This is a genomic window from Natronohydrobacter thiooxidans, from assembly GCF_001884735.1.
GTDB lineage: Bacteria > Pseudomonadota > Alphaproteobacteria > Rhodobacterales > Rhodobacteraceae > Roseinatronobacter > Roseinatronobacter thiooxidans_A.
Window position 1 is genome coordinate 1 of record NZ_MJAP01000001.1, and the last position, 54876, is coordinate 54876.

Genomic DNA, 54876 nt, shown 5'->3' on the forward strand with positions numbered 1-54876 from the left:
AGGAAAAAAATCACGCAGGGGACGAAAACCCCGGATACCAAAAGGCTTAACGGCAGTAGGGCCCGCTACGGTGCCGCGCCGTGTCATAATGGAAATGATCTTCATGCATCCCGTCCGAGCCCGGCCCGAGCGTGGTGCCGAATGTCCCGCAGGCGGCGCGGTGGATCTGCTGCAATGTCCGGGAATGGCGCGACCCGCGCCAGTCACGCAGCACATTCATCTCGGATCCATCCGCCAGAATGATCGCGCTGATATCGATGGCCCGGCCGCGACCATGTTCGGAAACGCGCGCCCCGGACCGGTGATTGCGCGGGCGGCACACATAATGCGCGGCAACGCGCAACTCGCTCACCCCGCCGCCCTTGCGCCGGATGGCAGGCTTGACGCCGGTCTTGACCCAGCGGTGCAGGGCGGCGGCGGTTTCGCAATCCAGGATCGCCGCCTGCGAGAGCTGCACCCCGTCGACATGGGTGACCCGCACCGGCGCATCGACCCCGCAGCCCGCCACCTGCGAGGTGATCGGCGGAATGACCTCGCCTGCGAGCCCCGGCACGCCGCAAAGCCTGCCAGAGGGCCGTGGCCCGGTAACCGCACGCGAGGGCTGGCCCCGAAAGGAGATATTGCGCAGCGGGTTCATCCGGCTCAGCAGGCCACCGGTCTGCGAGGTGCTCAATCCCGCTGCGGGCTGCGCGGCGCGGTCAACACGGCGTTCGGAACTGCACCCCACCAGGACCGCCAATGCCAGCCCGCAGGCGATTGCTGCGCCTTTCCTCATGCCCGTGCCTCCGTCAGCTCGTTTTTTTTGTCTTTGCGCGCCCGAAATCCGGGGCGTCCGTATCTTGCCCGGCCTCGATGATACCACGCCGAATCGCTCTTGTCCGCGTGAAATAGGCATGCAGCAAATCGCCATCGCCCTGCCGTATCGCCCGCTGCAGCGCAAAAAGCTCTTCTGTGAACCGTCCGAGGATCTCCAGCGTGGCATCCTTGTTGTTGAGGAACACATCGCGCCACATCACCGGATCCGAGGCCGCGATCCGGGTGAAATCGCGAAAGCCTGCGGCGGAATATTTGATCACTTCGCTGTCGGTCACGCGGCGCAGATCATCGGCGACGCCCACCATCGTATAGGCGATCAGATGCGGCGTGTGGCTGGTGACAGCCAGCACCAGATCATGATGCGGCGCATCCATCAGATCGACATTCGCGCCCAGTCCGCGCCAGAACCGGGACAGACGGTCGAGGGCAGCCGGATCCGCCCCCTCAGGCGGCGTCAGGATGCACCAGCGATTGTCGAACAATTCGGCAAAACCCGAGCGCGGGCCGGAATGCTCGGTGCCCGCCAGCGGATGGCCGGGAATGAAATGGGCATGGTCCGGCAGATGCGGGGCCACGGCATCGATCACCGCCTGTTTGACCGATCCGACATCGGTGATCGTCACCCCTTGGGCCAGATGCGGGGCGATCTCGCGCGCGACCTCGGCCATCGCGCCCACCGGCACGCAGAGCACGACCAGATCGGCGCCTGCGACGGCTTCGGCCGCCGTGTCACAGACCTGATCGACCAGAGCGATCTCTGCGGCCACGGCGCGGGTCTCGGGCGAGCGCGCTGTGCCGGTCATGTTGTCCGCCAGCCCGGCGCGGCGAATCGCATGGGCCATGGAAGAGGCGATCAGCCCCAGACCGATAAAGGCGACGCGCTGATACAGCGCGCTCATCGCTGCGTCTCCATGAAAGCGGCGATCACATGGGCCACCCGGCGGCAGGCCGCTTCGTCGCCCACAGTGATGCGCAGCGATTCGGGCAGCCCATAGCTTGCCACCTGCCGCACGATCAGCCCCTCGGCCAGCAGGGCCGTGTTGCAGGCATCCGCCTGTTCCGCGTCGCGAAACCGCGCCAGCACGAAATTCGCATGGCTGCGATCCGTGGCCACGCCGGTTTCATTCAGCTTGTCGGCCAGCCAGTCGCGCAGCCGTGCATTCTCGCTCAGCGAGCGCGCGATATGTGCAGCATCGCCCAGCGCCGCCTCGGCCACGTCCAGCTGGACATTCGACAGGTTGAACGGCCCGCGCACCCGGTTCAGCACATCAATCACATGCTGCGGGCCATAGCCCCAGCCCACGCGCAAACCGCCCAGCCCATAGAGCTTCGAGAAGGTGCGCGTCATCACCACATTCTCGCGCGTATCGACCAGCGCGGCACCACCATCATAGCCTTCGGCAAATTCGGCATAGGCCCCGTCCAGCACCAGCAGCGTCTGCGGCGGCAGGTTCTCGGCCAGTCGCGCGATTTCCTCGACCGGGATCATGGTGCCGGTGGGGTTGTTCGGATTGGCGATAAACACCAGCCTTGTGCGCTTCGTCACTGCGGCCAGAATCGCATCGACATCGGTCACGCGATCATGCTCCGGCGCGACAACCGGTGTCGCCCCCGCTGCAAGCGCCGAGATGCGATACATCAGGAAGCCGTGCTGCGAATACAGCACCTCATCCCCCGGCCCGGCATAGGCCTGGCACAGAAAGGTGATGATCTCATCCGACCCGGCACCGCAGATGATGCGCGCGGGGTCCAGCCCGAAACGCTCGCCCAGTGCCGCGCGCAGGCCCGCATGATCGGTCGAGGGGTAACGATGCAGGTCATGGCCCGCGCGGATATAAGCCTGCCGCGCCAGATCGCCGGCGCCGAACGGGTTTTCGTTCGACGAGAGTTTCACCACATCATCGCGCCCCGCGATCCTGGAGGTGCCGCCCTGATAGAGCGCGATCTCCATGATCCCGGCTTGCGGGCGGATATGCTTGTGCATCGCTTGCCCCATTGCCACAATCTGCGCCAGTCTTTAGCGCCAGTCCTGCGATGTGACCAGCATGCGAGGCAGATTTTTCCGCGTCAATGCAAGGGCGTTGCGGCTGCGCCGCGCTCGGGGCAACGACTCAGCGCCAGAACTCAGGACTTGTCCTGATCAGGATCGTCGAGCCTGCCCAACTGACTGGCGCGCGGGTAGGTGCCGGTCTCGTTGCGGGTGCGGGTGGCAAGGACGGGGCGGTTCTCCGACACATTCGCCTTTTCCTCGCGCATTACGATATAGATGCCGCTGGCGATGATCACCACCGCCCCGAGGATCGTGAAGAGATCGACCCCCTCGCCAAAGAACAGCGCGCCAAAGATCACCGCCCAGATGATCTGCGAATACTGCATCGGCGCGATCTTATAGGCCGCCGAACGTTTATAGGCCGCAATGACAAACATGCTGGCGACAATGGCCAGCGCCGCCATCAGGGCAAGCCCGCCAAAATGCGCCAGCGGCATGGGCTGATAGACGAAGGGCAGCGCCAGCCCCATCAGCACCAGATTGGCCATCATCGGATAGAGCAGCAACACGACATTGCGCTCTTCCTGCCCGATCTTGCGCACGATGATCGAGGCCAGCGAACTGCAGGCAGCCCCGATCAGCGCCGCCAGATGGCCCAGCCCCAGACCATCGCCCTCACCGGGGCGCAACACAATCAGAACCCCCACCAGCCCGACCACGACCGCGGCCGCACGCCTTGGTCCCACGCGCTCGCCAAGGATCGGCACCGACAGGATGGTGATCAGCAAAGGGGTGGCAAAAAGAATCGCATAGGTCTGCGCCATCGGCAGGACCGAGAAAGCATAGAACACGCTCAGCGCCGTGATCGCCGCAGCCCCGGTGCGCAAGGCGGTCCAGCCGGGGCGGCGTGGCAGCAGATTGCCATCGGTCGGATCGCGCATCAGCATCAGCATCGCCCAGGGCAACCCCAGAAGCACGCTGAAAAACACGATCTGCACCGGGCTGTAGCTCTCGCCCAGAAACTTGACGATCACATCATGCGCAGAGAACAGGGCAAACGCGGCCAGTGCCAGCAGCGGCCCGGCCAGACTCGACTGTGTGATATCCTTCATCGACGCCATGCCGTGCCCTATTTTTCTGGTAGGGCTAACATGGCCTGACAGCGGCAATCAACCCGCTTCGCGCGGCCCGTGCCAGATAACTTTCGCGCCACCCGCCTGCATCTGATCGCCAGCCCTGTCAAAGCGCAGATAGGCAATGGCGCGATCCCCGGAGCGGGTGAAAATCTGCCCGGCGACCTTCTCGCCTGCCAGAATATCGGCGCCCCTCTCGGCCGGGCCGGAGATCTCGACGGTAACGAACCCTTTGCGCAATTCGGTCTTGTGATGCATGCGCGCCGTCACTTCCTGCCCGACATAACAGCCCTTGCGGAAATCAACGCCGCTCAGCCGGTGAAGTCCCGCTTCCAGAATAAAGGTCTCTTCGGGTACCAACTCGATCCCGGTCTCGGGGATGCAATGCGCGACACGCAGCGCCGCCCAATCCGTGCCATCCTCGGGCAAGTCCTGCCCATATAGCCGCCAGCCCAGCGCGGCATGTCGCGGATCCGCCAGCGCGCCTTCCGGCGCCGGGCCAGTTCCCCGGCTGACCGGCAGCGCCTCGCGCGTCACTGTCACGGCCGAGCGCAGCTTGTAGAGACTCAGCCGCCGCAACAGGGCATCCGCAAGCTCTTCCGCGACATCGACCAGAATGTCATCACCATCAGCGACCAGAAAGAAATCCGCCAGATACTTCCCCTGCGGCGACAGCAAGGCCGCATAAAGGATCCCCGTCTGCCGCAAGGCGCGCAGATCATTCGTCACCAGACCCTGCAGAAATGCCAAGGCATCCGGCCCTGCGACTCTGAGAATTGCGCGCTGCATCTTTCCCCCGTTCCAGTTTCAGCCCGCTAGATAACCCGTCGCGCCCCTGTCGAACAGGGGCGCAGGCCAGCTTAATGCGCGGGCCTGATGAATGTGCCATTGCGCAGATCACGCATCGCCTGCTGGATTTCGGCCTGCGTATTCATCACGATCGGGCCGTGCCACGCGACCGGCTCCTGCAACGGCGCGCCCGAGATCAGCAGGAAACGCACCCCTTCCTCCCCGGCCTGAACCGTGACCTCATCGCCGGTTCCAAACCGGATCAGCGTGCGGTCGCCGGACATGTCGCGGATATTCACTTCCTCGCCCATGACCTCTTTTTCCAGCAGCACCCCGGTCGGCTGCGAGGCATCGGCAAATGCCCCCGACCCGGCAAAGACATAGGCAAAGGCGCGGCGATAGGTATCGACCTTGAAACTCTTGCGCACACCGGGCGGCACGGAAATATCCAGATATTGCGGATCGGCGGCGATTCCGTCCACGGGACCGCGCTTGCCCCAGAATTCGCCGACAACGACGCGCACCTTGGTCCCGTCATCGTCGATGACCTCGGGAATATCCTTGCCTTTCACATCCTGATAGCGCGGCGCGGTCATTTTAAGCGCGCCCGGCAGATTGGCCCAAAGCTGGAAACCATGCATCTGGCCCTTCGCATTCCCGCGCGGCATTTCCTGATGCAGGATGCCGGAACCCGCCGTCATCCATTGCACATCCCCCGCGCCAAGCGTGCCGGTATTGCCCAGACTGTCGCCATGATCGACCTCACCGGCCAGAACATAGGTGATGGTCTCGATCCCGCGATGCGGATGCCAGGGAAAGCCGCGCAGGTAATGCTCGGGAATGTCATTGCGGAAATCGTCGAACAGCAGGAACGGGTCCAGCTCCGACGGGTCTTGAAACCCGAAAGCGCGGTGCAGATGGACACCTGCGCCTTCGAGCGTGGGTTGCGCCTTGCGGGATTCGAGCGTGGGACGAAGGGACATGATGGCCGCTTTCATTCTGGAGAAGCATCTGCCCGGAAGATCGTCCCTTGCTGCGGATAAATCAACTGACAGCCATGAACCGCCCCTGTTCGCGGATGCACAGCCGCAACCAGCGCCCTTCCCGATCAGCCTGCGCCACAACCCGCTTTCACGCCCCCGACGTCATCTTGCCCGAAATACTCCCGCCGGAGGCAACGGGCCGCGAGGCCCGTCCCCCTTCCGCCGCAACCGATGGCCCCATTCCGACCTGCGTCGCGCCCCTGTCAGTCCAGCAGGAGTGACAATGCGATCAGACCAAGTGCCCCCGCAAGAACGCTGCCTGCCAGAATGATCACCGGCTGCGCCCGCGATTGCACTGGCGCGACAGGTGGATCAGGCGAGGGGGCATCCCCCATATCCACCACCGGCGGATCGCGCGCATCCGCTTCGCACAAATCGCGCCGCAATTCCTGCAGCATATCGCCGGATAGCACCGCGTCATGCTGCGGCAACCGGCTCTGATGGACCGTTTTCCACTTCCCCGCACGCCGCCCGGAGCGCAATTTCGGCCATCTCGTCCAGACCTCGCGCGGCGGATGGTCGGGCAAGGGAATCACCGTTGAATTGGCAATGATCCCGACACGCGCCTGCCGCTCGGCAAGCCGCGTCCTGCGCATCTCCATATGACCGGTCTGGCCGTCAAACTGATGATCCTGCATGGCATATCCCATCCCTTCGCCACGGATTCTGCCACCCGGAGCTTAAAGACTCGCTAACGCCGCCCTTTCCGACGCCGCCCCGGCACCTTTGAATCAAACTCCGGCGGACGGCGCACAACCCATGCAATGAATTTCGCCAGCCGTGGATGCGCGCGCAGGGCCGCGATGCTGGCATAGTCGCGCGCCAGCTCCGATTCTGTCAGCGTGGCGTGGATCTCGCGATGGCAGATATGATGCAGCAGCACCACCGGCCCACCCTTTCCGCCGCGCAGTTTCGGGACCAGATGGTGCAGGCTCTGCGGCGCATCAGGGGGGATCGGTCGCGCACAAAGCGGGCAGACCGGCAGATTGTCGCAGTCAGCAGGCATGGCACATTACTGAAAAGGACTGGTCAAGACTTCGTGAGGCTTGTAGGGAATCCCCGACACGTCTTGCGCCGCTCCGTCACCAGAGGAACAGACATATGCCCCAGAAGGAAGCAACTCGCCGGGAAATCGCACAGTTGTTTCACGTCTGGAATGATGCCCTGAAAACGGGCGATCCCAAGCAGGTCGCGGCCCTCTACGCGCATGATGCAACCTTGCTGCCCACCTTGTCAAAGGAAGTGCGCCAGACCCCGGAAGCCATCGAGGATTATTTCGAGGATTTCCTGAAACTGCAGCCCAAAGGCGCGATCATCCACCAGAATGTCAGCCTCTATGACCCGATTGCGATCAATTCCGGTGTCTATACGTTCGAGACGATGATCGAGGGCGTGAAACACCATATGATCGGGCGCTTCACCTTCGTCTATCGCAAGGAAGATGACGACTGGAAGATCATCGAGCATCACTCCTCGATGATGCCCGACGACTAGATCACGCCACCGGTGCGCTGGCCAGGGCGAAATCGCCCCGCGCCGCCTCGACACTGGGCCGCCATGCAACATTCTTGTGGTGCCGCAGCTGTGAGCGCAGCACCTTGCGAATCTCGGGCTGCGCGCCGGTGATCACCAGCTTGCAGTCATTGCGCGCCAGCTTGTCGGCCAGGGTCGCGAAGGAATGCGCGCCGCTGGTATCGACAAAGGGGACTTTCGAGAAATCCACGATCAGCGTGTGCGGCAGGTCCGATACCCGGTCCAGCGTGCGCGCAAGTGTTGCCGCCGCGCCAAAGAAATAGGCCCCGCGCAACCGGTACACCACCACCCCCGCCTGTTGCGAGGCCGGGTCATAGGGCGCGTCCGGCGTCACCGCCTCGATCCGTGCCGCTTCCGACATGCGCCGGATGAACACTGCGCCGCCCAGCGCCGTGCCCGCGATGATCCCTTCGGTCAGATCGCGGAACACCACCAGCAGGAAGGTGATCAGCAGCACCGCCGCATCCGCGCGCGTCACGCGCAAGAGCGACAGGAACTCCTCTTTCTCGATCATGTTCCAGGCCACGACCATCAGCAGCCCGGCCAGTGCGGCCAGCGGAATGTATCCTGCCAGCGGCGCGGCGATCAGCAGAAAGACCAGCAGGAACACCGCGTGCAGCATGCCCGAGACCGGACCATGGCTGCCCGCGCGCACATTGGTCGCCGTGCGCGCAATCGTCCCGGTCACACAGAACCCGCCGAAAATGGCCGAGCCGATATTCGCAACCCCCTGCCCCACAAGTTCGGCATTGGATTTGTGGCGCAGCCCGGTCATGCCATCAGCAACCACCGCTGAAAGAAGCGACTCGATTGCCCCCAGCAGCGCGAAAGCCACGGCAAAGGGCAATGACGCCCAGATCAGATCGGGGCTGAACACCGGCAGCGACGGCGCAGGCAGGCTGCGCGGCAATTCCCCGAAACGGTCGCTGATGGTCTCGACCGGCAGGCCAAGTGCGGCCAGGCCGCCCGCCAGCGCGACCGCGATCAGCATACCGGGCCAGCCGGGCCGGAGCTTCCGTAGCCCCAGGATCACCCCCATCGTGCCCAGCGCCACCAGCGTTGCAGGCAGGCTGACGGTCAGGCGCGCATCCCATAGCGCCTGCAATTTCGGCAAGATTTCAGCAGGCTCTGCCGCCACCATCTGCAGCCCGAAGAAATCCTTGATCTGGCTGGCGATAATGATCACCGCGATCCCGGCCGTGAACCCAACAGTCACCGGAAACGGAATGAATTTGATGTAATTTCCTAGCCTTAGCGCACCAATCGCGATCAGGAAGAACCCGGAAATGAATGTCGCCAGAATAAGCCCCGTCAGCCCGATCTGCATGACCGCCGCCGAAACCAGCACGATGAAGGCGCCCGCCGGGCCACCAATCTGGAAGCGCGACCCGCCCATCAGCGAGACCAGAAACCCGCCAATGATCGCCGTGTAAAGCCCGCGCTCCGGCCCCACCCCCGAGGCAATGGCAATCGCCATCGACAGGGGCAGTGCGACGATAGCGACAGTCAATCCGGCCAGCGCATCCGCACGCCATTCCCGCAACCCGTATCCCCGCTTGAGGATCGAGAAGCTCTCGGGCAGGAACTCATCCGACAGGCTGGGCGTTCCGCGCGCAATCATATTCAATTCCTTGTATATTTATGGCGTCCTATAGACCTGCAGCGCCGCAAGGTCAATTCAGGGGCTGGCCGCATGCTCCTTACGTCACATATCGCGTTGTCCTTGGCCAGAGGATTGGTCTAGGCTCCACTGGAAAAACAACAATTGGATCACAGGCATGAGCGCGCAGCTGAGTTTCAGGATTACCCCTTTCGCGGCAGAAACCAGCAGCGCGGTGGATCTGCATCTGGTCGATGCCGAAGATCTGTCCGACTGGACCGACATGCAGCCGAAACGGGTGCGGGCCTTCCTTGAAAGCGTCGGTTTTACCGCGCGCTCGGGCCAGATCGCCTTGGTTCCCGATGCGGACGGTGTGTTAAACTTTGCTGCCGTCGGGCGCGGCACCGCCCGCGACCGGGCCCGCACGCGGTTCTGTCTGGGCGGGGCGCGCGGGCGGCTGCCCGCGCAGACCTACCGGCTGCATCACGCGCTCGACTCCGACGCGCTGGCCGAGGAAACCCTTGGCTGGTGTCTGGGCGGCTATGCGTTTCGCCAGTTCCGGCAGGGCGACGCGCCCGACATCGCCCGGATGACCGCGCCGGAAGGGGTCGATCTCGCGCAGCTCAGCGCCATTGTGACCGGCGAGTTCCTGACCCGCGACCTGATCAACACGCCTGCCTCGCATATGGGACCGGAAGAGCTGGAAGCGGCGTTTCTGGCGCTGGCGCATGAGCATGGCGCGACGGCTTCCGTCATCTATGGTGATGATCTTATTTATCAAAATCTGCCGCTGATCCATGCGGTCGGGCGTGCGTCAGAGCGCAGCCCGCGCCTTTTGGACCTGCGCTGGGGCGAGACGGGGCCGCGGCTGACATTGGTCGGCAAGGGGGTCTGTTTCGACACGGGCGGGCTGAACCTGAAGCCCGGCGCCTCGATGGGGCTGATGAAGAAGGATATGGGCGGGGCTGCAACCGTGATGGGGCTGGCGCATATGATCATGGCGCAGGGCTGGCCGGTGCAATTGCGCGTTCTGGTGCCTGCGGTGGAGAATGCGGTCTCTGGCAATGCCATGCGCCCCGGCGATATTCTGATGTCGCGCAAGGGGTTAAGTGTCGAGGTCAACAATACCGATGCCGAGGGGCGGCTGGTGCTGGCCGATGCGCTGGCCTTAGCGGATGAGGACGCGCCCGATCTGATGATCTGCATGGCGACGCTCACCGGGGCTGCGCGGGTGGCGCTCGGGCCGGATGTGCCACCGTTTTTCACGCAAGATCAAGAACTTGCGCGCGCGCTGATGGAGGCCAGCGCGCAGGTGCGCGACCCGCTCTGGCAGTTGCCCCTGCACCCGGCCTATGAGCCGCAGATCGAACCGGGCATCGCGGATCTGGACAATGCGCCCTCGGGCGGGATGGCCGGGGCGATCACGGCGGCGTTGTTTTTACAGCGTTTTGTCGAGACCTGCCCGCGATTCGCGCATCTCGACATTTATGGTTACCAACCGAGCGCTGCGCCTGCGCGGCCCAAGGGGGGTGTGGGTCAGGGGGCGCGGGCTTTGTTCGCGGCTTTGCCGGGCGTTCTGGGGCTATGAGCGACCCGCGCCTGACACCGTTCAGCGGGCGCGTCGCGCATCTCTCGCTGCAAGGGAAGATCGACGCCCCGGCCTTTACGGCTGGCGAAAATATGCGTGTTTGCAATGGCTTAACGGACCTGCTGCGGGGGCCTGACGGACCTCGGGACCGGCAGATTCTGCATGGTGCGCGGGTCTGTGTGATCGACCGGGACGGGCCATTTGCCTATGTTCAGGCCGAGGCCGATGGCTATTGCGGCTGGGTGCCTGCCGATGCGCTTGGGCCGGATTTTTCTGTTACGCATCAAGTTGTTACGCGGTCCACGCATCGCTACAGCGCGCCGGATCTGAAAAGCCCGGAACAGGGCGCGCTATCGCTGAATGCGCGGGTTGAGATCACCGGCAAGGAAGGGCGTTTCCTGCGCTGTCGGGACGGATTTTGGCTGCCAGAACAACATCTTACGCCGATTGGCCAGCACACGACAGACCCGGTTGCGGTGGCTGAATCGCTGCTGGGCACGCCCTATCTGTGGGGCGGCAACAGTGCTTTCGGGGTGGATTGCTCGGGCCTTGTGCAGCTTGCGCTGCATGCCTGCGGCAAGCCCTGCCCCGGCGATAGTGATCAACAAAAACAAGCACTTGGCGAGAGTTTGCCAGAGAGTGAAGCCCCGCAACGGGGGGATCTGCTGTTCTGGCGGGGGCATGTCGCATGGGTCAGCGCGCCGGATATGATCTTGCACGCAAATGCGCACACGATGTCAGTGGCTTACGAGCCATTCTTGACAGCACTCGCCCGGATCGCGCGCGAGGGGCCGCTGACGGGCCATATCCGGCTAAAATGAAATGCGTTTTCGTCGAGTGAAAAAAGACGCCTGTTTCTGAACGTTTCGTTAATTTTTGCGCGGCTTCGCGCGCAGGGTCGGTGCGGCCTCCAGCGGGTTCTCGGGCCAGGGGTGTTTGGGGTATTGCCCGCGCATGTCCTTGCGCACATCCGCGTAGCTGTCGGCCCAGAATCCGGGCAAGTCCATCGTCACCTGAACCGGCCTGCGCGCGGGGGAGAGCAGGACCATGCGCAGGGGCAGTCGGGCGGGGCCGATCACGGGGTGCGTGGCCAGTCCGAACACCTCTTGCAGACGCAGCTCGACTTGCGGGGCGTCGCCGGAATAGTCGATGGGCGCGCGGTTGCCCAAGGGGGTGACGAAATGCGCGGGCGCCAGTGTGTCGAGGCGTTGCATCTGGTCCCAGTCGAGCATCGCGCGCAGAGACGGCAGCAGGTCGAGGCCGCGCAACTCTTCGGCGCTGCGCTGGCCGGTGAGATGCGGGGCGAGCCAGTGCTCCAATCCCGCGATCAGGGCCGGATCGGACATATCCGGCAAATCCTCGCCCTGCGCGCGCAGAAGTTCCACGCGGGCGATGAATCGCTTTGCGGCGTCCGAGAGCGGCAGTCCCAGATCGCGCAGCCCGTCGCAGGCGGCCCGTGCGAGCGCTTCGGGCGCGGGGTCGGTCCAGTGGCGGTCATTCAGGACCAGCGCGCCGAAACATTCCTGCTGGCGGGCGATCACGCGGCGGTCGCGGCGGGACCAGTCGCAGATGTTGCGCCAGTGGATCTGATCCGCGTAAAGCGCGCGCAATTCGGCTTCGCGCAGGGCAATCGCCTGCCGGATGCGGGCTTCGCGCGGGTCACCATCGCTGTCGGTGACGACAATCAGGCGGGTCTGGGCCAGTGGGTCGCCTTCGGGCAGGACCGCGCCCTTGCCGCCAGAGAGCACATAGCGCGGGGCCTCGCCCTTGCGGCGCAGGCCGATGCGGTCGGGATAGGCCAGCGCGGCCATCTGGCCGGTGCTCAGATCCTGCTGCACCGCCCCGGCCAGACGCCGCAGGCGCGGGAGTTCGGCGCGCAACCGTTCGAGCGTCGGGCGGTGCAGGCTGTGGCTATAGCGCGCGGCGAAGGCTTTGGGGTCGCGCAGCGCGGCGAGGCGCAGGTCCAGATCGACGGAGGCGCCGGAGATGAGGTCGCGCTCGGACAGGAGGGCCGCGAGTTCGGCGCCGGGGCGTCCGGCGCGTTGCAGCATATGGCCAAGGCGGGGATGCAGCGGCAGGGCGGCGAGGTTGCGGCCATGCTCGGTGATGCGGTCGGACGTGTCGAGCGCCTCCAAGCTGCGCAGCAGTGCGCGGGCCTCAGAGAGGGCGGCTTCGGGCGGCGGGGTGAGGAAGCGCAGGCCCTCGGACCCGCCCCAGAGCGCGAGTTCCAGCGCCAGCCCCGCCAAATCGGCGCGGGCAATCTCGGGCGGGGCGAAGGCGGCGAGCGCGCCTTCCTCGCTGCGCGCCCACATCCGGTAGCAGATGCCAGCAGCGACGCGCCCGGCCCGGCCGCGGCGTTGCTCGGCTTCGGCGCGGGTCACGCGTTCGGTGACAAGCCGGGCCATGCCGGTGCCGGGGTCAAACCGCGCGCGGCGCGACAGACCGCAATCGACGACCACGCCGATGCCCTCGATCGTCAGCGAGGTTTCGGCGATGGCGGTGGCGAGCACGATCTTGCGGCCCGCGCGGGCGGGGGCAATGGCGGCGCGCTGGGCGGCGAAGGGCAAGGCGCCGTAGAGCGGGTGGATTTCCGCATTGCCGACGCGCCCGTCGAGCAGCTTTGCCACGCGGCGGATTTCGCCTTCGCCGGGCAGAAAGACCAGCACCGAGCTTTCGGTCTCGGACACGGCCTGCGCGATCAGCGCGCTGGCGGCGGCTTCAAACCGCATCTCGCGCGGGCGGGGGCGGTCCAGCCAGCGGGTTTCGACCGGGAAGGCGCGGCCTTCGGCGGTCAGGATCGGGGCATTGTCCAAGAGTTCCGCGACCGGTGCGGCGTCGAGCGTGGCGGACATGACCACCAGCGCGAGATCGGGGCGGAGCGCCTCGCGCACTTCCCATGCCAGCGCCAGACCCAGATCGGCATTGAGGGAGCGTTCGTGAAATTCATCAAAGATCAGCGCACCGATGCCGGGCAGTTCCGGGTCGGATTGCAGCATGCGGGTCAGGATGCCTTCGGTCACGACCTCGATCCGGGTCGCGGGGCTGACCACCGATTCGCCGCGAATCCGGTAGCCCACACGCGCGCCGACCTCTTCGCCCAGAAGCCGCGCCATCTGTTCGGCGGCGGCGCGGGCGGCAAGGCGGCGGGGCTCCAGCATGGTGATGCGGCCCGGGATCTGGTCCATCAGGGCAAGCGGCACGCGGGTTGTCTTGCCCGCGCCCGGCGGGGCCTGCAGCACCAGACGGCCCGCGCGGGCAAGCGTGGCGGTCACATCGGGCAGGATGGCGTCAATCGGCAGGGTCATGGGGCCATGATATGCGTCGATGCGCGATGCTTGTGCAATCCCGCATCTGTCCGTGACGGTGGTAGCACTGATCAGCGCAAAATGGCACGCCTGCGGGACTCCAAGGCAGTTGTGATTGACCTCATCACGTTTCAGTGGCTAATCAGTCCTGGGGATACTGATAGAATTTGAGGGGACAGGCTTTGCAGCCACCTATTTCGAGACGGGCGTTTCTGGCGACTGGCTCCGCGCTGGTCCTCAGCGGCTGTGCAGTGCCGCGCGGCGCGCCGACCCGCTCTGAGGTCGTCAAGGGGGCCGAGGACGAGGAGGCGGGTTTCATGCTGGAACTCGTCACGCGGGAACGGCTCGCGCTCTATCCGGAATGGGGCGATCCCGAGGCGAAGACGCGCACCGGCTGGCCGAATGGCGGCGTCCCGCCCACGGATCAGCGGCTTGCGCCGGGGGACAGGCTGGGCGTGCGGGTCTGGGATGCGGAGGAATCCTCGCTTCTGTCCGGCGCAGGCGCGCCTTTTGCCGATATCGCGAATGTCGTGGTCACCTCTTCGGGGCATATTACCCTGCCCTATGTGAGCCGGGTGCATGTGTCCGGGTTGACGCTGGATGGTGCGCGGGAGCGGATTCAGGAGCAGATGACCTCGATCAGCCCTTCGGCGCAGGTGCAGCTTGAGGTCAAGGAAGGCCGACGCAATTCGGTGGAGATGATCGGCGGGGTGGCGACGCCCGGAACCTATCCGCTGACCGAGCGCAATCTGCCGCTGAGCAGCCTGATCGCGGCGGCGGGGGGCGTGGACGGGTCGCTGGAAAACCCGCAGGTGCAGTTGACGCGCGGCTCGAATGTCTATCGCCGGTCGCTGGAGCATGTGCTGGCCAGCCCGGCCAATGACCCGCCGCTGCAGGGCGGGGACCGGGTGGTGATCTCGGCGGATCAGCGCACCTTCAAGGCATTGGGCGCTGCGAATCGCGAAGAGGTGATCCGGTTTGACGCACCCAAGGTCAGCGCCTTGCGGGCCTTGTCGATGATGGGCGGGATGAGCGACACGCGCGCCGATCCGCGCGGGATTCTGGTGTTGCGCAGCTATCCGCGCCTGACCGGGGGGCAGCCCTATGGCTCTGATCATACGCGCGTCGTGTTCAGCTTCGATCTGACCAATGCCGAAGGGCTGTTCAATGCCGATGAATTCGCGCTGCAAAGCGACGATATCGTCATGGCCACCCAAGCGCCTGCGACCACCACGACACGGGTTCTGGCGCTGATGGGCGGGTTCTTCGGCTTCGGGCGCTCTGTCAGCAACTTGTGAGTGGTCCGCGCGTTCTGGTCCTTGGGGCGAGTGGCCGCATCGGGGCGATGCTGCAGCGGCATTGGCATGGGCGGGATATGCGCCCTCTCTGGCAGTATCGTGGAGCGCCTGCCCCGGCGGACAGTGTGATCGGCGATCCGTTGCAGGATGGCGCAGCGCTTGCCGCGCGGTGCGGGCGGCTGGATGTGGTGCTGGCGCTCTCGGGCGTGGTGCCGGGGCGCGGTGATCTGGGCCTGAACAGCGCGCTGGCGCTGGCGGCGCTGGATCTGGGCGCGGCTGCGGGCGCGCGGCGGGTGTTTCTCGCCTCTTCCGCTGCGGTTTATGGACCGGGCGCGCAGGCCCTGCGCGAGGAGGATCCGCTGCAGCCGGGCAATGACTATGGGAGAGCCAAGGCCGCGATGGAGCGGGCTGCGGGCGCGCATGCGGCGGCTTTGGGGCTGGATGTGAGCGTGCTGCGGATCGGCAATGTCGCGGGGGCGGATGCGCTGCTGGGTCCGGCAGGGACGACCCGGCGGCTGGACAGGTTTCCTGACGGGCAAGGGCCGCGCCGGTCCTATATCGGGCCGCGCATGCTGGCGGATGTGCTGGCGGAACTGGTGCGGTTTGCAGCACTCGGGCAGGATCTGCCCGGATGCCTGAATATCGCGCAGCCCGGTGCGGTCGCGATGGAAGACCTGTGCCGCGCTGCGGGGTTTGCGGTCACATGGCAGCCGGCTCCGGAAGGGGCGCTGGCCTCGGTCCTGTTGGATGTATCGCGGCTGCGCGCGCTGGTCGCGCTGCCGGAGGCGCGCGCGGAAGCGCTGGTCGCCGAGTGGCGTGCGGATCAGGAGGCGGCGGGATGACGCGCTCAAAGCGCCTGCTGGATCTGGTGCTGCTGGCCCTGATGGCCCCGGCTCTGTTGCCGCTGCTGGGATTGCTGTGCCTGGTACTCTGGGCCGCTCAGGGTCGCCCGATTTTCTACGGCGCAGAGCGGATGCGCAGCGTGACCGAGGGGTTCACGCTGTGGAAGCTGCGCAGCATGACCGGAGCCGCGCGCGACAGTGGTGTCTCGGGCGGGGACAAGGCGGGGCGGATCACACCGATGGGACGCCGGTTGCGGCGCGTGCGACTGGATGAGGTTCCGCAGATGCTGAATATTCTGCGCGGGGATATCAGCTTCGTCGGGCCGCGCCCGCCCCTGCGGGAGTATGTCGAGCGGTTTCCGGCGATCTACGAACATGTTCTGCGCGCGCGTCCGGGGGTCACGGGGCTGGCCTCGCTGGTCTATGCCGGGCATGAAACCCTGCTGCTGGCGCGCTGCACCACGCCGGAAGAAACCGATGCGGTCTACGCGCGGGCCTGTGTGCCGCGCAAGGCGCGGCTGGATCTGATCTATCAGCGCCATCAATCGGTGGGATTCGATCTGTGGCTGGTGGCAGTCACGGCTGCGCGGGTTTTCGGGCTGGCCAAGGGGCGGCGATTGCCACGCCCGCCGCTATCGGGGTCATAAAATGGGCGCTTTCCTTGCGCAGAGTCGCCAACATGGTATCGATTCGGTAAACTTTGGGCCTGAGGTGACGGAAAGGTTTTCATGAGTTCTGCTATTGTTCCAGTCTTGCTCTGTGGTGGGTCGGGCACGAGGCTCTGGCCGTTATCGCGCAAGAGCTATCCCAAGCAATTTGCCCGAATCACCGGCAGCGAAAGCCTGTTCCAGTCGTCGAGCCGACGCCTGTCGGGGCCGGGATTTGCCGCGCCTGTGGTCGTGACCGGATCGGATTTCCGCTTTCTGGTGACCGAGCAACTGGCGGCTATCGAGATGGCGCCGCGCGCGATCCTGATCGAGCCTGCGCCGCGCAATACCGCGCCTGCGATTGCGGCGGCGGTGGTGCAGCTTGCGGCTGAGATGCCGGAGGCGCTGATCCTTGTGGCGCCGTCTGATCATGTGATTCCTGACGCCGCCGCCTTTCGCGCTTGCGTCGAGGCCGCGCGCCCTGCGGCCGAGGCGGGGCAGATCGTGACCTTCGGCATCCGCCCGGACCGGGCGGAAACCGGCTATGGCTGGCTGGCGCTGTCGCAGACCCCGCAGGAGGGGGTGGCGCAGCCCTTGCAGGCTTTTGTCGAGAAGCCCGATCTGGCGACGGCAGAGGCGCTGCTGACAGGCGGAATGCATCTGTGGAATGCCGGGATTTTCCTGTTTTCGGTGCGCAGCATGCTGGCGGCATTGGAGCGCCATGCGCCGGGTGAACTGGCGCTGGTGCGCGCGGCGGTCGAGGGGGCGCAGGCCGATCTGGGCTTTACCCGGCTTGCACCTGCGCCATGGGCGCGGTTGCAGGATATCTCGATTGATTACGCGGTGATGGAGAAGGCCGATAATCTGAGCGTGGTGCCCTATGCGGGTGCATGGTCCGATCTGGGCGGCTGGGAGGCGGTCTGGCGCGAGGCGGGGCCGGATGCGGACGGGGTGGTCGTGAATGGCCCGGCGACGGCGATTGACTGCGAAAACAGCCTGTTGCGGGCCGAGAACCCGGATCAGCAGCTTGTCGGCATCGGGCTGCGCGATCTGGTGGTGGTGGCCATGCCCGACGCGGTGCTGGTGGCCGACCGGGCGCGAGGGCAGGATGTGAAACTGGCGGTGGCGGCGCTGAAAGCGAAGGGCGCGGCGCAGGCCGAGACCCTGCCGCGCGATTACCGGCCCTGGGGCTGGTATGAGAGCCTTGCCATCGGCGGGCGGTTTCAGGTCAAGCGGATTGTGGTGCATCCGGGGGCGGCGCTGTCGCTGCAAAGCCATCATCACCGCGCCGAGCATTGGATCGTGGTCGAGGGCACGGCGCGGGTGACGATTGGCGAGGAGGTGCAGCTCGTGACCGAGAATCAGTCGGTCTATATTCCCTTGGGCGCGAAACACCGGATGGAGAATCCCGGCAAGCTGCCGCTGACGCTGATCGAGGTGCAGACCGGGGCTTATCTGGGCGAGGATGACATCGTGCGCTACGAGGATGTTTATGCGCGCGGGCAAGGGGCCAAGGGATGAGCCTGAGCTGCTTCAAAGCCTATGACATTCGCGGGCGGTTGGGGATTGATCTGGACGGCGGGATTGCAACGCGCATCGGGCGTGGGTTTGCGCGCGCGCTGGGGGCGCGGCGCGTGGTGCTGGGGCGCGATGTGCGGGCCTCTTCCGGCGAATTGTGTGACGCGGTGGCCGAGGGGTTGCTGGCCGAAGGGGTCGAGGTCTTGGATCTGGGCCTGTGCGGCACGGAAGAGGTTTATGCCGGGACCGCACTGATGGCGGCGGATGGGGGGATATGCGTTACGGCCTCGCACAATCCGATGGATTGGAACGGGATGAAGCTGGTGCGCGCGGGGGCGGCGCCGCTGGATGCGGCAAGCGGGCTTGCGCAGATCCGCGCGCTGGCCGAGGCGGATGATTTCGGGCCTGCGCGCGAGGGGGGCCTGCGGCGCGATGTGGCGGATGCGGCGCGCGCGGGCTATGTGGACCGGGTTCTGTCCTTCGTGGATGTGTCAGCGCTGCGGGACTTGCATATTCTGGTCAATGCGGGCCATGGCGCGGCGGGTCCGACATTTGATGCTTTGGCCGGGGCGCTGGCGGCGCGCGGCGCCCCCTTGCGCTTCACGCGGCTTTATCACGACCCGGATGGCCGTTTTCCGCAAGGGATTCCGAACCCGCTGCTGCCCGAGAACCGGCCTGCGACGGCAGAGGCCCTGCGCAGGGCGGATGCGGATTTCGCTGTCGCCTGGGACGGGGATTTCGACCGCTGTTTCCTGTTCGATCATGAGGGCAATTTCATCGACGGCGAATATGTGGTCGGGCTGCTGGCGGCGTCATTCCTGACCAAGGAACCCGGCGCGCGGATCATCCATGACCCGCGGGTGATCTGGAACTCGCGCGATGTGATCGCGCAGGCGGGCGGTGAGGCCATTCAGGCGCGCACCGGGCATGCTTTCATCAAGCAGGCGATGCGCGATCATGGCGCGCTTTATGGCGGCGAAATGTCGGCGCATCATTATTTCCGCGATTTCTTTCATTGCGACAGCGGGATGATTCCCTGGCTCTTGATCGCGGAACTGGTCAGCCGCGAGGGGCCGCTCGCGGGACTGGTGGCGGCGCGCAGGGCGGCGTTTCCCTCTTCGGGCGAGATGAATTTTCAGGTCGCGGATGCGGCAGGGGCGATGGCGCTTGCGGCAGAGATCTTTGGCCCGCAGGCGCGGGGGCGGGATGATACCGATGGTCTGAGCCTTGATCTGGGGGAATGGCGGTTCAATCTGCGGGCGTCGAATACCGAGCCGCTGCTGCGGCTGAATGTCGAGACGCGGGGGGCGGATCCGGCGCCGTTCGTGGCGCAGGTCAAGGCGGCGCTGGGGCTGTAACTGGTGTGCATTTCTGCCTGCTTGGGCAGGCTGCGCGCGCGCTGCCCACGGGGGGACGGGCCTTGCGGCCCGTGGCCTCCGGCGGGAGTATTTTTCGGCAAGATGAAGGCAGGGGGCAGGCTGATCGGGAAGGCCGCTCAGAACGCCGCGGTCAGCATGCGCAGGGCGGTTGCGCCCAGAAACAGGGCGAAGGCGCGCTTGATCCAGATCGGGTCGAGGGCATGGGCGAGCTTCGTGCCATAGGGCGCGCAGAGGACCGAGAGCGGCAGGACGAACGCCACGGCGATCAGGTTGATATAGCCGATCGAGAGCGGGGGCCGCCCCGCGACGCCCAAGCCCGTGACCAGCATGGCGAGCGTCCCGGCGCTGCCCACGACCAGACCCAGCGCCGCCGCCGTGCCGACCGCGCGATGCACCGGCACGGAAAACGCCGTCATCAGCGGCACGCCCAGCGTGCCCGAGCCAAGCCCCATCATGGAGGAGACCAGCCCCACGCCTGCGGCCATCGCGGGCTGCGCGCCCCGGCGTTCGGGCAGGGCGGGGGCCAGAATGCGCGTGCGCGGCAGCGCCATGTTCCAGGCGACCAGCAGTGCGACCGTGCCGAAAACCAGCATCAGGAACGGCCCCTTGACCAGCCCGGCGACGGCCCCGCCACAGAGCGCGCCCAGGGCCATGAAGGGCGCCCAGCGGCGGATGATCCCCAGATCGACCGAACCGCGCGTGTGATGCGATTTCGCCGCTGTCAGGGCAGTGATGGCGACGGTCAGAAGCGAGCTGCCCACTGCTACCTGCATGCCAAGCTCGGGCGGGTAGCCGAGGAATTTGAACACCCAGAACAGGACCGGAACCACCACGATCCCGCCGCCCACGCCCAAGAGCCCCGACAGGATACCGGCAATCGCCCCGGTCACAAACAGGGCCAGTATGAGCGGGATCAGGGTGGTCAGGGTCAGGTCAGTCATGCAGGGCCTCTTGCAGGGTGGCGCGCCAGCCGAGACCGGCCTCGACGCGGGTGACGGGGCGGTATTCGCAACCGAAAGCCCCGGCATAGCCCGCGCGGCGCATCTGCGGCAGCAGGCGGGCATAGTCGAGCCTGTCGCCCGTGCCCGGCTCGTTGCGCCCCGGCACCGAGGCGATCTGGACATGGCCGATCCGGGCGGCGTGCTGCGCGAATTGGGCCGCGACATCATGGCCTTCCATCGCGATATGGTAGCAGTCGAACAGCAGTTTCAGCCGGGGATGGGCGATCTCCTGCAGGATGCCCAGCGCCTGCGCGAGATCCTGCAGGTAATAGCCCGGCATGGCGGCGCGCGAGAGGGGTTCGATCAGGATCGTCTGCTCGCCTGCATCGAGCGCATGGCGCAGCGCGCGCAGATAGGCGCTGCGGGACGCATTGTCGCCGTCGCTGCGCCCGGCCAGCACATGCACCGCTGCGGCCCCGATGGCGCGGGCCACGCCCAACGCGGCGTCGATGTCGCGCCGCGCCTGATCTTCCTGCCCCGGAAGCGCTGCGCATCCTGCGCTCGCGCCCATGCGCGTGTTCAGGCTGCAGACCGGCAGAGCGGTTTCGGAGAGGGTATCGCGCAGCAGCGCGGGGTCGGTGGTCTGGGCATCGTCATGGAACTCTACCGCGTCGAAGCCTGCGCTTGCCGCAGCGCGGATGCGCGCGGGCAAGGGCAGGTCGGTCCAGAGAAACCCCAGATTGGCGGAAAACCGCGCCGCGCCTGCCTTGGTGACTATCCTTGTCATGGGGCGGAGAAGATCGGGCGGAGCGAGGGGCGTCAAGGGATTTCGGTGAAATACCGCCCCGTCGCGGCGGGGGTGCCGGAAATCGGGCAGCGGGCCGGTTTTGCTGGCAGCAGGAGCGGGCTTGATCTTCGCTGCCGCCCTTGCCACAGTCCGCGCGCATCTGCCCCGGACAGTGCGCTGCCGTGTTTTCACAAAAGGACCAGACCCCATGAGCGAGAATGCCGATGCCGCGAGCCACCGCGCGAAAAAGCAGAAGATCAAGGCCGCGCGCGAGAAGATGATGGAGACCAAGACCATCGAGAAAGGGTTGGTCATTGTCCATACCGGCGCGGGCAAGGGCAAATCCTCGTCGGGTTTCGGCATGATCATGCGCTGCATCGCCCATGGCATGCCCTGCGCGGTGGTGCAGTTCATCAAGGGCAGCCGGGGCACGGGCGAGCGCGAATTCCTGCAACGGCATTTCGCCGAGGAATGCCGCTTCATCGTCTCGGGCGAGGGGTTCACCTGGGACACGCAGGATCGTGACCGCGATATCGCCGCTGCGCGTGCGGGCTGGGAGAAGGCGAAGGAGTTGATCCGCGATCCTGAAATCCGCTTTGTGCTGCTCGATGAGATCAATATCGCGCTGCGCTATGATTACCTGCCGATTGACGAGGTGGTGACATTTCTGCGCGATGAGAAGCCTGCGATGACGCATGTCGCCCTGACCGGGCGCAACGCCAAGCCCGAATTGATCGAACTGGCCGATCTGGTCACGGAAATGACGCTGGTCAAGCATCCGTTCCGCGAGGGCGTGAAGGCGCAGCAAGGTGTCGAGTTCTAAGGCGCGCAGTATGGCGGGCGGGCGCGAAACCGGGGGGGCAGGTATGAAGGCGCTGATGCTGCAGGGCACGGGCTCGAATGTCGGCAAATCCATGCTGGTGGCGGGGCTCTGCCGCGCGGCGCGCAGGCGCGGGCTGCGCGTGGCGCCGTTCAAGCCGCAGAACATGTCGAACAATGCCGCTGTGACCGCCGATGGCGGTGAGATCGGGCGGGCGCAGGCGCTGCAGGCGCTGGCCTCGGGGCTGGAGCCGGTGGTGGATATGAACCCGGTGCTGCTGAAGCCCGAGAGCGAGACCGGCGCGCAGGTGGTGGTGCAGGGCAAGCGGCTGACCACCACGCGCGCCGCCGATTATGCCGGGCTGAAGCCGCGTCTGATGGGGGCGGTGCAGGAGAGTTTCGCGCGGCTGCGCGCGGCGCATGATCTGGTGATCGTCGAAGGTGCCGGCAGCCCGGCGGAGGTCAATCTGCGCCGGGGCGATATTGCGAATATGGGATTCGCGCGGGCCGCCGATGTGCCGGTGGTGCTGGTGGGCGATATCGACCGGGGCGGGGTGATCGCGCAGATCATCGGCACGCAGGCGGTGCTGGAGGCGGGCGACCGCGCGCAGGTCGCGGGGTTTGTGATCAACAAGTTCCGGGGCGATCCGCGGCTGTTTGACGATGGCTATGCGTTTATCGCGGCGCAGAGCGGCTGGCGGGGTTTCGGAGTGCTGCCCTGGTTTGCGGATGCGCACAGGCTGCCCGCCGAGGATGCGCTGGATCTGCGCTCTGGCCCCTCGCAGGGCGGGGTGGTGATTGCCGCCTTAGCGCTGTCGCGGATCGCGAATTTCGATGATCTGGACCCGCTGGCGGCGGAACCGGGGGTGGATCTGGTCATGGTGCGGCCCGGCCAGCCGATCCCGGCGGAAGCGCGGCTGGTGATCCTGCCCGGCAGCAAATCGACGCGCGGCGATCTGGCCTTTCTGCGCGCCGAAGGCTGGGATATCGACCTTGCCGCCCATGTCCGGCGGGCTGGGCATGTGCTGGGGATTTGCGGCGGCTATCAGATGCTGGGGCGCAGCATTGCCGACCCGGACGGGCTGGAAGGGCCTGCGGGCGTGACCGAGGGGCTGGGGCTGTTGGATGTCACCACCACGATGACGCCGGAAAAGCGGCTGGAGCGGGTGCGCGCGACGCATCTGGCGAGCGGCCTGCCCTTTGAAGGCTATGAAATCCATATCGGGCGCACGGAGGGGCCGGACCGGGCGCGGGCCTTTGGCCGTGTCGGCGGGGTGGATGAGGGGGCGATCTCGGCTTGCGGGCGGATCACCGGGTCCTATCTGCATGGCATGTTCGGCAATGACGCGTTCCGCGCGGCCTTTCTGGCGGGGCTGGGGCTGGGCGGGTCCGGGCTGGCCTATGCGGCGGGGGTCGAGGCCACGCTGGATGCGCTGGCCGATCATCTGGAGGCGCATCTGGATGTGGCAGGGCTGCTGGCGCTGGCGCGGTAGCGGGCCAGCGCCGGAGTGATACCCGCCTCTGCAGGGGGCACCCGCCCGGCAAGGCCGGGCAGCGCCCGCGAATGGCATGGGTCGGGTGGGCGGGCCGTGAGCGGGCGCTCTTGCCACTGCGGATCAACGCCCGCGCTAGCGCCGCTGCCAGTCAGTCGGGGTGTTTTCCTGCCATCCGGCGCGGTGCAGAAGCGGCGTGTCGTCGTGAAATTCGGGGTAGCCCAGACAGAGATAGGCCGAGAATTCCCATGACTGCGGCACATCCAGGAGCCGGGTCATGGCGTCCGGGTCCAGAATCGAGACCATTCCCAGCCCCAGATTATGCGTCCGCGCCGTCAGCCAGAGCGTGTGAATCGCCATCGCCGTGGACTGGCGCAGGGTCTCTGGCATGGTCTGGCGGCCCAGCCCGTGGCCTTCCACCGGGGCGATCTCGGTGAATATGGCGAGTTGCACCGGGGCCATGTCCAGCCCCGCGAGCTTGAGCGCGCCGTAAGCCTCTGCCTGTTCGCCCTCATAGAGCGAGGCCGCCTCGCGGTTCGCGGCCTCGAAATTCGCGCGCACGGCGGCGCGCAGGGACGGGGTTTCGATCTGCAGCACCCGCCATGGCCGCGCATTGCCGACCGAGGGCGCCAGCGCCATCGCCGCCTGCAGCGCGGCGAGAACATCGCTCTCCACCGGATCGGGCTTGAAATGGCGGGTGTCGCGGCGCCATTTCAGCACCTCCTGCAGGACAGATCTGTGATCGCTGGCAAATTCCACCTGTCCGTCCCCCCGTTGCGCGATCTGCGCCGGATCATTGCGCAAGCTGCGCCGTCACCTGACCCTGCCACAGCCGCTGCTCCCCGCTGTGCAATTCTACCTGCCCATCAACCGCGCGCCAGTGCAAGGCGCATTCCGCACGCGCGGGACAGGCATTGAGCTGCACGCGGCCTTCGAGATCGGGCATTTCGCCGGTCATCTGCCGCGCCAGCCCCAGCGGCACTGACAGGGTTTCCAGAAATTCGAGGCCCGCGAGGCATGGCCCGGATTTCAGCGGGCAGCTTGCACAATGGATCGGTTCAAATCTTTCGTGGCGCATCATGCCCTCCTGCTGCTGGGGGCAGGAAAGCGGCCAAAGCCGTGGTGCGGAATCGTCATAAGCCCTCCTCCGGACACCCCGTCCGGTTTCGTGTTTCACGGGTGATGGCAGGTCTCCTGGCTTGCGGCTGAGAGCGCATCCCCGCCTTCCCGGACCATGGGTCCAGTGGCATGAGGGGGCGCACCGCTTACAGTTGCGGGGGCAGCGCCGGAATTGAACCGGCTTCCCTATTCTCCCGAATGATCGGGCACCATCGCGGCGAGGCTAGCATTTCGCGCTGGCAGTTGCGAGCCGATTCTTGCCTGGGCGGGGGGCGGGGAGCGCAGGCAAATCTGATAACCATGGTTGACATATTTGAGCATGATAACTACAGTCAACACATGATCACGCTGGTAAAGAGTGGCACTTTCGACCGCTGGCTGCGTGGTTTGCGTGACCGGAGGGCTACCGCGCGCATTCAGGCGAGACTTGACCGGCTTGCCAGCGGGAATCCCGGCGATGTCAAAGCGGTCGGTGGCGGGATCTCTGAGATGCGGATCGATTACGGCCCGGGTTACAGGGTCTATTACATGCAAAGAGGGTCCATCGTCGCCATCCTGCTTTCGGGCGGCGACAAATCCTCTCAACAGTCGGACATTGCCAAGGCCAAAGAAATCGCCGCGCAGTGGAAGGATTGAAATGACAGGCCGCGCCTCGGGTTATCAGGGGCAGGAGACATGAAATGACTGCCGCCAAGAGCGAGAGTTTCAGCCGCTACGATACGGCGGATTATCTCGAAAACGAGGAAGATATCATGACGTATCTTGACGCCGTGATGGAAGAAGGCGGTGATGATCCCGCCTATATCGCGCATGCGCTTGGCGTGGTTGCCCGCGCGCGCAATATGAGCCAACTCGCGCGCGATACGGGGATGAGTCGCGAGGGGCTTTACAAAGCGCTTTCCGAGGACGGCAATCCCAGCTTTGCCACGATTGTCAAAGTCGCGCGCGCGCTGGGGTTGCGTCTGGGTTTCAGACCTGTCGCGTAACCGCTACTTTCCGAGAATATTGGCTGGGGCGGTAGGATTCGAACCTACGGTACACGGTACCAAAAACCGATGCCTTACCACTTGGCCACGCCCCAACTGTGCGGCGGGTTTTAGCGAAGGGCTGCGGCAGCTGCAACCCCATTCTTGCGGTGGAATCGCAAGAATCGGGCCTGCCGCACGGGACAGGCCCTGCAATCGCGGCGCTCAGCCCTTGCGGGTCGGGCAGGTGTTCAGCCCGATCAGGGAATAGAGCGGGCAGGTCTGCATCAGCCCGGTGGCCAGGGGCACGATGCCGATCAGATAGAGCCAGCGCATGCTGGCCTCGGGATTCAGGAAAAAGCCCAGAATCAAGGCCAGCCCCACGAGGATACGCAGGATGCGGTCAATGCCGCCGACATTCTTTGCCAACATGTCTTGTCTCCGTGATGATGGTTGGCGGCAGACTACTGCAGCGCGGCAAATCTGTCGGTGACAAGATCACATTGCGAGGCGTTTCAGCTCGGCCGGGGCGCGAATCATGATCCTTCCGCGTTCGGTCGCGATCAACTCGCGTTGCGCCCAGCGTTCCAGCTGGCGCGAGACGACTTCGCGCGCCGATCCGATGCGGGCGGCGAGTTCGGCATGGGTGGCCTGCACCTGACCCGCCTGTGCCAATTCGACCAGCGCGCGGGCCAGTCGCGATTCGATGCGGGCGAAGGCCACCTGTTCCAGCAAGCCGGTCAGTTCCGACATGCGCGCGGCAAAGGCGCGGAACACGAAAGCGCGGAAGGGTTCGGACTGGTCCATCAGGGAACGAAACAGCGTGCGCGGCAGGATCACCAGACGGCATGGGGTGACGGTCTGCGCCTCGCCGGAATAGGGGGCGTCGCCGATCAGGCCGAGGGTGGTCTGGATGCAGCTTTGGCCCGGCTCTACCGCATAGAGCAGGATTTCGCGGCCCGAGGCGCCGGTCAGGGTGACTTCGATCCGGCCTTCCAGCACCACTGCGAAACCCTGCGCGTCATCCCCGGCGCGAAAGAGGATCTGGCCGGTGCTGACGCGCTGTTCCGGCAGGGCGTCGAGGCGGGCGATATCCGCGGGCGCGAGGCCCGGCAGAAGCTGCGCCGCCCAGCCCATCAGCTGCGGCTGCGCGCGGCGAAACGGGGCAGCAGCGCCGAGAAATCGCGGCCCTTGCCGTCTTCGGCCTCGACAAAGCTTGCGTAAAGCTCGGTCGCGCGGGCGCCCATGGGCGTGTCGGCATTGACCGCTTCAGCGGCCTGTTGCGACAGGCGCAGATCCTTGAGCATCAGTTCGGCAGCAAAACCGGGCTTGTAGTCATTGTCGGCGGGGCTTTGCGGGCCGATGCCGGGGGCGGGGCAATAGGCATTCATCGACCAGCTATAGCCCGAAGAGGTCGAGACCACATCGAACATCCGTGCGCGGTCGAGCCCCAGCTTGTCGGCGAGCGCGAAGGCTTCGCAGGTGACGGCCATGGTCGCGCCAAGGATCATGTTGTTGCAGATTTTCGCAGCCTGCCCTGCCCCGGCAGCGCCGCAATGGACGGATTTCTGGCCCATGATCTCGAAGAGCGGCTGAACGGTCGCGAAAGCCGCGTCTGACCCGCCGACCATGAAGGTCAGCGTGCCTGCGGTGGCGCCGCCGACCCCGCCCGAAACGGGCGCATCGAGCGCGCCCAAGCCCGCCGCCTGCGCCTGATCGGCCACCGCGCGGGCGCTTTCGACATCGACGGTCGAGCAGTCGCAGAGCACGGCACCTGCCGCCATGGCAGGGATCGCCTCGGCGGCGACGGCGCGCAGGATCGCGCCATTGGGCAGCATGGTGATCACGACTTCTGCCCCGGTTGCGGCCTCGGACGCGCTGGCGGCTTTGGTCACGCCTTCGGGGCAGGGTGCCACCAGATCGAAACCTGCGATTTGATGGCCCGCGCGGGCCAGATTGGCGGCCATCGGCCCGCCCATATTGCCCAATCCGATGAATCCGATTTTCATGTGCTTTCCTCCAGCCCCTCGAATGTTAGCTCATCTGCCCCGAGCGAGGCCAGCATCGCGTCGATCTCTGCCTGCGTCACACTGTCCGGGCTCTTGTGCCGCCAGCGCGGGGATTTGTCCTTGTCGATGATCGCGGCGCGGATGCCTTCGAGAAAATCGGCATGTTCCATCGCGCGCCATGTGAAGCGGAATTCCTGCGCCAGCGCCTGCCGGATCGTGCCTGCGCGCCCCTGGTCGCGCAGCATGTCAAGCGTGCAGGCCATGGACAGCGGGGAATTGCGCTGCAGCGCGGTCAGCGCCTTTTGCGCGAAGGGGCTGTCGTCATTGGCGAGACAGTCCGCGATCGCGCTCACGCTGCCCTGCCCGAAAGCTTGGTCGATGCGGGTGGCCTCGGTGGCAAGCTGGGCCTCTGGTGGGGTTGTGGCTTGCAGCGCGGTCACATCGCCAGAGGCGATCAGCGCCGCTTTCGCGCTGTCCCAGTCGGATTGCGGCAGGAACAGATCGGCAAAACCGGCATGGAGTGCGTCGCCCGGCCCCATGCGCGCCCCGGTCAGGCCCAGATAGGCCCCGAGATGGCCCGGCGCGCGCGCGAGAAGGTATGTGCCGCCGACATCGGGCACCAGACCGATGCCGCATTCGGGCATGGCGATCTGGCTGGTCTCGGTCACGATCCGGTGGCTGGCATGGCAGCCCAGACCGACGCCGCCGCCCATGGTGAAGCCCTGCAGGAAGCTGACCACGGGTTTGGGATAGGCGGCGATGCGGGCGTTCATGCGGTATTCGTCGCGCCAGAAGCCCCGCCCATAGCTGTAATCGCCGCGCCGGCCTGCGGCGTAGATCTCGGCAATATCGCCGCCGGCGCAGAAGGCTTTGTCGCCTTCGGCCTCGATCAGCACCAGTGCCACACGGTCTTCGCGCGTCCAGCCGGTCAGCGCCGCGTCAATCGCAAGGCACATGTCATAGGTCAGCGCATTCAGCGCCTTGGGGCGGGTCAGGGTGATGCGGCCTGCGCGCCCCTCGATGCGGATCTGCACATCTGCCATCAGCGCGCCGCCAGCATCTGCCGCGCAACGATCAGGCGCATGATTTCATTGGTGCCCTCAAGGATCTGATGCACGCGCAGGTCGCGCACCAGTTTTTCCACGCCGTAATCGGCGAGATAGCCATAGCCGCCATGCAGCTGCAGGCAGTGATCGGCAACGCGGCTGCCTGCCTCGGTCACGAATTTCTTGGCCATGGCGCAGAATTTCGTGGCATCGGGTGCACCTTGGTCCAGCTTCCATGCGGCCTGACGCAGGAAGACGCGGGCGGCCTGCAATTCGATTTCCATCTCGGCCAAGCGGAATTGCAGCGCCTGAAACTGGTCGAGTGTCTGCCCAAACGCCTTGCGCTCGCCCATATAGACCAGCGTCGCGTCAAGGGCCGCCTGCGCGCCGCCAAGGGAGCAGGCCGCGATATTCAACCGACCGCCGTCGAGCCCGGCCATGGCGTAGCGAAAGCCCTGCCCTTCCTCGCCCAGAAGCGCCTCGGCCCCCACATGGCAATCGTCGAGTTGCACCTGCCGGGTGGGTTGCGAGCGCCAGCCCATCTTGTCCTCCAGCCCGCCGAAACTGAGGCCCGGCGCACCATCCATCACCACCAGCGCGGATATCCCCTTGGGCCCTGCATCGCCGGTGCGGGCCATGACGATATAGCCGTCGGAATAGCCGCCGCCCGAGATGAACGCCTTGGTGCCGTTCAGGATATAGCCTGCATTGTCGCGGGTGGCGCGGGTTTTCAGGGCGGCGGCGTCGGACCCCGATCCGGGTTCGGTCAGGCAATAGGACATGAAACAGTCGAGCGAGACCACGCGGGGCAGCAGGTCCGCGCGCATCTGCTCGGAGCCGAACTTGTCGATCATCGCGGCGCACATGTTATGGATCGAGAGAAACGCCGCGACCGAGGGGCAGGCCATCGAAAGCGCTTCGAAAATCAGCGTGGCGTCGAGCCGGGTCAGACCTGCGCCGCCTGCATCTTCGCGCACATAGAGGCCACCAAAGCCCAGTTCGGCGAATTTGGCCCAGAGGTCTTTGGGGATCGTGCCCTCGGCTTCCCATTTGCGGGCATGGGGGGCGATCTCTGCTGCGCCGAAATCGCGCGCCATCTCGAAAATGGCCTGCGCCTCTTCGCTCAATGCAAAATCCATCCGCTCCTCCTCTATGGTCTCGCGCCTTCGCTAAGGGGCAAGTGTTTCAGCATTTTTGCAAAGCGCGTGTCCATTCGGGGCGGGTGATCCGGGCGAGGCTGGTTCAGTCTTTTTCCCGGATCATGTGGCGCAGAAGCGCGTCGCGATGCGCGGCCCCGATTCCGAGCAGATCCAGCGCGTTATCGGGGTTTTCCACGATGGAGACGCGGACCAGATCGAGCCCGTCCCATGTGCGGCGCACCATTTCGGCCATGGCACGCGGCGGGCCGGGGGGCGCGATCAGCACCATCTGGAAGCCATGCCCTTCGTCGCTGATGACGGGGAAGGCTTCGATTGCCTTGGCCTGCAGAGTGAAAAAGCCCATCAGGTCGCGTTCGTGATCCGTGATATCGCGCAGATCGACCAGATGACGAAAGGCGGCGTGGAAATCAGGATGTGCGGCACATTCCGCGATCATCACATGTGTCTCTGCCAGACCCGCCACGCCGTGATAATGCACCACAATGACGGCATGTTCGGGGATGATCCTGAAACTGAGCGGCATCCTGATCCTTGTGTCAGTCCATCGTCTTGAAGTTCAAGGCAACGCCTTCCTTGATACCCTCTGGCCAGCGCGAGGTCACGGTTTTTTGTACATGCGTGACGTTTGAACGCATCCGGGCCGTGCTGGTTGAGGCCGCCATGCAGCCCTCGCCCGCCGCTTGCCCGCGCGCGACGGGGGCAGGATCAGTCGGTGACGATGACGCGGCCGCGCATGCCGGAGTGGAAGGCGCAGACATAATCGAAGGTGCCGGGCTGCTCGAAGGTCAGTTCGGCGCTGTCGCCGCGGTTCAGCCGCCCGGTATCGGGGGCACCCCCCGCGAAAGTGGCGGTATGCGGCGCGCCGTCGGAATTGGTCCAGCGGATCGTGTCGCCCGCGGCGATGGTGATCGTGGCGGGCGCAAAGGCCATGCCGGAGATCGCGACATCATGGGTGGCGGCACCGGCATGGCCGGGCAGGGCCATCAGCGCAGGGCTTGCGGCAGCGGCAAAGAGCAGGTGGCGGCGGGTCAGGGATGTCATGGGTGGCTCCTTTGTGACAGAGGAACATCAGACCATGATGCAGGCAGGGGGCGCATTTGTCCAGTGCCGGGCCAGCCCGTCATCCCTGCGCCGCCAAGGGTGTAAGTGCCGCACGGCGCGCGAGGGGGCGGGCAGCCCCCTCGCTTCCGGCCCTCAGTCCATCGCCTTGAAGTTCAGCGCCGCACCTTCCTTGATGCCGCTGGGCCAGCGCGAGGTCACGGTTTTCGTGCGGGTGTAGAATTTGAACGCATCCGGCCCGTGCTGGTTGAGGTCGCCAAAGCCCGATTTCTTCCAGCCGCCGAAAGTGTGATAGGCCAGCGGCACCGGGATTGGCACATTGATGCCCACCATGCCGATATTGATGCGATGCGCGAAATCGCGGGCGGCGTCGCCGTCGCGGGTGAAGATCGCGGTGCCATTGCCGTATTCATGATCCATTGCCATGGTGATGGCTTCTTCATAGGTCTTGGCGCGCACCATCGACAGCACCGGGCCGAAGATTTCCTTGCGGTAGATATCCATGTCGGTGGTGACATGATCGAAGAGATGCGGGCCGACGAAAAAGCCGTTCTCATAGCCCTGCAGGCTGAAATTGCGGCCATCGACCACGAGTTCCGCGCCCTGCTCTACCCCGCTCTCGACCAGCCGCAGGATGTTTTCCTTGGCGGCGGCGGTCACGACGGGGCCGTAATCCACGTCATCGCCTGCGGTCCATGGGCCGACTTTCAGGGCTTCGATCTTGGGCACCAGGCGTTCGCGGAGTGCCTCTGCCGTGCCTTCGCCCACCGGGACCGCGACCGAGATTGCCATGCAGCGTTCGCCTGCCGCGCCGTAACCGGCGCCGACCAGCGCATCCGCCGCCTGATCCATATCGGCGTCGGGCATGATGATCATGTGGTTCTTGGCGCCGCCGAAGCATTGCACGCGCTTGCCCGCAGCGCAGCCGCGCGAATAGATGTAATGCGCGATCGGGGTGGAGCCGACAAAGCCCACGGCCTGAATGATCTCATTGTCGAGGATCGCGTCCACCGCATCCTTGTCGCCATTGATGACCTGCAACACACCATCGGGCAGACCGGCTTCCTGGAAGATCTCGGCCAGCATCAGCGGCACCGAGGGGTCGCGCTCTGACGGTTTGAGGATCATGGCATTGCCGCAGGCGAGTGCAGGGCCCATTTTCCACAGCGGGATCATCGCCGGGAAGTTGAAGGGCGTGATGCCCGCGACCACACCGAGCGGCTGGCGCATGGAATACATGTCGATGCCGGGACCGGCGCTGTCGGTGAATTCGCCTTTCAAGAGTTGCGGCGCACCGATGCAATATTCGATCACTTCAAGGCCGCGCTGGATATCGCCCTTGGCATCGACAAAGGTCTTGCCATGTTCCGACGAGAGCTTTTCCGCAAGCTTGTCCATGTCGCGGTTGATCAGGCCGACAGCGGCCATCATGACGCGGGCACGTTTCTGCGGATTGGTCGCACCCCATTTGACCTGTGCAATCGCGGCGCGGGCAACGGCGGCGTCAAGCTCGGCTTTCGAGGCCAGCGGCACGCGCGCCTGCACTTCGCCGGTGGCGGGGTTGAAGACATCGGCGAAGCGGCCAGAGGTTCCGGCGACATGCTTGCCGTCAATCCAATGCGAAAGCTCTTTCATAGCATCCTCCTCAGGGCTGGGTTGGCGCAAGGATAGCTTTGCAATTTCGCTGTGGGAATGGGGAATATTCCAAACAAGCCTTGCATAATTGCAAGACCATGGCACAGTCGGGCGCATGATGGACTGGGATGATATGCGCGTCTTTCTGGCGCTGGCGCGGATGGAGAGTCTGGGGCGCGCGGGGCAGCAGTTGAAGCTGGACCCGGCCACGGTCGGGCGGCGTGTGGCGCGGCTGGAGGAAGGGCTGGGGCGCCGCCTGTTCACGCGCTCGCATCAGGGCTATGCGCTGACCGATGAGGGCGCGCGCCTGTTGCCGCATGCGATTGCCGCCGAAAACGCCATGCTGGAGGCGGGCAAGGCGGCGGGTGCGGAACAGACCGGGCTGAGTGGCCAGATACGGATCGGCGCGCCGGATGGTTGCGCGAATTACCTGCTGCCGCAGGTTGTGGCCGGGATCTGCGCCGAAAACCCGGCGCTGGATGTGCAGATCATCGCATTGCCGCGTGTGTTCAACCTGTCGCGACGCGAGGCGGATATGGCGATCGGCGTCTCCAGCCCGCAATCGGGGCGGCTGAGCGTGCAGAAGATCAGCGATTACCGGCTGCATCTGGCGGCCTCGACGCGCTATCTGGCGCAGCATCCGCCCATCACGCAGGCCGAGGCGCTCGGCGCGCATCGGATCATCGGCTATATTCCCGACATGATCTTTGACAGCGAGCTGGATTATCTGGCGGAGCTGGGGCTGGAGCGGGTGGCGCTGGCCTCGAATTCGGTCGCGGTGCAGTTCAATCTGATCCGGCATGGCGCGGGGCTGGGGGTGGTGCATGATTTCGCCCTGCCCTCGGACCCGGATCTGGTGCGGGTGCTGCCGGACCGGTTCAGCCTGACGCGCAGTTTCTATCTGATCCGGCATCTGGATGACCGAAGGGTCAGCCGGTTGAACCGGTTTGCAGAGGTGTTGAAACGTTCCCTGCGGCGCGAATTGCTGCGGCTGGAGACGGCGGTTCTGGCGCGCGAGGGTGCGGCCGGTCACGGCGGCGGGCCAGCGCCGATTTCGTGAAAGATCTGTCTGGATTTTGTCCTGCCGCCGGTCAGCCGGGGCAGGATCGACAGGAAGCGCCGCAGATCGCCCGCGCGCTGCCCGTCGAGATAGCGCAGGCCGCAGGCGGTGCCCCGCACCCAGCGGATTTCGGCGTCGAAAACCGCGCCCCTGGCATGGATGCGCAGAACCTCGCCCAGCACCGGGTTGATCAGGCCATTCAGTTTCAGCCCGCCTTCGGAGACATCTGCGATATAGGCGGTTTCGCGCAGGCCATTCCGGAGGATCCCGACCGCAACCCGGAGCCGCGCGCGCGCCGTGAGCCGTGCCATTTCTGCCTTCTCCTGCATCACCACTGGGGGCAGCATGCCCGGAATAGGTTGACGAAGGGTGAATGCGCGCGGCAATTCCCTTCTTTCCTTGACTTTTCACTGGATTGGAGCGAGTCGTTTTCCCCAAGCGGCCAGAGAATGCCGCATAGATGAGCAGTATCCCATGTGGCGACAGGCAAGTGCATTTGCTTTCGCGCTGATGACATGCGCGGCCCCGCTGGCGGCGCAGGACGCGTCACTGGCGCAGGCGGAACGGCTGTTTCTGGCCGATGACACCGCTGCCGCGCGGCAGGCGGCGGAGCAGCCTGATGGCATGGATGGTGAGACCGAGATCCGCCGTCGCTGGCTGATCGCCTTGAGCCATATGCGCGAAAGCGCGCCGCGCTCGGCCCTGCCGCATCTGGAACGGCTGGTCACGCTCTCGCCGGAAACCGCGCGGTTCCGGCTGGAACTGGCGCGCGCGCTCTATCTGACCGAGGAAGATGACCGCGCGAAGCATCATTTCGAATTCGCGCTTGCGGGCGAGTTGAGCCTGACGGAAATCGCCACGGTGAACGAGTATCTGCGCGCGATGGAGCGGCGCAAACCCTGGCAGGGGCATGCGCGTGTTGCTGTGGTGCGGCAATCGAACCCGTTCCAGCGCTCAGGCGAGGAATATGTGGATATTGGCGGGCAGTTTTTGCTGCCGCTGCCACAGGTCGAGAGCGCGCAGGGGGCGGAACTCGGTTTGGGGGCCACCTATCTGCCGCGGATTGCGCCGGATCTGCATCTGCGCCTGCATGCGATGGCCACGGGCCAGTTTTTCGAGGACAGCGCGCTGAACCGCTGGCATTTGCGCGGCGAGTTGGGGCTGTTGTCGCTGGGGGATCATGCCGAGCAGATCAGCGGCGGCGTGAGCCTGCAGGCGGGCTTTGGTCAGGAAGGGCAGATCCTGCGCGGCATCGGGGTCTATGCCGGGTATCAGCGCCGGTTGACGAACCGGACCCGGCTGGCCTTTCGTGTGACGGCGGACCGGCTGAGCTATCCGACAGCGCCCACGCTGGACGGGCCGCGCTATACGGCGAGTGTTGAGGCGTCGCGCATCATGTCGCCGCAACTGATGCTTGAGTCCGGGCTGATGGTGACGCATCACCATACCGAAGCGCTGCACAACCGGCGCAGCACGGCCTCGCTGAGTCTGGGGGGGCAATATGCGTTCAGGGGCGGGATTCAGGCCGGGCTGGAAACAAGGATCACGCGAACACGGCAGGAGGCGGCGAATCCGCTGTTGCTCCAGTATGGGCCGGAGCGGAGTACGCGGCTGGCGGTCACGGCGCGGCTGATGCATCGGGATTATACGCTGCGGGGCTTCGCGCCTGTTCTGGTGATGGGCTACGAGACGCAGAGCAGCAATGTGCCGATGCAGGCCTATGACAATCTCAAGCTGACGCTGGGGGCGACGCGGAATTTCTGAGGCTGGTCAGAGCGCAAGCTCGGCCCAGATCGGCACATGGTCCGAGGGTTTCTCGCCCGCGCGTTCTGCCGTATCGATCTGGCAGTGCTGCAGCAGATCCGCCGCATAGGCGTTCAGCAGGATATGGTCGATGCGGATGCCGTCATTGCGCTCGAACGCGCCGGCCTGATAGTCCCAGAAAGAGTAATGCCCCGGCCCCTGGGTCTGGGCGCGGAAAGCGTCGGTGAAGCCAAGGTGCAGCATGCGCCGGAAGGCCTGACGCGAGGGCAGGCGGAAGAGCGCGTCCTTGCGCCATGCTTCGGGACGGGCGGCATCTTCGGCCTGCGGGATGATGTTATAGTCGCCCATCACCGCAAGCGGCATTTCCAGCGCGAGCAGGTCGCGCAGACGCGCTTCCATCCGGGCCATCCACGCGAGTTTATAGGCGTATTTTCCGCCCGGCACCGGCTGGCCATCTGCGTCCAGTTCGACCGGGTTGCCATTGGGCAGATAGAGGCCCACGACCCTGAGCGCGCCTTTGGGCGTGCTGACAGTGGCTTCGATCCAGCGCGCCTGCAGGTCATCGTCATCGCCGGGCAGGCCGCGTGTGACATCTTCGAGCGGCAGTTTCGACAGGATCGCCACACCGTTGAAGCCTTTCTGGCCGTGGGTTTCGAGATGATAGCCGCGATCCTCGATCAGGGCGCGGGGGAAGGTGTCGTCGATGGATTTGATTTCCTGCAGCACGGCCAGATCGGGCTGGGCGGCGTCCAGCCAGCGTTCCAGCGCCGCGCCGCGCGCCTTGATCCCGTTGATGTTGAAACTGGCGATTTTCATGTGGCGCGGCCCCCGGCTGATTGCGCCGACCCTGCCATTCCTGCAGGGCAGCGGCAAGGGGGGGCGCGATTCGGTTCTGGGTCACTTTGCAACCTGAAACTTCACCCCCGCAGGAAATGGGCTCTCTCATGCAAGCTGAAGGCCAGGCCGGATCGGAGATTCAGCGTTCAGTCCGCCGTCCCGACAGCAATCCGCCGAACCAGGATGTTTCGGACCATTCCCCCTTCAGGATCACGCGAAGAAGGTGGCCGCCGCCAAGCATAACAGCGATGAAGACGATCGCTTGCCACCAACCTATCCTGACAATGATATAGGCCCCGCCAAGGATCAGAGCCAAGGCGAGCAGGCATGTCACGATAAGACCAATCCTGTAGGATACATGCTCGCGGCGGTCCATCTTGTCCCGCTGGCGCACGACGTCTCTGGCGAGTTCAGGATCCTGCTCCGAGAGCTTTCGCAACTCGGCAATATCATTGGCCTGATAATGCAGGGTATCGATGCTGACATTCAGCGACAGCGCTGAGCCATTATCGCCAGTGTCGGCGCTGTCAGCGCTGTCGGGCAGGTTGCTTTGTGGGTCGGACAATGCTGACTTTGCCTTTGTTGGGGGCCACATCCCTGTGCTGCGTGACGTGTTTCTCGATCAGCTGACGGAGTGGTCTGAGTGTAAGTGCATCGTCCACCCCACGCGCAAAGGCCCTTTCGTCGATCTTAACCGTTTTCATCGGGGAATCCTCTTGCCGGACAATGTCAGTTCAGGCTGACATTTTTCTTTTAAAATATGGTGAAAAACGGGAAAAAATCAACAAGGTTCGGTTTCATGGGCAAATTTTGGCGAAGACCTGAAAAAATTTGTCCAGATGTTGTGACAGGTCACTGACAGGAACGTGCCGTGCGCAAGGCTCCGGTCGTCAACCTGACGACAGAGCTTTTCGCCGGATCGCGCTTTGGTCGGCGCCGCCGAGAGGAGCCCAACGCAGATGGCCTTCGTCACTATGCCAGCCGGTTTGCCACCACGCATGGGTAAATGCTGCGCATGAGAGCGCGGAGCTTACAAGCCCCGCAAATAAGATATTTCAAACTGAACCACTGCCCGCGATTTGCCGAAGCGGCGGCGGTTTCCGGTTTGCTGGTTTTTTCATCATCTCGCCCGCAAATCGGGCAAGGCGTGAAGCTGGCGGGGCCTTCGACGGGGCAGGAACAGAGCGCCGATTGCCTCTGCCCCCTGCCCCCGCGCAACAAGGGGCGGAAGAGGAGAGCCATGAACGCCCTGTCGCAGATCCCGACCCGGCTGGAACGCAGCGCTGGACAGGCGCAGGCGGGTTTTGCGCTGCGTGACGGGCGGGTGCGGCTGGTGGATCTGGCGCAGCGCGGATCGGCCAAGGCGATTGTGCTGGATGGTTGCGAGACGGTTTTTCTGAATACTTCCGGTGGGTTGACCGGGGGCGATGTGCTGGACTACCGGCTGAGGGCGGGCACGGGGGTGAAGATGACCGCGACCACGCAGACCGCCGAGCGGGTCTATCGCGCGAGTGATGGGGTGGCGCAGATTTCGGTCGGGCTGGAGGTCGGCGCGGGCGGGCATCTGGACTGGCTGCCGCAGGAGACGATCCTGTTTGACCGCGCCTCTGCGCGGCGGCGGACAGAGATCACTCTGGGCGAAGGGGCGACTTGTCTGATGGCGGAAACCGTGGTGCTGGGGCGCGCGGCGATGGGCGAGACGGTCACGACGCTTGATTTCCACGACTGGCGGGAGATCCGGCGCGGCGCGACCCCGCTGCATCTGGAAGCGCTGCGGCTGAATGATGCGCGGCTGCGGCCCAGCGCGGCGGGGCTGAGCGATGCGCGGGCCTTGGCCACGGTTGTGCTGGTGGCCCCGGATGCGGCGGATGCGCTGGCCCCGGTCCGGGCGGCTCTGACGCATGCGGATGTGCGCGCTGCGGCATCAAGCCTGCCGGGGCGGTTGGTGATCCGGTTGCTGGCGCGCGATGGCTGGCCCCTGCGCCGCCAGCTTGCTGAAATTCTGACCTGTCTGCGCCGCGCGCCCTTGCCGCGTGTCTGGCAAATCTGAGGAGTTTGCATGAACCTGACCCCGCGAGAGAAAGACAAGCTTCTGGTGTCCCTGGCCGCGATGGTCGCGCGCAACCGGCTGGCGCGCGGCGTGAAGCTGAACCACCCCGAAGCGATTGCGCTGATCACCGATTTCGTGGTCGAGGGCGCGCGCGATGGCCGCTCGGTCGCCGATCTGATGCAGGCGGGGGCGAATGTGATCACGGCGGATCAATGCATGTCCGGTGTGCCCGAGATGATCCATTCGGTGCAGGTCGAGGCGACATTCCCCGACGGCACCAAGCTTGTCACTGTCCATCACCCTATCCGCTGAGAGGGAAGCGCCATGATCCCCACTATAGTTCCGGGTGAAATCATCACCCCCGATACCGAGATCGAGCTGAACACGGGCTTGGAGGTCACGCGGCTGATGGTCGCGAATACTGGCGACCGGCCTGTGCAGCTGGGCAGCCATTACCATTTCGCCGAGGCCAATCCGGGGCTGGAATTTGACCGGGAGGCCGCGCGCGGCAAGCGGCTGGATATCGCGGCGGGAACGGCGGTGCGGTTCGAGCCGGGGCAATCGCGCGAGGTGGCGCTGGTGCCCTATGCGGGGGCGCGGGTGGTTTACGGGTTCAATGCGGCGGTGATGGGGGCGCTCTGATGGCTTACAGGATTTCCCGCGCGGCCTATGCCGATATGTATGGCCCGACAGTGGGCGACAAGGTTCGGCTGGGTGATACGGATCTGATCATCGAGGTCGAGCGCGACCTGATCGCGGAACGCGGTGGCTATGGTGATGAAGTCAAATTCGGCGGTGGCAAGGTGATCCGCGACGGCATGGGCCAGAGCCAGATCACGCGGGCCGAGGGCGCGATGGATACGGTCATCACCAATGCGCTGATCGTGGATCACTCGGGCATCTACAAGGCCGATGTGGGGCTGCGCGACGGGCGGATTGCGAAACTCGGCAAGGCGGGAAACCCGGATACTCAGGCCGGGGTGGATGTGATCATCGGGCCGGGCACCGAGATTATCGCGGGTGAGGGCAAGATCCTGACTGCAGGCGGGTTTGATGCGCATATCCATTATATCTGCCCGCAACAGATCGATGATGCGCTGCATTCGGGGCTGACCACCATGCTGGGCGGTGGCACCGGGCCTGCGCATGGCACGCTCGCGACCACCTGCACGCCGGGGCCGTGGCATCTGGGGCGGATGCTGCAATCGGCGGATGCCTTTGCGATGAATCTGGCCTTTGCGGGCAAGGGCAATGCCAGCCTGCCCGCCGGGCTGCAGGAACAGGTGCGCGCCGGGGCCTGTGCGCTGAAGCTGCATGAGGATTGGGGCACGACGCCTGCGGCGATTGATTGCTGCCTGTCTGTGGCCGAGGACACCGATATTCAGGTGATGATCCACACCGATACGCTGAACGAGTCTGGCTTTGTGGAAAACACGCTGGCCGCGATTGCGGGGCGCACGATCCATGCGTTTCATACCGAAGGCGCGGGCGGGGGGCATGCACCGGATATTCTGAAAGTGGTGAGCAGTCAGAATATCCTGCCCTCTTCGACCAACCCGACCATGCCCTATACGGTCAACACGATTGAAGAGCATCTCGATATGCTGATGGTCTGCCACCATCTGGACCGCAAGGTGCCCGAGGATGTGGCCTTTGCCGAATCCCGCATCCGGCGCGAGACGATTGCCGCCGAGGATATCCTGCATGATATGGGGGCGATGTCGGTCCTGTCCTCGGACAGTCAGGCGATGGGGCGCGTGGGCGAGGTGATCACGCGGACATGGCAGACCGCGCATAAGATGAAGGTCCAGCGCGGGCGCTTGCCCGAGGAACAGGGCGCGAATGACAATCTGCGGGTGCGCCGCTATATCGCGAAATACACGATCAACCCGGCGATTGTGCATGGGCTGTCGCGCCATATCGGCAGTATCGAGGAAGGCAAGCGCGCCGATCTGGTGCTGTGGTCGCCTGCGTTTTTCGGGGCGAAACCGGAAATGGTGCTGATTGGTGGCTCGATTGTGGTGGCGCAGATGGGCGATCCCAATGCCTCGATCCCGACACCGCAGCCGATGCATTCGCGGCCCATGTTCGGGGCCTTTGGCCGGGCGGTGGAGCGCGCGGCGGTGGTGTTCGTCAGTCAGGCGGCGCAGCAGGATGATATTCGCGGCAGGTTGGGGCTGGCCAAGGAGACGCTGGCGGTCGAGGGCTGCCGGGGTGTGCGCAAGGCCGATATGAAGCTGAATGACGCCACGCCGCAGATTGAGGTGGACCCGGAAACCTATGAGGTGCGCGCGGATGGGGAATTGCTGACCTGCGAACCGGCCTCGGAACTGCCGCTGGCGCAGCGCTATTTCCTGTATTGAGCCAAGAGAATGCGCGCAAACTCGCAGATCAGATGTGACCTTTCTGCACCGCAGCAAATTGTGAACAGGGCGTGCGTGTGGGCGGCGGGTCTTTCATGCTATCATGGACATGTGGGAGGAACCGTCTGTCAGATGGAGCTGTCCATGCCACTTCGTCCTGCAAATTCGCCGCTCAGTCCGGTTCAGTCGCGCAGACTGGACTGGTATCTTGCCAGCACCGGCCTTGGCTGCAATCCCGGCACGGGCCGCGCCGCGCGCGAGGCGGAATATGCCCGGCTGGATGCGCTGCCCGACGGGGCCTTGCGGTCCATGGGGCTGTCGCGCCGCGGCCTGCCCGCTTTTGTCTATCGCGATCTATTTCATACAGGTGTCCTATGACCGATCTTCCCCCGCTGCGCCGCCTGCTGAAAGCGCGGCCCGATCATTGCGATGGTGCGGTGATCCTGGATTATGACGCCCGGCTGGTGCGGCGCAAACGGCTGGTCACGGCCGAAGGGCGCGGCTTTCTGGTCGATCTGGCGGAAGTCACCAATCTGGATGGCTGGTGGGGGTTCGAGCTGGAAGATGGCACGACGTTGGAAATCGTGCCTGCCGATGAGGCGTTGATTGAAGTGACCGGCGATCTGCCGCGTCTGGCCTGGCATATCGGCAACCGCCACACGCCCTGCCAGATCGAGGAGAACCGCCTGCTGATCCGCCATGACCATGTTATCGAGGCGATGCTGGCCCAGCTTGGCGCGCGGCTGCGGCCGGTTTCTGGCCCGTTTACACCCGAGGGCGGGGCTTATGGGCATGGGCGCACGATGGGGCATGATCATGGGCATGATCATGCGCATAGTCACAGCCATGAGGCGCATGCGCATTGAGCCATGCTGACACCGGATGCCCTGACCCTGCAACATTGGCTCTCGCCTGCGTTCCCGACCGGGGCTTTTGTCTATAGCCACGGGCTGGAACAGGTGGTGGCGCGGGGCGAGGTGACGGATGCGGAGACGCTGGAGTTCTGGCTGATTGATCTCTTGTGTTTCGGCACCGGCTGGCAGGATTCGGTCCTGCTGTCGCTGGCGCTGAGTGAGGGCGCGGCGCTTGACCAGCTTGATGCCTTTGCCATGGCGTTGCAGCCCTGCCATGAGCGGCTGATCGAGGCGCAGGAGCAGGGGGCCGCCTTTGCCCGGACTGTGGGGCAGATCACCGGGCGCGATCTGCCTGCGCGGATGCTGCCCATCGCGGTGGCAGAGGCTGCGCGAGGGCTGGATCTGCCGCGCGAGATGGTGATCGCGGCCTATCTGCAAGCGTTTCTGACCAATCTGGTGACTATCGCGATCCGGCATATCCCGCTGGGTCAGGGTGCAGGGCATGGGGTTCTGGCGCGCTGCCTTGCACGGGTGCCGGAACTGGCGCAGGATGCGCGCCTTGCGCAGATCGACGCCCTGGGCAGTTCCTGTCTGAGCGCCGATCTGGCGGCGATGGAGCATGAAACCAAGGAAGTGAGGCTGTTTCGCACATGAAAGACACCTATGCGGCAGGGCAGGCCCTGTCGGAGACGCTCAATCCGGGGATGGAGGCCGTCCTCAAGGCACGATACGACAGGATTGTGCCGGGACTATCCGCCTCGGTCGTCGATTTCGCCTATGGGCAGCAATATGCGCGCCCCGGCCTTGCGCTGCGCGACAGGTATCTGGGAACCATCGCCGCGCTGACTGCATTGGGTGGCCAGACCGCGCCGCAGTTGCGGGTCAATATCAAGGGCGGGTTGAAGGCGGGGCTGTCGCAAACCGAGATCGGCGAAATGATCTGGCAAATGGCGCTCTATGGGGGCTTTCCGGCGGCGATCAATGCACTGAATATCGCGCTGGAGGTATTCGCGGAAGAGGATAAGGCACATGCCTAACGGCCCTTTGCGCGTCGGCATCGGCGGCCCGGTGGGCGCGGGCAAGACGACGCTGACCGAGAAACTGGCCCGCGCGCTGGCGCCGCGCCTGTCGATGGCGGTGATCACCAATGACATCTATACCCGCGAGGATGCCGAGGCGCTGATGCGCGCGCAGGTGCTGCCTGCCGAGCGGGTGCGCGGCGTGGAAACCGGCGGCTGCCCGCATACCGCGATCCGCGAGGATGCGAGCATCAATCTGGCGGCGGTGGCGGATCTGAACGCGCAATTTCCCGATCTGGAACTGATCCTGATCGAATCGGGGGGGGATAATCTGGCGGCGACCTTCTCGCCGGAACTGGCGGATCTGACGATCTATGTGATCGATACGGCGGCGGGGCAGGATATTCCGCGCAAGCGCGGGCCGGGGCTGACAAAATCCGATCTGCTGGTGGTGAACAAGACCGATCTGGCGCCCTATGTCGGCGTTGATCTGGCGCAGCTTGAATCTGATACGAAAACCGCGCGCGGGGCGCGGCCCTATGTGCTGGCACAGATGCGCGACGGCACGGGCGTGGCCGAGGTGGTGGAGTTTCTGGAGCGCGAGGGCGGGTTGCCGGGCGCGGCGGGGGATGCTGCGTAAGGGGTCCGGGCGCGCGACAGGGCAATTCCGACACTGAAAAGGGGCAGGTCGCATCGCGCCCTGCCCCTTTTGTCGATGTCGCTTATTCCGCCGCGCGTAACCGCGCGGAGTCGGGCGGGAGCGGATCCTCCAGCAGCAGCGGAAGCTGCATCTCGCGCGGTTCCGGCGGCACGTCCCAGATCAGTTCCGCCCCGCGCACGCGGCTGAGTTTCTTCTGCAGGGCGCGGTCGCGGCGCACCGCCGAATCGCGCAGCGAGAAGAGCCAGCGCAGGCCCAGCGCCCCGCGATAGGCGCCTTTCTCGATCCAGACCCGCAGCGCCAGCAATGCAGGCGTCAGCATCAGCGTCAGGATCGTGGCGATGCCCAGACCGAAAACCACGGCGGTGGCGAGTTGCTTCCACCAGAGCGCGGTCGGGTTGTCGATGGAAAAGCCGCCATTGGCAAAGTCAATCGAAAGGCCCAGCATCATCGGCGTCAGACCGGCCATCGTGGTGATGGTGGTCATCAGCACGGGGCGGATACGCGCCTCGACCGTGCGGATGATCGCCTCGATCCGGGGCATGATCCGGGCGTAATTCTGATAGGTGTCGATCAGAACAATGTTGTTGTTCACCACGATCCCCGCCAGCGCCACGATGCCCGTTCCGGTCATGATGACCGAGAAGGTCTGATCCATGACCAGCATGCCGATCAGCACCCCGGCCGAGGACAGGATCACCGCCAGAAGGACCAGCACGGAATTGTAGAAGCTGTTGAACTGCGTGAGCAGGATGACGAACATCAGGCCCAGCGCGGCGCTGAAGGCAACCATCAGGAATTGCGTGCTTTCTTCCTGATCCTGCTGTTCGCCGGTCCATTCCCAGCTGATCGAGGCAGGCAACGGGGTTTCCGCTTCCAGCCAAGCGGTCAGGGCCTCGATCCGCTCGGTGGCTGTGATCGGCACCTGCCGCCAGCCATTCGCAGCGATTTCCGCCAGCGTGTCCTGCGCGAGCCGGTATCCGGCGCTGCCCGGTTCATTGTCGCGCGGCACCACCTGCGCGCGGGGGACCACGCGCATGGTTTCACCGGCCTGATCCACCAGCCGCACCAGACCGGGGCGCACATCGGCCTTCACGTCATAGAAGCGCTGCTGGTCCACGCGGTCGATCTGCCCGCGCGAGGCGACGGTCGTGGTGGTGATGAAATTCGACAGCGGCACCAGGCCGAAATTCGTCTGCACGCGCAGCGTTTCCAAGGTCGAGAGCAGCCTGTCGCCTTCGGGCAGGCGCACGCGGATGTCGATTTCCTCGTCCGAGGTATCGACCCGCATCGTGTCGAGAAGCAGGCCGCGCGTGACAAGCTGCACCATGCCGCCGATAGTGGCGACATCGGCGCCGAAGCGCCCGGCCATTTCGGTATCGACATTGATCTGCCAGTCGATCCCCGGCACAGGGCGCGAATCTTCCAGATCAAAGAGGCCGGGGAAAGCGGCCATATGGCCGCGCACGGTCTCGACCGCCTCTTCCAGTTCAGCGAAATCATTGCCCTTGAGCCGCAGATGCACGGGTTTTGCCCCTGCCGGACCGCCAGAGGCCACAAGGAATTCGGTATAGATACCCGGAAGCTGGGCAAATTCGGCCTCCAGCCGGTCCAGAATGACCGAGCCGCGCATCTCTGGGATGCCCTGCCGCCCGCGCCAATGGGTCAGTTCGAACTGGATCTGGCCGATGGAATCGCGCGGGGGGCCTTGACCGGCGGTGTTGGTGTTCAGACCGCCATCCCCGGCGAAGGCAAAGACCGAGGCGATGCCTTCTTCTGCGAGGGTGATTTCCTCGACCTGCCGGACCAGCGCGTCCTTTTCCTCCAGCGACAGGTTGCCGCGTGCGCGGACATAGATGATGCCCTGTTCGGGTTCGGTCTCGACGAAGAATTCCACACCACGGTTATTCTCGCCGTAATACTGGAACACGCCCATCACGAAGACCGCAACCGCGACCACCAGAATGACCGGCATGACCGGGTTGCCGACAAACAGGCGTGCGACATGGCCTGCGGGCGAATAATGCCGTTCGGCGCGGATGCGCTTGGGTTTTCGCACCGGGGCGAGGGCGGCGAAACTGGTCGAGACACCCATAGCCGAGAGCGCCATCAGCCCAAGGCCGGGCAGGATCTGCGCCAGCGATTGCGCGGCCTCGGTGCCGCCGGTCAGATAGCCGGGATTGATGATCATCATCGCGCCGAGAAACATCCCCGTCACGCTGAGCGCGGCGAAGGGCAGGCGCAGGGCCCAGGGCAGGCGGCGCAGGGCCTCGGTGACATAGCCCAACTGGCGAGCCATGCGGCCCGAAAGCCCGCCCATGACCGGCAGGAAGATCAGCGCGACGATCAGCGAGGCGGTGAGCACGAAGATCAGCGTCACCGGCAGAAGCCCCATGAATTCGCCCGCGACCCCCGGCCAGAAGAGCATCGGCAGGAAGGCGCAAAGCGTGGTCCCGGTCGAGGCGATCACCGGCCAGAACATGCGCTGCGCGGCCTTGACATAGGCCTGCATCGGCCCGTCACCCGCCGCCAGCCGCTTGTCGGCATATTCGACCACGACCACGGCCCCGTCGACCAGAATCCCCACAGCAAGGATCAGGCCGAACATGACGATATTCGACACCGCGACATCCATGATGCCCAGAAGGATGAAACACAGAAGGAACGACGCCGGGATCGCAAAGCCCACGAGCAGGGCCGAGCGCGCGCCAAGGGCGGCCAGAACCACGATCATCACCAGCGCGATGGCGGTGAACACAGACCCTTCGAGCTGCGTGACCATTTCGCCGGTCTGGATCGAGGTATCGAGCGCCGGGGTGACGCGGATCGCGGATTGCAACTCCTCGGGCCAGGTGGCGATTTCCGCGTCAATCGCTTCGCGCACCTGCGCGGTGGAATCGATGGCGTTGAAGCCCTTGCGTTTGACCACCTGAATGGCGAGGTTGGTTTCGCCATTGAACCGCGCGGTGCCGCGACGATCCGCGAAAGTCAGCCGGATTTCGGCCAGATCGCCGAGTGTCACAACCGAATCGCCATTCACCTTGACCGGCAGGCGGTAGATATCTTCGGGGCTGGAGAAGCTGGACGGCACGGTGACAGAGAAGGTGCCGAGGCTGCTTTCCACCTCGCCTGCCGCGACAAGCTGGTTGTTATTCGTCACCACGCGGATCAATTCGCCCGCTGTCACATTATAGGCTTCGAGCCGCAAGGGGTCGATCAGCACTTCGACCATTTCATCGCGGGCACCGGCGATTTCGGCTTCGAGCACCGAATCCAACCCGTCGATCCGGGTGCGCAGATCGCGTGTCACCCGCAGGAGCGTGCGTTCGGACACATCGCCCGACACGGCGACGATGATGATGGGAAATTGCGAGAAGTTGATTTCCGAGATCGAATAATTCTGCGCGCCCGAGGGGAATTTGCCTTCGGCCCGGCCCATCGCGTCGCGGATATCGGCCATTGTGGCGGTCTTGTCCCAGCCGAATTCAAACTCCAGAACCGCCGCCGCGAAGCCGTCAGCGGAAAAGGCGCTGATGGTTTTCAGACGGTCCAGATCCTTCAGCTCGTTTTCCATCGGCTTGACCAGCATGGTCTCGCCATCCACAGCAGAGATGCCCGGAAAGGGCACTGTGATGATCACGGCAGGCACTTCGATATCCGGCTCGCCCTCTTTCGGCAGGCCGATATAGGCCGCGGTGCCCGCGACCATGACCATCACCACCAGCGCGAAGATCATCCGCGCGCGGGTTGCGGCCCATGAGACAAGTCCGATCACTGCGCGCCCCCGCGGGTTTCGGCCCAGGTGATCGCGACCCGCGCGCCTTCGCGGGTGAATTCCTGACCCAGAGTAATGGCATTGATCTGATCCGGCAGCCCGCCCAGCCAGACGCCTTCGGCGGTGTCGCGCAGGATGCGGGCGGTCTCGAAACTGACCAGCCCTTCGTCATCGACCACGCGCAGCCCGAGTTCGCCGCGATCATTGAGCGTCAGCGCCGAGCCGGGCAGAAGATGGCCCCGCTGTTCCTGCCCCTGAATCAGGATATCGGCGCTTTGTCCGTCGCGAATCCGGCCGTCGGGGTTGGGAATCGTCACATCGACGCGGAAGGTCCGGGTCTGCGGATCGGCGGAACGGGCGATGAAGCTGACCGTGCCCATGACCTCGCGGCCCGAGGCCAGACGCGCCCCGGCGGCGGCATCCATGGTGATATCGTCGATCTGCGCCTCGGTGGCGAAGCCGACCAGCTTGATCGGGTCCATCTGGATCAGCGTGGCACAAAGCGCGCCGGGTTGCAGCAGGCTGCCCAGTTCGGCAGTGTCGGTTTCCAGCAAGCCGTCGAAAGGCGCATGCATGACCAGCCGCGCCATTTCCTCGACGGCGGCGTCCACACCCGCCTGCGCCGATTGCAGCGCGGCGCGGGCATTGGCCAGACGCACTTCGCTGGCAAAGCCGCTCTCGGATAGGCCAGTGGCGGCGCGATGGTTGATCTCTGCCTCGGTCAGGCGCGCGCGCGCCTCGTCCAGCGCGGCCTTGCGCACACCGGGCGCCACTTCGCAGAGCGGATCGCCCGCATTGACCGCCGCGCCGCGCCGGATCGGGTCAGAGACGACCAGACCCGATGTCTCGGAGCGGATTTCGACCTGGCGCATGGCCTCGGTGCGCCCGCGCAGCACGACCGCATTGGCGACCGCCTGCGCCTCTGAGCGGGTGACGACCACGCGCACGCGCGCCGCTTCGGGCTCTGCCTCGGCAGCTGCACTGTCATCGGCGAGCACGCCTGCGAAACTCAGCAGGGCATCGCGTTCCATGACGGCGACATAGAGCGTTGCGGTCACTGTCAACGCCGTCACCAAGGGAAAAATTCTCATATCCACAACCCCGCAAACACTGCCGATGCGTTACATAGTGATCTTCGACTGAACTGACCAGTTCAGATTTAGCTTCGCAGACGCAGAAAAGCAATACATGTTTATAGGATTAACATTGCTTCCGCGCAAGCCTCCTCCTGATGAGACTGTGAAAGACCCGCAGCGGGGCTTGGCAATAAGGCTGCCTTCGCGCTAAGAGAGTGCGGGTTTTGTGAAAGAGGGTCGCGTGAGCAACAGCGATAGTTTCATTGACGAAGTGACTGAGGAACTGCGTCGCGACAAGGCGATGGGCTATCTGCGCCGCTATGGCTGGATTGCCGTGCTGGCGGTCACGCTGATCGTCGGCGGCACTGCCTGGAACGAATGGCGCAAGGCCAGCGACCGCGCCAGCGCAGAAGCCTTTGGCGATGCGGTTCTTGCGGCGCTGGACAATGACGCAGCGCAGGACCGTGTGCGCGCACTGGCCCAAGTGCCCACAACCGGCGCGCAGGGCGGGCTGGTGCAGTTGCTGAGTTCGGGCGAATTGCTGGAAGAGGACCGCGCGGCGGCGCTTGCCGCGCTTCAGGCGGCGTCAGAGGATGTGACGCTGCCTGTGGCTTACCGGCAATTGGCGACACTCAAGCGGATCATTGCAGGCGGCAGCGATATTCCGCTGGAAGAGCGCGAGCAGCTTCTCGCCGGGCTGGCGCAGCCGGGCCAGCCGATGCGACCGATTGCGCTTGAACAAACCGCCTTGCTGCAACTGGAGCAGGGCAATCGTGAAACAGCCATTGAAATTCTGACCGACTTGTTGTCTCAATCAGACGTGTCCGATGCTCTGCGCCGCCGCGCGACGCAACTGATCGTTGCGCTGGGCGGACAGGTTTCGGGCTGAGGTTTCAGACCGCTATCTCTGGCGGGCATTTCAAGGCACCGGGCAGAAGCCGGAACGGAGCGAACAGGAGCTTATGGTGAAACTCTGGACCTGCGCAGGCCTTCTTGCCGCCGCCACCTTGTTTTCGGCCTGCAGCCGCGATTTCATTCTTGAAGGCGAACGTTTTGCGCTGCGCGCGCCCTTTTCCGAAGGCGCGGGCGAGGCCCCGGTCAACCGTGCCGCCCCGATTTCGCTGCCCGCGACAGTGGTGAACGGGGAATGGACGCACCGGCTGGGCTCGCCCTCGACCCGGATCAGCCATCCGGCACTGGGCGGCAATCTGCAGCAGATCTGGTCGGTTCCCATTGGTCAGGGCGACGGGCGCAGGCACCGGATCACCGCAGAACCCGTCGCGGCGGGGGGGCTGATCTATACGCTGGACAGCCGCGCGCGTGTCTCTGCCGTGACCACTTCGGGCGAAGTGGCCTGGACCCGCGATCTGACGCCCGGTTTCGCGCGGAGCGCGGATGCGGCCTCTGGCGGGGGTCTGGCGATTGGCAATGGCAGGCTTTATGTCGCCTCGGCCTTTGGCATGCTCTGGGCGCTGGATCTGGCGAGCGGGGCAGAGGTCTGGTCGAAGCGTTTCGACGCGCCGCTGACCGCCGCCCCCACCGTTTCGGGCAATCATGTCTATGTCGTGGCCACGGACAGCACCGCCTGGGCGATTGATGCCGCCAGCGGGCAGACCGACTGGCAGCTGAGCGGCGCGCCCTCGCCCTCTTCCATGGTGGGCGGGGCCGCGCCTGCGGTTTCGGGTGATCTGGTGCTGTTCCCGACTTCTGCGGGCGAGTTGATCGCGGCGCGGCGCGATACCGGGCAGACGATCTGGCGGCGCGCAGTGGCGGGCACAAGGATCGGGGTGGCCTATGCCTCTGTGACCGATGTGACCGGTGATCCGGTGGTGCAGGGCGACACGATCTTTGTCGGCAACCAGTCGGGCCGGGTGATGGCGCTTGATCGCCGCAACGGCCAGCCGATCTGGACTGCGGATGAGGCCGCCTACGGCCCGGTCTGGCCGGTCGGTGGGTCGGTCTTCCTGATGTCGGACCGCAACCGGCTGGTGCGGCTGGATGCCGCAAACGGTGATTTCATCTGGGCGCAGCCGCTGCCGCTGCACACGCGCGACCGCGAACGCCGCCGCGCCGAGATTTTCCCGCATTACGGCCCGGTGCTGGCAGGCGGACGGCTGATCGTGGGGTCGGGCGATGGGGTGCTGCGCACATTCGACCCGGTATCGGGCCAGTCGCTGGGCGCGACGGAATTGCGCTCTGGCGCGGCGATTGCACCGATTGTTGTGGGTGGCACGCTTTATGTCGTGTCGCGTGACGGACGGCTGACCGCCTATCGCTAGGCGCGCGGCCACAGGATTTTCAGGCACATGGCCCCTGCCTTGGGGCCATGTTTGCTTTCAGGAGCACGGACGGACATGAGTTTCACCCTGGCCATTGTGGGCCGCCCCAATGTCGGCAAATCGACGCTGTTCAACCGGCTGGTCGGCAAGCGTCTGGCGCTGGTCGATGACCAGCCCGGCGTCACGCGCGACCTGCGCGAAGGCGATGCGCGGCTGGGCGATCTGCGCTTCATCGTCATTGACACTGCCGGGCTGGAAGAGGTCACGGATGACAGTCTGCAGGGGCGCATGCGCCGCCTGACCGAACGCGCGGTGGATATGGCCGATATCTGCCTGTTCATGGTCGATGCGCGCGCCGGGATCACGCCCACGGATGAGATGTTTGCCGATATCCTGCGCAAGCGCGCGGATCATGTGATCCTCGCCGCGAATAAGGCCGAGGGGCGCGCGGGCGAGGCAGGCGTGCTGGACGCCTATTCTCTGGGTCTGGGCGAGCCGGTGCGGCTGTCGGCCGAACATGGCGAGGGGATGGACGAGCTGTATCACATCCTGCGCCCGCTGGCCGACGCTTACGCCGAGCGCGCGGCGGCGGATGCGCCGGTCGTGGATCTGGATGTGGGTGAGGAAGAGGACGAGACCTATCACGCCCCGAGCGCCAAACGCCCGCTGCAGGTGGCGGTGATCGGGCGGCCCAATGCGGGCAAATCGACGCTGATCAACAAGATCCTGGGCGAGGACCGGCTGCTGACCGGCCCCGAGGCGGGGATTACGCGCGATTCGATCTCGGTCATGCTGAATTGGCAGGGCACGCCCACGCGGATTTTCGACACGGCGGGAATGCGCAAGAAGGCGCGGGTGGTCGATAAGGTCGAGAAACTCTCGGTCGCGGACGGGTTGCGCGCGGTGCGTTTCGCCGAAGTGGTGGTGGTGCTGCTGGATGCGGCAATTCCCTTCGAGCAACAGGATCTGCGGATCGCCGATTTCGCCGAAACCGAAGGGCGCGCGGTGGTCGTTGCGGTGAATAAATGGGATCTGGAGGACGAGAAACAGGACAAGCTGCGCGAATTGCGGGCCAGTTTCGAGAAGCTCCTGCCGCAGTTGCGGGGGGCACCGCTGGTCACGGTTTCGGCCAAGACCGGCAAGGGGCTGGACCGGCTGCACGCGGCGGTGCTGCGCGCGCATGAGATCTGGAACCGACGGGTCTCGACCGCGCGGCTGAATCAATGGCTGGGTGCGATGGTCGAGGCGCATCCGCCCCCCGCGCCGGGCGGCAAGCGCATCAAGCTGCGCTACATGACGCAGGCCAAGACGCGGCCCCCCGGTTTCGTCATCATGTGCTCGAATCCCGAGGATCTGCCCGCAAGCTATACGCGCTATCTGGTGAACGGGCTGCGCGAGAGTTTCGACATGCCGGGCACGCCGATCCGGGTTTTCCTGCGCTCGCAGGCGGACAAAAACCCCTATAAGGGGCGCAAGAAGGCCCCGCCCTCGAAGCTGCGCAAGCATCTTGAGGGGCGACGCGAGAATTGAGGTAACGGCGTGATGAGTAAGGGATTTTCGGTTTTTCTGCTGGGCCTGATGCTGCTGGGCCCTGCGCAGGCGGTGGCGGATCGTCCCTTGTCCTCGCGCGTGATCATGTCGGGGCATTCGCTGACCGATCCGATCCCGCCCTATCTGGCGGCGATGGTTGCGGGCGCGGGCGGGCGCGGCGCTGTGATCGACCGTTCAACCATTCCGGGCAGTCCGATGGACTGGCGCTGGAACCATCCCGGCCAGCCGGTCGATGCCCGCGCCGCAATCGGGCGCTATGATCTGCTGGTCCTGACCGAGCGGGTGCCGCTGCTGGATACGATGGAGCATCACAACTCGCCGCAGGAAGCGCTGCGCTGGGCCGAACATGCCTGGGTGCAGGGTGTGGATACGGTGCTTTATGCGACCTGGGTGACGCTGGCCACCGGGCCCGAGGCGGGGGATGATGAGTCGCGCGCGGGTCTGTCATTCCGCGAGCGGCTGGAGCGCGAGCAGGCGCGCTGGGAGGCGATTCGCGCCTATGTGAATGAAAACCGCCGCGAGGGCATGGGCGAGATGCAGATGATCCCCGGCCCGCAGATCATGCTGGCGCTGGAGGCGGCGATTGCGGCAGGCGAGGCACCGGGGCTGCGCGATATCCGCGACATCTTTTACGACGATATCCATGTGAATGATCTCGGCGCCTATATCATGGCGCTGGCGCATTTCGCGGTGATCTACGGGCGCGACCCGCGCGACGTGCCGCAGGGGCTGGGGCGGATCGCCGTGCCCGAGCCGGAACTGGGGCGCTGGTTGCGTGGCTTTGTGGCCGGGGTGGTGGCGGAAAACCCCTGAGGGTTACGCGCCGATCCGGCCCAGAGGGCCGATCTGCCCGGTCTGGGCGCGGTGCATCAGCAGCTGATCGAGCAGCACGCAGGCCATCATCGCCTCGCCCACCGGGACGGCGCGGATGCCGACGCAGGGGTCATGGCGGCCCTTGGTGACAACCTCGGTCGGATCGCCTGCGCGCGTGATCGACGAGCGCGGGGTGTGGATCGAGGAGGTGGGTTTGATCGCGAAGCGCACCACAACATCCTGCCCGGTGGAAATGCCGCCCAGGATGCCACCCGCCTTGTTCGAGCGGTAGCGCGGGCCGTTCTCGCCCATCTCGATCTCATCGGCGTTTTCGACGCCGGTCAGGCGGGCGGCTTCCATGCCTGCGCCGATTTCCACGCCTTTGACCGCGTTGATGGACATCATCGCCGCCGCAAGCTCGGTGTCGAGCTTGGCATAGACCGGCGCACCGAGACCGGCGGGCAGGCCAGAGGCCACGACCTCGATCATCGCGCCCACGGAATTGCCATCCTTGCGGATCTGATCGAGCGCCGTGGCCCAATCCGCGGCGGCCTGCGCATCGGGCACCCAGAACGGGTTGCGGTCGATCTGGGTCAGATCAAACCGGGCGCGGTCGATCTGATGCGGCCCCATCTGCACCATATAGCCGGTGATCCGCAGCGCGGGCATGAGCGCTTTCAGCACTTCGCGGGCGACGCCGCCGGCGGCCACGCGCGCCGCGGTTTCACGCGCGGAGGAGCGCCCGCCGCCGCGCGGGTCGCGCAGCCCGTATTTCTGGAAATAGGTGATATCGGCATGGCCGGGGCGGAACGTGTCGAGGATATTGCCGTAATCCTTCGAGCGCTGATCGACATTGCGGATCATCAGCTGAATGGGGGTGCCGGTGGTGCGCCCCTCATAGACGCCCGAGAGGATTTCCACCGCATCGGGTTCGCGCCGCTGGGTGGTGTGGCGGCTGGTGCCCGGTTTGCGGCGGTCCAGCCAGTGCTGGATCTGGGAGGCATCCAGCGCCACGCCCGGCGGGCAGCCATCCACAGTCGCCCCAAGCGCGGGCCCGTGGCTTTCGCCCCATGTGGTCACGCGAAACAGATGGCCGAATGTGTTGTAGCTCATGGGACCGCACTCCTTTGCGCCACCAGCCATAGCGGGGGCAGGCGCAAGGCTCAATCCCTGCTCTTGCCTGCGGGGGCTGCGCGGATTATGTCTGCCCTCACCTCGGGGTGCCCCAATGCGGGCTGAGATGCGATCCTGCGAACCCGTTGAACCTGAACCGGTTAAGACCGGCGGAGGGAAGGGACAGGCCGATGTGCCGCTTCATTCTCCGCCCGTCGTGAAAATGGAGAGAGACGCATGAGATATCCCCTGTTCGCGGCTGTGGCAGCTTTGACGATCAGCCCGTTGCAGGCTGACACGCTGGTGGTGCTGGCGCCCGATTATTTCGGCTCCAGCTGGGGGCCTGGCCCGGCGATCAAGGAAGGGTTTGAAGCCCGCTGCGATTGCACGCTGGAATTCCGCACCGGTGATGTGCTGCCGCGCCTGATGCTGGACGGGGCACGGACCGAGGCCGATGCCGTGATCGGGCTGAATACCGATATGACGCTGCGCGCGCGGGAAACCGGGCTGTTTGCGCCGCATGGGCAGTCGCTGGAAGCGCTGACGGTGCCGGTCGTGTGGGAGGATGACACTTTCATCCCGTTCAACTGGGGCTATACGGCCTGGGTCTATGACAGCACCCGGCTGGAGACCCCGCCCGCCAGTTTCGCGGAACTCTTGGAGCGCGAGGAGATCAGCCTTGTGTGGCAGGATCCGCGCTCTTCGGCCTCTGGCCTTGCGCTGCTTCTATGGGTTGATCAGGTCTTTGGCGATCAGGCTGAAGAGGTCTGGCGCAATCTGGCGGCGCGCACGGTGACGGTGACCGCCGGATGGTCGGAATCCTATGGCATGTTCACCAGCGGCGAGGCCGATATGGTGCTGAGCTACACCACCTCGCCCGCCTATCACATCGTGGCCGAAGCGGATGAAACCAAGGCGGCGGCGATTTTCGAGGAAGGCCATTACTTCATGGCGGAAGTCGCGGGTGTGCTGGAAGGTGCGGCAAACCCGGATCTGGCGCAGGAGTTCATGGGCTATATCCTGTCGCCGGAGTTTCAGGAGATGATCGCCTATGGCAACTGGTCCTATCCATCCGCCCTGCCACGCGAGGACTGGCCGGAAGTGATGCGTGATCTGCCCTTGCCCGAGGTCGCGATCTTTCTGGACGAAG

Annotated in this window: 56 protein-coding genes, 1 tRNA gene and 2 riboswitches (1 of these 59 only partly in view); of the genes, 28 read left to right on the forward strand and 29 right to left on the reverse strand. The window is 65.1% G+C overall.

Annotated elements, in window-relative coordinates; genetic code table 11:
* Positions 1-46: 46 nt before the first annotated feature.
* The 8 genes from BG457_RS00005 to BG457_RS00040 all read right to left on the reverse strand — a co-directional run bounded on the left by BG457_RS00005 (position 47) and on the right by BG457_RS00040 (position 6777).
* The gene (locus tag BG457_RS00005; RefSeq protein ID WP_071794901.1) at positions 47-775 is read right to left on the reverse strand and encodes an extensin-like domain-containing protein; all 729 of its coding nucleotides are present in this window, start codon (positions 773-775) and stop codon (positions 47-49) included.
* 13 nt (positions 776-788) lie between these two features.
* Positions 789-1715, reverse strand: coding sequence for a prephenate/arogenate dehydrogenase family protein (locus tag BG457_RS00010; protein ID WP_071794902.1), 927 nt, complete (start codon positions 1713-1715; stop codon positions 789-791).
* A complete protein-coding gene (hisC, locus tag BG457_RS00015) occupies positions 1712-2800 on the reverse strand; it encodes a histidinol-phosphate transaminase (RefSeq protein WP_071795098.1) in 1089 nt (362 codons plus the stop codon). Before hisC ends, BG457_RS00010 begins: the two co-directional genes overlap by 4 nt.
* Positions 2801-2940: 140 nt before the next feature.
* Positions 2941-3918 carry a DMT family transporter gene (locus BG457_RS00020; protein ID WP_071795099.1) on the reverse strand — a complete coding sequence of 326 codons (978 nt, stop codon included), beginning with the start codon at positions 3916-3918 and terminating at the stop codon, positions 2941-2943.
* 57 nt (positions 3919-3975) lie between these two features.
* Positions 3976-4728, reverse strand: coding sequence for a CAF17-like 4Fe-4S cluster assembly/insertion protein YgfZ (ygfZ, locus tag BG457_RS00025; protein WP_071794903.1), 753 nt, complete (start codon positions 4726-4728; stop codon positions 3976-3978).
* 71 nt (positions 4729-4799) lie between these two features.
* Positions 4800-5711: a pirin family protein gene (locus BG457_RS00030; RefSeq protein ID WP_071795100.1), complete on the reverse strand. Its 912-nt coding sequence runs from the start codon at positions 5709-5711 to the stop codon at positions 4800-4802.
* Positions 5712-5974: 263 nt separating this feature from the next.
* Positions 5975-6409, reverse strand: coding sequence for a hypothetical protein (locus BG457_RS00035; RefSeq protein ID WP_139257475.1), 435 nt, complete (start codon positions 6407-6409; stop codon positions 5975-5977).
* Positions 6410-6462: 53 nt separating this feature from the next.
* Entirely contained in the window at positions 6463-6777 is a 315-nt protein-coding gene (locus BG457_RS00040) for an HNH endonuclease family protein (RefSeq protein WP_071794905.1), read from the reverse strand.
* Positions 6778-6872: 95 nt separating this feature from the next.
* On the opposite strand from BG457_RS00040, the gene BG457_RS00045 reads away from it, so the two are divergent.
* Positions 6873-7265 (forward strand): SgcJ/EcaC family oxidoreductase, encoded by a 393-nt coding sequence (locus BG457_RS00045; protein WP_071794906.1) that lies wholly within the window; start codon positions 6873-6875, stop codon positions 7263-7265.
* Position 7266: 1 nt separating this feature from the next.
* Here BG457_RS00045 and BG457_RS00050 read toward each other — a convergent pair whose 3' ends face one another.
* Positions 7267-8925: a SulP family inorganic anion transporter gene (locus tag BG457_RS00050; protein WP_071794907.1), complete on the reverse strand. Its 1659-nt coding sequence runs from the start codon at positions 8923-8925 to the stop codon at positions 7267-7269.
* A gap of 157 nt (positions 8926-9082) precedes the next feature.
* Between BG457_RS00050 and BG457_RS00055 the strand changes: the two genes are divergently transcribed.
* Together BG457_RS00055 and BG457_RS00060 are read left to right on the forward strand one after the other, a co-directional pair.
* Positions 9083-10492, forward strand: a complete 1410-nt coding sequence (locus tag BG457_RS00055) for a leucyl aminopeptidase family protein (RefSeq protein ID WP_071794908.1) — start codon at positions 9083-9085, stop codon at positions 10490-10492.
* A complete protein-coding gene (locus BG457_RS00060; protein WP_071794909.1) occupies positions 10489-11313 on the forward strand; it encodes a C40 family peptidase in 825 nt (274 codons plus the stop codon). The genes BG457_RS00055 and BG457_RS00060 overlap by 4 nt, the downstream gene beginning before the upstream one ends.
* Positions 11314-11361: 48 nt before the next feature.
* Here BG457_RS00060 and hrpB read toward each other — a convergent pair whose 3' ends face one another.
* Entirely contained in the window at positions 11362-13797 is a 2436-nt protein-coding gene (gene hrpB, locus BG457_RS00065) for an ATP-dependent helicase HrpB (RefSeq protein WP_071794910.1), read from the reverse strand.
* Between the two features lie 182 nt (positions 13798-13979).
* Here hrpB and BG457_RS00070 point away from each other — a divergent pair, with 182 nt between their 5' ends.
* From BG457_RS00070 to BG457_RS00090, 5 genes are all read left to right on the forward strand, one after another.
* Positions 13980-15095 (forward strand): polysaccharide biosynthesis/export family protein, encoded by a 1116-nt coding sequence (locus tag BG457_RS00070; protein WP_139257476.1) that lies wholly within the window; start codon positions 13980-13982, stop codon positions 15093-15095.
* Positions 15092-15937: an NAD-dependent epimerase/dehydratase family protein gene (locus BG457_RS00075; RefSeq protein WP_071794911.1), complete on the forward strand. Its 846-nt coding sequence runs from the start codon at positions 15092-15094 to the stop codon at positions 15935-15937. The genes BG457_RS00070 and BG457_RS00075 overlap by 4 nt, the downstream gene beginning before the upstream one ends.
* Positions 15934-16584, forward strand: coding sequence for a sugar transferase (locus BG457_RS00080; protein ID WP_071794912.1), 651 nt, complete (start codon positions 15934-15936; stop codon positions 16582-16584). The genes BG457_RS00075 and BG457_RS00080 overlap by 4 nt, the downstream gene beginning before the upstream one ends.
* Positions 16585-16665: 81 nt before the next feature.
* Positions 16666-18105, forward strand: a complete 1440-nt coding sequence (locus BG457_RS00085) for a mannose-1-phosphate guanylyltransferase/mannose-6-phosphate isomerase (RefSeq protein ID WP_071794913.1) — start codon at positions 16666-16668, stop codon at positions 18103-18105.
* Positions 18102-19460 (forward strand): phosphohexomutase domain-containing protein, encoded by a 1359-nt coding sequence (locus BG457_RS00090; RefSeq protein ID WP_071794914.1) that lies wholly within the window; start codon positions 18102-18104, stop codon positions 19458-19460. The genes BG457_RS00085 and BG457_RS00090 overlap by 4 nt, the downstream gene beginning before the upstream one ends.
* A gap of 137 nt (positions 19461-19597) precedes the next feature.
* On the opposite strand, the gene BG457_RS00095 is transcribed toward BG457_RS00090, so the two are convergent.
* Positions 19598-20422 (reverse strand): sulfite exporter TauE/SafE family protein, encoded by an 825-nt coding sequence (locus BG457_RS00095; protein ID WP_071794915.1) that lies wholly within the window; start codon positions 20420-20422, stop codon positions 19598-19600.
* On the reverse strand, positions 20415-21209 hold the full coding sequence (locus BG457_RS00100) for a hydroxypyruvate isomerase family protein (RefSeq protein ID WP_071794916.1): 795 nt from the start codon (positions 21207-21209) through the stop codon (positions 20415-20417). Before BG457_RS00100 ends, BG457_RS00095 begins: the two co-directional genes overlap by 8 nt.
* A gap of 208 nt (positions 21210-21417) precedes the next feature.
* Here BG457_RS00100 and cobO point away from each other — a divergent pair, with 208 nt between their 5' ends.
* Entirely contained in the window at positions 21418-22032 is a 615-nt protein-coding gene (cobO, locus tag BG457_RS00105; RefSeq protein WP_071794917.1) for a cob(I)yrinic acid a,c-diamide adenosyltransferase, read from the forward strand.
* Positions 22033-22075: 43 nt separating this feature from the next.
* The gene (locus BG457_RS00110) at positions 22076-23521 is read left to right on the forward strand and encodes a cobyric acid synthase (RefSeq protein ID WP_071794918.1); all 1446 of its coding nucleotides are present in this window, start codon (positions 22076-22078) and stop codon (positions 23519-23521) included.
* Positions 23522-23656: 135 nt separating this feature from the next.
* On the opposite strand, the gene bluB is transcribed toward BG457_RS00110, so the two are convergent.
* Complete coding sequence (bluB, locus tag BG457_RS00115) at positions 23657-24280, reverse strand: 5,6-dimethylbenzimidazole synthase (RefSeq protein WP_071795102.1); 624 nt, start codon at positions 24278-24280, stop codon at positions 23657-23659.
* A gap of 34 nt (positions 24281-24314) precedes the next feature.
* A complete protein-coding gene (locus tag BG457_RS00120) occupies positions 24315-24599 on the reverse strand; it encodes a hypothetical protein (RefSeq protein ID WP_139257477.1) in 285 nt (94 codons plus the stop codon).
* Between the two features lie 89 nt (positions 24600-24688).
* A riboswitch (cobalamin riboswitch) is annotated at positions 24689-24869 on the reverse strand.
* 110 nt (positions 24870-24979) lie between these two features.
* Here BG457_RS00120 and BG457_RS00125 point away from each other — a divergent pair.
* The gene (locus BG457_RS00125) at positions 24980-25276 is read left to right on the forward strand and encodes a type II toxin-antitoxin system RelE/ParE family toxin (RefSeq protein ID WP_071795103.1); all 297 of its coding nucleotides are present in this window, start codon (positions 24980-24982) and stop codon (positions 25274-25276) included.
* 44 nt (positions 25277-25320) lie between these two features.
* On the forward strand, positions 25321-25626 hold the full coding sequence (locus BG457_RS00130) for an addiction module antidote protein (RefSeq protein ID WP_071794920.1): 306 nt from the start codon (positions 25321-25323) through the stop codon (positions 25624-25626).
* 20 nt (positions 25627-25646) lie between these two features.
* Here BG457_RS00130 and BG457_RS00135 read toward each other — a convergent pair.
* The 9 genes from BG457_RS00135 to BG457_RS00175 form a co-directional block, all read right to left on the reverse strand.
* A tRNA-Gln gene (locus BG457_RS00135) sits at positions 25647-25721 on the reverse strand.
* Between the two features lie 109 nt (positions 25722-25830).
* Complete coding sequence (locus BG457_RS00140) at positions 25831-26037, reverse strand: YgaP family membrane protein (RefSeq protein ID WP_071794921.1); 207 nt, start codon at positions 26035-26037, stop codon at positions 25831-25833.
* Between the two features lie 66 nt (positions 26038-26103).
* On the reverse strand, positions 26104-26742 hold the full coding sequence (locus tag BG457_RS00145) for a Crp/Fnr family transcriptional regulator (protein ID WP_071794922.1): 639 nt from the start codon (positions 26740-26742) through the stop codon (positions 26104-26106).
* Positions 26742-27614, reverse strand: a complete 873-nt coding sequence (mmsB, locus tag BG457_RS00150) for a 3-hydroxyisobutyrate dehydrogenase (RefSeq protein ID WP_071794923.1) — start codon at positions 27612-27614, stop codon at positions 26742-26744. Before mmsB ends, BG457_RS00145 begins: the two co-directional genes overlap by 1 nt.
* Positions 27611-28657, reverse strand: coding sequence for an enoyl-CoA hydratase/isomerase family protein (locus tag BG457_RS00155; protein WP_071794924.1), 1047 nt, complete (start codon positions 28655-28657; stop codon positions 27611-27613). Before BG457_RS00155 ends, mmsB begins: the two co-directional genes overlap by 4 nt.
* Positions 28657-29799 carry an acyl-CoA dehydrogenase family protein gene (locus tag BG457_RS00160; protein ID WP_071794925.1) on the reverse strand — a complete coding sequence of 381 codons (1143 nt, stop codon included), beginning with the start codon at positions 29797-29799 and terminating at the stop codon, positions 28657-28659. Before BG457_RS00160 ends, BG457_RS00155 begins: the two co-directional genes overlap by 1 nt.
* A gap of 103 nt (positions 29800-29902) precedes the next feature.
* On the reverse strand, positions 29903-30343 hold the full coding sequence (locus BG457_RS00165) for a hypothetical protein (RefSeq protein WP_071794926.1): 441 nt from the start codon (positions 30341-30343) through the stop codon (positions 29903-29905).
* A 182-nt stretch (positions 30344-30525) separates the two neighbouring features.
* Positions 30526-30861 carry a cupredoxin domain-containing protein gene (locus BG457_RS00170; protein WP_071794927.1) on the reverse strand — a complete coding sequence of 112 codons (336 nt, stop codon included), beginning with the start codon at positions 30859-30861 and terminating at the stop codon, positions 30526-30528.
* A gap of 153 nt (positions 30862-31014) precedes the next feature.
* Positions 31015-32514, reverse strand: coding sequence for a CoA-acylating methylmalonate-semialdehyde dehydrogenase (locus tag BG457_RS00175; protein WP_071794928.1), 1500 nt, complete (start codon positions 32512-32514; stop codon positions 31015-31017).
* A 118-nt stretch (positions 32515-32632) separates the two neighbouring features.
* Here BG457_RS00175 and BG457_RS00180 point away from each other — a divergent pair, with 118 nt between their 5' ends.
* Positions 32633-33574 (forward strand): LysR family transcriptional regulator, encoded by a 942-nt coding sequence (locus BG457_RS00180; protein ID WP_071795104.1) that lies wholly within the window; start codon positions 32633-32635, stop codon positions 33572-33574.
* Here BG457_RS00180 and BG457_RS00185 read toward each other — a convergent pair.
* Positions 33544-33885, reverse strand: a complete 342-nt coding sequence (locus BG457_RS00185) for a PilZ domain-containing protein (RefSeq protein WP_175546691.1) — start codon at positions 33883-33885, stop codon at positions 33544-33546. The genes BG457_RS00180 and BG457_RS00185 overlap by 31 nt on opposite strands.
* Before the next feature lie 163 nt (positions 33886-34048).
* Here BG457_RS00185 and BG457_RS00190 point away from each other — a divergent pair, with 163 nt between their 5' ends.
* Positions 34049-35338: a surface lipoprotein assembly modifier gene (locus BG457_RS00190; RefSeq protein WP_071794930.1), complete on the forward strand. Its 1290-nt coding sequence runs from the start codon at positions 34049-34051 to the stop codon at positions 35336-35338.
* Positions 35339-35344: 6 nt separating this feature from the next.
* Here BG457_RS00190 and xth read toward each other — a convergent pair whose 3' ends face one another.
* Both xth and BG457_RS00200 read right to left on the reverse strand, forming a co-directional pair.
* Complete coding sequence (gene xth / locus BG457_RS00195; RefSeq protein WP_071794931.1) at positions 35345-36154, reverse strand: exodeoxyribonuclease III; 810 nt, start codon at positions 36152-36154, stop codon at positions 35345-35347.
* Between the two features lie 160 nt (positions 36155-36314).
* The gene (locus tag BG457_RS00200; protein ID WP_071794932.1) at positions 36315-36740 is read right to left on the reverse strand and encodes a DUF3040 domain-containing protein; all 426 of its coding nucleotides are present in this window, start codon (positions 36738-36740) and stop codon (positions 36315-36317) included.
* A 675-nt stretch (positions 36741-37415) separates the two neighbouring features.
* On the opposite strand from BG457_RS00200, the gene BG457_RS00205 reads away from it, so the two are divergent.
* The 9 genes from BG457_RS00205 to ureG all read left to right on the forward strand — a co-directional run bounded on the left by BG457_RS00205 (position 37416) and on the right by ureG (position 43101).
* The gene (locus BG457_RS00205; RefSeq protein WP_071794933.1) at positions 37416-38225 is read left to right on the forward strand and encodes an urease accessory protein UreD; all 810 of its coding nucleotides are present in this window, start codon (positions 37416-37418) and stop codon (positions 38223-38225) included.
* 9 nt (positions 38226-38234) lie between these two features.
* Positions 38235-38537, forward strand: coding sequence for an urease subunit gamma (locus BG457_RS00210; RefSeq protein WP_071794934.1), 303 nt, complete (start codon positions 38235-38237; stop codon positions 38535-38537).
* 12 nt (positions 38538-38549) lie between these two features.
* Positions 38550-38867, forward strand: a complete 318-nt coding sequence (locus BG457_RS00215; RefSeq protein WP_425434890.1) for an urease subunit beta — start codon at positions 38550-38552, stop codon at positions 38865-38867.
* Positions 38867-40588, forward strand: a complete 1722-nt coding sequence (gene ureC / locus BG457_RS00220) for an urease subunit alpha (protein ID WP_071794935.1) — start codon at positions 38867-38869, stop codon at positions 40586-40588. The genes BG457_RS00215 and ureC overlap by 1 nt, the downstream gene beginning before the upstream one ends.
* Before the next feature lie 144 nt (positions 40589-40732).
* Positions 40733-40966 carry a hypothetical protein gene (locus tag BG457_RS00225; protein WP_139257480.1) on the forward strand — a complete coding sequence of 78 codons (234 nt, stop codon included), beginning with the start codon at positions 40733-40735 and terminating at the stop codon, positions 40964-40966.
* Positions 40963-41454, forward strand: a complete 492-nt coding sequence (locus BG457_RS00230; protein WP_071794937.1) for an urease accessory protein UreE — start codon at positions 40963-40965, stop codon at positions 41452-41454. The genes BG457_RS00225 and BG457_RS00230 overlap by 4 nt, the downstream gene beginning before the upstream one ends.
* Before the next feature lie 6 nt (positions 41455-41460).
* A complete protein-coding gene (locus BG457_RS00235; protein ID WP_084657365.1) occupies positions 41461-42096 on the forward strand; it encodes an urease accessory UreF family protein in 636 nt (211 codons plus the stop codon).
* A complete protein-coding gene (locus BG457_RS00240) occupies positions 42093-42479 on the forward strand; it encodes a carboxymuconolactone decarboxylase family protein (protein WP_071794939.1) in 387 nt (128 codons plus the stop codon). The genes BG457_RS00235 and BG457_RS00240 overlap by 4 nt, the downstream gene beginning before the upstream one ends.
* Complete coding sequence (ureG, locus tag BG457_RS00245) at positions 42472-43101, forward strand: urease accessory protein UreG (RefSeq protein WP_071794940.1); 630 nt, start codon at positions 42472-42474, stop codon at positions 43099-43101. The genes BG457_RS00240 and ureG overlap by 8 nt, the downstream gene beginning before the upstream one ends.
* Positions 43102-43183: 82 nt before the next feature.
* Here ureG and BG457_RS00250 read toward each other — a convergent pair whose 3' ends face one another.
* Positions 43184-46894, reverse strand: a complete 3711-nt coding sequence (locus BG457_RS00250) for an efflux RND transporter permease subunit (protein ID WP_071794941.1) — start codon at positions 46892-46894, stop codon at positions 43184-43186.
* Entirely contained in the window at positions 46891-47985 is a 1095-nt protein-coding gene (locus BG457_RS00255) for an efflux RND transporter periplasmic adaptor subunit (protein ID WP_071794942.1), read from the reverse strand. The genes BG457_RS00250 and BG457_RS00255 overlap by 4 nt, the downstream gene beginning before the upstream one ends.
* A 226-nt stretch (positions 47986-48211) precedes the next feature.
* Here BG457_RS00255 and BG457_RS00260 point away from each other — a divergent pair, with 226 nt between their 5' ends.
* From BG457_RS00260 to BG457_RS00275, 4 genes are all read left to right on the forward strand, one after another.
* Complete coding sequence (locus BG457_RS00260) at positions 48212-48859, forward strand: hypothetical protein (RefSeq protein ID WP_071794943.1); 648 nt, start codon at positions 48212-48214, stop codon at positions 48857-48859.
* A 73-nt stretch (positions 48860-48932) separates the two neighbouring features.
* Positions 48933-50249, forward strand: coding sequence for an outer membrane protein assembly factor BamB family protein (locus tag BG457_RS00265; protein WP_071795106.1), 1317 nt, complete (start codon positions 48933-48935; stop codon positions 50247-50249).
* Positions 50250-50324: 75 nt separating this feature from the next.
* Positions 50325-51779, forward strand: coding sequence for a ribosome biogenesis GTPase Der (der, locus tag BG457_RS00270; protein ID WP_071794944.1), 1455 nt, complete (start codon positions 50325-50327; stop codon positions 51777-51779).
* 12 nt (positions 51780-51791) lie between these two features.
* Positions 51792-52613, forward strand: coding sequence for a hypothetical protein (locus BG457_RS00275; RefSeq protein WP_071794945.1), 822 nt, complete (start codon positions 51792-51794; stop codon positions 52611-52613).
* Positions 52614-52616: 3 nt separating this feature from the next.
* On the opposite strand, the gene aroC is transcribed toward BG457_RS00275, so the two are convergent.
* Complete coding sequence (gene aroC / locus BG457_RS00280) at positions 52617-53726, reverse strand: chorismate synthase (protein WP_071794946.1); 1110 nt, start codon at positions 53724-53726, stop codon at positions 52617-52619.
* 93 nt (positions 53727-53819) lie between these two features.
* Positions 53820-53922, forward strand: a riboswitch (TPP riboswitch).
* Between the two features lie 41 nt (positions 53923-53963).
* Between aroC and BG457_RS00285 the strand changes: the two genes are divergently transcribed.
* Positions 53964-54876, forward strand: partial view of a thiamine ABC transporter substrate-binding protein gene (locus tag BG457_RS00285; protein ID WP_071794947.1) — the 5' portion only. The gene runs 62 nt beyond the window's last position; the window shows 913 of its 975 coding nt (coding positions 1-913); its start codon is at positions 53964-53966; the stop codon falls past the right edge of the window.

What these genes read in the sequence shown, in the direction of transcription:
- xth (WP_071794931.1), bottom strand. Translation starts at nt 36,154, where the DNA reads ATGAAAATCGCCAGTTTCAACATCAACGGGATCAAGGCGCGCGGCGCG.
- BG457_RS00265 (WP_071795106.1), top strand. Translation starts at nt 48,933, where the DNA reads ATGGTGAAACTCTGGACCTGCGCAGGCCTTCTTGCCGCCGCCACCTTG.
- BG457_RS00060 (WP_071794909.1), top strand. Translation starts at nt 10,489, where the DNA reads ATGAGCGACCCGCGCCTGACACCGTTCAGCGGGCGCGTCGCGCATCTC.
- BG457_RS00215 (WP_425434890.1), top strand. Translation starts at nt 38,550, where the DNA reads ATGATCCCCACTATAGTTCCGGGTGAAATCATCACCCCCGATACCGAG.
- BG457_RS00080 (WP_071794912.1), top strand. Translation starts at nt 15,934, where the DNA reads ATGACGCGCTCAAAGCGCCTGCTGGATCTGGTGCTGCTGGCCCTGATG.
- BG457_RS00160 (WP_071794925.1), bottom strand. Translation starts at nt 29,799, where the DNA reads ATGGATTTTGCATTGAGCGAAGAGGCGCAGGCCATTTTCGAGATGGCG.
- BG457_RS00210 (WP_071794934.1), top strand. Translation starts at nt 38,235, where the DNA reads ATGAACCTGACCCCGCGAGAGAAAGACAAGCTTCTGGTGTCCCTGGCC.
- BG457_RS00165 (WP_071794926.1), bottom strand. Translation starts at nt 30,343, where the DNA reads ATGCCGCTCAGTTTCAGGATCATCCCCGAACATGCCGTCATTGTGGTG.
- der (WP_071794944.1), top strand. Translation starts at nt 50,325, where the DNA reads ATGAGTTTCACCCTGGCCATTGTGGGCCGCCCCAATGTCGGCAAATCG.
- BG457_RS00020 (WP_071795099.1), bottom strand. Translation starts at nt 3,918, where the DNA reads ATGAAGGATATCACACAGTCGAGTCTGGCCGGGCCGCTGCTGGCACTG.
- BG457_RS00040 (WP_071794905.1), bottom strand. Translation starts at nt 6,777, where the DNA reads ATGCCTGCTGACTGCGACAATCTGCCGGTCTGCCCGCTTTGTGCGCGA.
- BG457_RS00180 (WP_071795104.1), top strand. Translation starts at nt 32,633, where the DNA reads ATGGACTGGGATGATATGCGCGTCTTTCTGGCGCTGGCGCGGATGGAG.
- BG457_RS00255 (WP_071794942.1), bottom strand. Translation starts at nt 47,985, where the DNA reads ATGAGAATTTTTCCCTTGGTGACGGCGTTGACAGTGACCGCAACGCTC.
- BG457_RS00095 (WP_071794915.1), bottom strand. Translation starts at nt 20,422, where the DNA reads ATGACTGACCTGACCCTGACCACCCTGATCCCGCTCATACTGGCCCTG.
- BG457_RS00190 (WP_071794930.1), top strand. Translation starts at nt 34,049, where the DNA reads ATGTGGCGACAGGCAAGTGCATTTGCTTTCGCGCTGATGACATGCGCG.
- BG457_RS00035 (WP_139257475.1), bottom strand. Translation starts at nt 6,409, where the DNA reads ATGCAGGATCATCAGTTTGACGGCCAGACCGGTCATATGGAGATGCGC.
- BG457_RS00175 (WP_071794928.1), bottom strand. Translation starts at nt 32,514, where the DNA reads ATGAAAGAGCTTTCGCATTGGATTGACGGCAAGCATGTCGCCGGAACC.
- BG457_RS00120 (WP_139257477.1), bottom strand. Translation starts at nt 24,599, where the DNA reads ATGCGCCACGAAAGATTTGAACCGATCCATTGTGCAAGCTGCCCGCTG.
- BG457_RS00110 (WP_071794918.1), top strand. Translation starts at nt 22,076, where the DNA reads ATGAAGGCGCTGATGCTGCAGGGCACGGGCTCGAATGTCGGCAAATCC.
- BG457_RS00010 (WP_071794902.1), bottom strand. Translation starts at nt 1,715, where the DNA reads ATGAGCGCGCTGTATCAGCGCGTCGCCTTTATCGGTCTGGGGCTGATC.
- BG457_RS00130 (WP_071794920.1), top strand. Translation starts at nt 25,321, where the DNA reads ATGACTGCCGCCAAGAGCGAGAGTTTCAGCCGCTACGATACGGCGGAT.
- BG457_RS00030 (WP_071795100.1), bottom strand. Translation starts at nt 5,711, where the DNA reads ATGTCCCTTCGTCCCACGCTCGAATCCCGCAAGGCGCAACCCACGCTC.
- ureC (WP_071794935.1), top strand. Translation starts at nt 38,867, where the DNA reads ATGGCTTACAGGATTTCCCGCGCGGCCTATGCCGATATGTATGGCCCG.
- BG457_RS00005 (WP_071794901.1), bottom strand. Translation starts at nt 775, where the DNA reads ATGAGGAAAGGCGCAGCAATCGCCTGCGGGCTGGCATTGGCGGTCCTG.
- BG457_RS00055 (WP_071794908.1), top strand. Translation starts at nt 9,083, where the DNA reads ATGAGCGCGCAGCTGAGTTTCAGGATTACCCCTTTCGCGGCAGAAACC.
- BG457_RS00230 (WP_071794937.1), top strand. Translation starts at nt 40,963, where the DNA reads ATGACCGATCTTCCCCCGCTGCGCCGCCTGCTGAAAGCGCGGCCCGAT.
- BG457_RS00050 (WP_071794907.1), bottom strand. Translation starts at nt 8,925, where the DNA reads ATGATTGCGCGCGGAACGCCCAGCCTGTCGGATGAGTTCCTGCCCGAG.
- BG457_RS00205 (WP_071794933.1), top strand. Translation starts at nt 37,416, where the DNA reads ATGAACGCCCTGTCGCAGATCCCGACCCGGCTGGAACGCAGCGCTGGA.
- BG457_RS00100 (WP_071794916.1), bottom strand. Translation starts at nt 21,209, where the DNA reads ATGACAAGGATAGTCACCAAGGCAGGCGCGGCGCGGTTTTCCGCCAAT.
- BG457_RS00185 (WP_175546691.1), bottom strand. Translation starts at nt 33,885, where the DNA reads ATGGCACGGCTCACGGCGCGCGCGCGGCTCCGGGTTGCGGTCGGGATC.
- mmsB (WP_071794923.1), bottom strand. Translation starts at nt 27,614, where the DNA reads ATGAAAATCGGATTCATCGGATTGGGCAATATGGGCGGGCCGATGGCC.
- BG457_RS00275 (WP_071794945.1), top strand. Translation starts at nt 51,792, where the DNA reads ATGAGTAAGGGATTTTCGGTTTTTCTGCTGGGCCTGATGCTGCTGGGC.
- BG457_RS00240 (WP_071794939.1), top strand. Translation starts at nt 42,093, where the DNA reads ATGAAAGACACCTATGCGGCAGGGCAGGCCCTGTCGGAGACGCTCAAT.
- cobO (WP_071794917.1), top strand. Translation starts at nt 21,418, where the DNA reads ATGAGCGAGAATGCCGATGCCGCGAGCCACCGCGCGAAAAAGCAGAAG.
- BG457_RS00145 (WP_071794922.1), bottom strand. Translation starts at nt 26,742, where the DNA reads ATGGGCTGGGCGGCGCAGCTTCTGCCGGGCCTCGCGCCCGCGGATATC.
- aroC (WP_071794946.1), bottom strand. Translation starts at nt 53,726, where the DNA reads ATGAGCTACAACACATTCGGCCATCTGTTTCGCGTGACCACATGGGGC.
- BG457_RS00140 (WP_071794921.1), bottom strand. Translation starts at nt 26,037, where the DNA reads ATGTTGGCAAAGAATGTCGGCGGCATTGACCGCATCCTGCGTATCCTC.
- BG457_RS00170 (WP_071794927.1), bottom strand. Translation starts at nt 30,861, where the DNA reads ATGACATCCCTGACCCGCCGCCACCTGCTCTTTGCCGCTGCCGCAAGC.
- BG457_RS00085 (WP_071794913.1), top strand. Translation starts at nt 16,666, where the DNA reads ATGAGTTCTGCTATTGTTCCAGTCTTGCTCTGTGGTGGGTCGGGCACG.
- hrpB (WP_071794910.1), bottom strand. Translation starts at nt 13,797, where the DNA reads ATGACCCTGCCGATTGACGCCATCCTGCCCGATGTGACCGCCACGCTT.
- BG457_RS00125 (WP_071795103.1), top strand. Translation starts at nt 24,980, where the DNA reads ATGATCACGCTGGTAAAGAGTGGCACTTTCGACCGCTGGCTGCGTGGT.
- hisC (WP_071795098.1), bottom strand. Translation starts at nt 2,800, where the DNA reads ATGCACAAGCATATCCGCCCGCAAGCCGGGATCATGGAGATCGCGCTC.
- BG457_RS00155 (WP_071794924.1), bottom strand. Translation starts at nt 28,657, where the DNA reads ATGGCAGATGTGCAGATCCGCATCGAGGGGCGCGCAGGCCGCATCACC.
- ygfZ (WP_071794903.1), bottom strand. Translation starts at nt 4,728, where the DNA reads ATGCAGCGCGCAATTCTCAGAGTCGCAGGGCCGGATGCCTTGGCATTT.
- BG457_RS00045 (WP_071794906.1), top strand. Translation starts at nt 6,873, where the DNA reads ATGCCCCAGAAGGAAGCAACTCGCCGGGAAATCGCACAGTTGTTTCAC.
- BG457_RS00090 (WP_071794914.1), top strand. Translation starts at nt 18,102, where the DNA reads ATGAGCCTGAGCTGCTTCAAAGCCTATGACATTCGCGGGCGGTTGGGG.
- BG457_RS00225 (WP_139257480.1), top strand. Translation starts at nt 40,733, where the DNA reads ATGCCACTTCGTCCTGCAAATTCGCCGCTCAGTCCGGTTCAGTCGCGC.
- ureG (WP_071794940.1), top strand. Translation starts at nt 42,472, where the DNA reads ATGCCTAACGGCCCTTTGCGCGTCGGCATCGGCGGCCCGGTGGGCGCG.